This window comes from Roseburia yibonii (genome assembly GCF_014297335.1).
GTDB classification, from domain to species: Bacteria; Bacillota; Clostridia; order Lachnospirales; family Lachnospiraceae; genus Roseburia_D; species Roseburia_D yibonii.
The window spans coordinates 57,672-115,342 of sequence record NZ_JACOQH010000008.1; the positions used below are offsets into that span (position 1 = coordinate 57,672).

Consider the following 57,671-nt stretch of genomic DNA (forward strand, 5'->3'; position numbering starts at 1 on the left):
TTCTGCCTGTGATATCCACAAAAATCCTCCTCCTTTTTCTCTTTTTAACCGATCAGTCCGGTACATTTCAACAGATAGATCCAGCCTGTAAGCGTAAACGACGCAAGCAGTGTCGTCGTCACAACGATACTCGCCGTCAGCACTCCGTCGTTTTTCATATTTTTTGCCATTATGTAGCAGCTCGGTGTGGTCGGTGCCGCAAGCATGATAAGGATCCCGATGATCTTTTCCCCGGTAAATCCCATTGCCGCCGCGATCGGAAGAAACACTGCCGTCTGCGCAACCAGTTTGATAAAGGATGCCGCAAGTGTCGGTTTGATCTTTGCAAGCGCCTTGCGTCCCTCAAAGCCGGCTCCCATCGTGACCAGCGCAAGCGGTGTCGCCATGCGCGCCACGTTGTCCACCGTGCGGTCAACGATCGTCGGGAAATGTACGCCGAGCAGCGATACCACAAGCCCGAGGAAAATACCGATGATGATCGGATTTTTTAAGATGTTGATCCCAGCCTGTTTGATCTTTCCCGCGCCCTGTCTTCCGTCTTCCTCATTTGCCTCAAATGTCAGAACTAACACCGAGTAGATATTATAAAGTGGAACTGCTCCTACGATCATGAGCGGTCCCATCGCCGAACTTCCATAAATATTTTCGATAAACGCCATTCCCATGACGGCGGCGCTTCCACGGAAAGATGCCTGTACAAACGCTCCCCGCATACTTTTATCTTTTAAAAACAGCTTTGCCCCTGCCCAGACCGTCCAAAAGCAGATCGTGCTCACGATCGCGCAGAACAGAACGTATTTTAAGTCAAATACCGCCTTGATGTCCACGGTCGATATATCCCGGAACAGCATAAAGGGAAGCGTGACCTTAAAGTTAAACCGGTTCGCCACCGTGACAAAGTTGTCATCCAACATGCCGATCTGTTTTAAAAAATACCCCAGCACCATAACTAAAAAAATCGGCATGGTCACATTGATGCTGTAAATAAAATTTTCCATTCTTACCCTTCTTATCTTATCCTGGTACTGCCCGTTTTTTACGCGTTTTTCTCGTAAGTGAGGAAGAAATATTCAAGGTCAAAACAGGTGTGCTCCTCACTCTCCGCCGTGATCTTCCATTCCTCTTTCTCATCGAGATTCGGGAAATACGCGTCTGCGGTATACGCATACTCGATCTTTGTGATATACGCCTTGTCGCATTCGTCCAGAAACTGGCGGTAGATGCTCTCCCCGCCGATCACAAAAATATCTTCGCTGTCATATTTTTTTAATTCTTCCCGCAGTTCGTCCTCATTATGTACCACGATCACGCCCTCTGCCTGGTAGGACGGATTTTTAGTCAATACGATATTGGTACGGTTCTTTAAAGGCTTCTTGCCCGGAAAACTCTCTAACGTCTTTCTTCCCATCACGACAACTTTTCCGGTTGTCGTCTGACGGAAGAACTTCATATCCTCCGGGATGCTTGTAAGCAGTTTATTCTGATAGCCGATCGCCCAGTTTTTGTCTACCGCTGCAATTAAATTCATCTGTTTTTCCTCCTATACCGCAACCGGAATATTTTTGATCTGTGGTCCGGTCACATAGTCATCTAACCGCACATCATCCGGTGTAAACTGATAAAAATCTGTAATCTCCGGATTCAGCCAGAATTTCGGCGCCGGATGCGTCTCTCTTATGATCAGCTCCTCCACAAGCGGAATATGTCTGTCATAAATATGCGCGTCCGCGATGACATGAACCAGTTCTCCGACCTGCATGCCGCACACCTGTGCCAGCATATGGACCAAAACCGCGTACTGGCAGACATTCCAGTTGTTTGCGGTCAGGATATCCTGGGAACGCTGGTTTAAGATCGCGTTTAAAGTTAGTTTCTCCTCGCCTTTTTTCTGCGTGACATTAAAGGTCATACTGTACGCACACGGATAAAGATTCATTTCATGCAGATCCGCATGTACATAGATATTGGTCAGAATACGGCGGCTGAACGGGTTGTTTTTGAGGTCATAGATCACGCGGTCCACCTGATCCATCATTCCCTCTTTATAGGCGTGCTTTACGCCCATCTGATAGCCGTACGCCTTTCCGATCGAACCGTTCTCATCTGCCCACTCATCCCAGACATGACTGTTCAGGTCATGGATATTGTTCGATTTTTTCTGCCAGATCCAGAGCATTTCATCCGTACAGCTCTTGATCGCCGTTTTCCGCAGCGTGATCGCCGGAAATTCTTTGGAAAGATCATAGCGGTTCACCACGCCGAATTTTTTGATCGTATAGGCACTGCTGCCGTCCTCCCAGTGCGGGCGTACCTTTTCTCCCTCGGTACTCACACCGTTTGCCAGTATATCCCTGCACATATCGATAAAGATCTGATCTGCTAAACTCATTTGCTTCTCCTTTTTTGCATTCACCTGTAATGCTATTAGTTTATTATTTTTTGCCCGCTTATTCAAGTGTATTTTTCCCACTATCAGTCTTTTAACATTTCCTCAAGCAGTCCCTCAAATGTATCGCGTTCCATGTGGTTTGCCGTGAGATAGTAGTAAATCCCATCTTTCTCAAACGCCGCGTAAAAGCAGTTTTCTTTTCCGTTTTCCCCAAGATATACTTCTTTTTTGTCCACCCGTGACGCTTCTTTTAAGAGTTCCTTTGGTGCCTGCTGACCGGATGCGGATACCTCAAGCGCGACCAGATTGCCGTCCACTTCATAATTCAGGGTCGCCGTTTTGTCGTCCGTATCCGAAACTTCTCCCTTCTTTAATGTTTCGCCCGGGATCAGGTTTTTAAAATCCAGCCCTAACGTCTGTCCGCATTTTTCCAGTGAAGTTTCCGTCTCCCGATCCGGCATTCCGAATCCACGGAAATTCTGCTCCTCGATCTGCTGATAGTGGATCTCATCTCCCGCGGGATAAACCTGCACCAGCACTGCGATCGCCGCCGCTGCCGCTACTGCCGTCATTCCCGCCGTCATGATCTTTCCAAACGGCTTTTTCTTCTTTTTTTGCACTTCCGCCGCCTGCGGCATCCTGGTTACCTTCGCCGCCTCCTGCGTCTGTGCCTTCCGCGCTTCTTCTGCCTTTACTTTTTTTATCGTATCTGCGATCAAGGATTCGGGAGCATGCTGATGATCCACATATTTTTTATATTCTTCCATTCCCATATTCCTCCTTTAATTTTTCGCCAAGCAGTTTCCTGCCTCTCGACAGCCAGGTCTTTACTGTTGCCTCCTTGGTATCCAGTATCCCGGCAATGTCCTTTACCGTCAGCTGCTCATAATAAAACAAGTGTATGACATCACGATATTTGTCCGGAAGTTCCCTTACCGCTTCATAAACATCCGAAAAATCTTCCTGTTCCTCCGGTTCTTCCATCAGCATTGCGTCCTCATATGACGCCCGTTTCCGGTTCCACGCCGTCGTCGCGACGCTTTTGCACTGATTGATCGTTACCCGTATCAGCCACGCCTTTAAATGTTCCTCACTTATAATACTTTCCTGATGCGATACGAGTTTCAAAAAAACAGTTTGAAATACATCTTCCGCCGTTTCTTTATTATTGGTATTCAAACATGCCAGCCGATACACCATATCCGCGTATGTACGGACTGCTGCCTCGGTATCCACCACATAACTATCCGCTCTCTCCATGTGTATTCGTTCCCTTCTAGTAAAATAAAGTGTGCGCTTACCGCACACTTTCGCGCGCGAGCGGTATGTTCAACATAAACTTCATCTCCGCGAGCTGCGCATCCCCGCGGAGCGTTTTTAAATCATAGGAAGGAATTTCCTATGATTCGAAAAATATGCCTGCCGGACGGCAGACATATTTATCTTAACATAACCATATATGCAAAAGCAATTTTATTTCTCAATGTAAACCGGATTCGTGTAATACTGATTGCCCTGCGTATCCGTAATACGGAACAGACAGCAGTAATTGCTTACTTCGTCCGGCTCCTGCATGGAGATATCATAGTCATCGGATAACGTGATCCATGCTCCGGTTCCGGAGTTTGGTTCCCACTCGGAGAACGGTGTTACACTTCCGTCTTCGTTGAACTGGATCTCTCTTGCGAACAGATACGGACACACGCCATCTCCTTCATTTAATACGACCTGGTTTTTCTGCGGGAACAATGTGGAATCCGTATCGATCTCACTGTAAAATCCGATCACTTCTCCGTCCGGATGCTCCGCGTCCACACGCACATGCGCATAAACATTCTCCGGAAGATCGGCATCTTTTCTCCAGAGCATCAGCGGGATCTCATATTTTTTATAGTCCTCGCCGCTCTCAATCTCAAGCGCGCAGCAGGCGACCGAGCCGCCCTCGGCATCATTTAAGAAAAAGCGTTTTCCATCAAAGTTAGTATAGAGCTTATCATCATCCGACAGGGAAACATCGCTGGATAACATCCACAGGATGTAGGTTCCCTCATAGCCATCGTCTTCCATCCACAGCTGATAGTCCGCATGACCAAGATTCTCGACCTGATCTTCCCGCAGCTGTACATAGTACTCGCCCGGAGCTGTAACATCCTCTTCCGGCGCAGTATCTTCCACATGCCAGTCCGTGATCGGGTCACCGGAAAGTGTTGCCGTAAAGTTTCTCACAAATCCGATGTAATTGTCACTGAATCCAATGTCTCCATAAATATCCAGCCACTCGTCTACATAGTCTTTGTTCTCATACGGAAAGTAGATCGCCATTCCGTGTGTCATCGGGACATTGGACACCTGTTCCACCACACAGTCATCGATCGCCGCTTTCAGTTCCGCGGATTCTTCCGGGTACAACGTCTCCATTTTATCGGACAGATCATAGAGATCCACGGTATCGTAAAACGTATCTTCACTTACTTTACCAAATGATTTTGCCTGATCCCTGATCTTTGCGATCTTTGAATATCCGCCGTCTTTTAATTCCTGTTTCGCCGACAGGACAAATGCATCCAGTTTTTCTTTTACCGCATCCGTCTTGGTAAGATCCATGCAGGAGAGCGTGTAATCCGGCACATAGCGGTAATTATCCTCATAATAGCTGCTGTACGCGTCTAATACGCAGCTTGCGGCATCTCTTCCTTCATAATATCCATAATCCGTCATCTGGCGCAGGAACGAGTAATCCCATCCGTCTCCGGCTTCCATCTCCTCCGACGCGATCATGTAATCCGAATAGTCGGAAAGTACATCCGCCACCTCGATCATTCCCATCAGGCAGGCATCAAATCCGATCCACTCAAATTTCTGTCCGTCCGCTGCCATGTCGGTACTGCCGAGCGCTTCGTCTAACTCCCGCATCGACAGTGCGTCGTAGCCATAGTTTTCATCCGCGCCGTAACCGAGGATCGCTCCACCGCCATGATTCCACAGCACCATGCTGTAATCATCCACCGAATAAGACTGGTAAGCAAAATCCACAAAGCCGGAAAGTGTCTGCGGATCTGCCATATCCCGATCCCCAAGGGATGCCACCTGATCGAGTCCATCCTCTGTCAGTTCAAATATCGCGCACTCACCATCCGGAATATCCGGGTTCCACCAGGAATCCGTTCCACCGGTGCATATTAAAACTTTTAAATCATCATCATCAAAACCGCATTGCTGCATCTCTTCAATATCGGCACTCGCAAGTCCGGAATCGGATTCCAGATTGGAACCGACCATGTAGACCATAAGTACCTCTTTCGCGTCTCCTCCCGCGATCGCGGAGACATCCGGCGCGTCTTCACTTGTTTCCTGTTTTTCCAGTCCCTGAAATCCATGCCCTGTTTTCTGCACGGACGCTTTTTGATCTATTCTGCCACAACCGGAAGCAACTACTCCCAGACATAAAAGCAGTGCCATGATTCTTTTTTTCTTCATCTCATTCTCCCTTACTGTTTTTCTCTTCCCATGCTTTTTAAGATGGTCCGGCGATGACGTATCCGCCGGACAGTCTGCATGAGAAGGCATAAGCATGCGTATGCACAGTCCTATTTTTATAGCTTTCTAATTTTTCATAACAACATTCCCGTGATTGCAATCACCTATAATACTACCTGACTTTCGGAAAGGTTTCAAAAAAAATAAAAAAAGCAGCGGATTTTTTTCGATCCTCCGCTGCTTTTTTAAATCTTGTCCTTTTTATGGATTATTTCACTTCATCGATCGCTTTTCCGATGTCATGGCGCATATACTTGTTCGCGAAATCCACCCACTCTGTGGCAGCATAGGCATTGGCTCTCGCCTCTTTTAAGGTGGCGCCCTTTGCCGTCACGCCGAGCACACGTCCGCCGTTTGTGACGATCTTTCCGTTTTCATCAAATTTGGTTCCGGCATGGAAACAGTAATAACCGTCTTTTCCGTCAAAGTTTTCCAGTCCTTTGATCTCAAATCCTTTTTCGTAGGATACCGGATATCCGTCTGACGCAAGTACCACGCAGACCGCTGCGTTGTCCTCAAACTGCAGATCGACCGTATCGAGCTTTCCGTCCACGCAGGCTTCCATCACGTCAATGATGTCATTTTTCATGCGTGGCAGCACAACCTGTGCCTCCGGATCGCCAAAACGCGCATTGTACTCTAATACCTTTGGTCCGTCCTCTGTGAGCATCAGTCCAAAGAAGATGACACCGGTAAACGGTCTGCCTTCTTTTGCCATGGCATCGACCGTTGCCTGGTAAATGTATTTTTTGCAGAAATTGTCCACTTCTTCTGTATAGAACGGACTCGGGGAAAAGTTACCCATTCCTCCGGTATTCAAGCCCTGATCCCCGTCTTTCGCGCGCTTGTGATCCTGCGCGGAGGACATGATCTTGATCGTTTTTCCGTCTACAAAAGAGAGTACGGACACTTCACGTCCGGTCATGAACTCTTCAATGACCATCGTGTTACCGGACGCGCCGAATTTCTTGTCTTCCATGATCTCCTTGACACCGGCTTTCGCTTCATCCAGGTTTTCGCAGATCAAAACACCTTTTCCGAGCGCCAGACCGTCTGCCTTTAAAACGATCGGGAATTTTGCCTGCTCGAGGTACGCGATCGCCGCTTTCGGGTCTGTAAAATTCTCATATGCCGCTGTCGGGATATTGTATTTTTTCATCAGATCTTTGGAAAATGCCTTGGAGCCCTCCAAGATCGCCGCATTCTTCTTCGGTCCGAATACGCGCAGTCCCTCCGCCTCAAAGACATCCACGATTCCTCCAACAAGCGGATCATCCATCCCAATGATCGTAAAGTCAATTTCTTTTTCTTTCGCGAACGCAACCAGTTTGTCAAATTCCATGGCTCCGATCGGAACACACTCTGCAAGTGCTGCAATTCCCGCATTTCCGGGTGCGCAGTATATCTTATCCACACGCGGGCTCTTTGCCACGCTGGTCACAATGGCATGTTCTCTGCCGCCGCTGCCGACTACCAATACTTTCATATCTGTTTCTCCTTCCATTGCTGCCTGAGTCATTTATTTTATATGTACTTTTCCGTTTTCTACTGTCACTCTTCCATTCGCGATGAGGTCGATCGCCTGCGGCATGATCTTCCACTCCGCCTGTTCCATAACACGGCGCTGCAAGATCTCCGGGGTGTCCCCCTCCTCAACGGCTACCGCTTTCTGTAAAATGATCGGACCCGTATCCGTTCCCTCATCCACAAAATGCACGGTGGCTCCGGTTATTTTTACACCACGCGAAAGCGCGCCCTCGTGTACCTTCAATCCATAATAACCCGTTCCACAAAAAGACGGGATCAAGGATGGATGGATATTTATGATCCGGTTTTCGTATTTTTTTATCATCATTTCCGGGATCACAACGAGGAATCCGGCAAGCACCACAAGATCTACCGCATAGGAATCCAGTTTTTTTAAGAATGCCTGATTGAACGCCGCGCGATCCGGGTAATCCTTGGGTGATACGCAGACCGCCTCGATATTATGCTTTCTCGCGCGCTCCAAGGCGTATGCGTCCCGGTTGTTACTGATCACGACAGAAACTTCCGCGTTTGTGATCGTTCCGTTGTCGATGGCGTCTAAGATCGCCTGAAGATTGGTTCCGCCACCGGAAACCAGTACCGCAACTTTTAGCATAAGGTTACTCCCTTTTCTCCGTTTTCGATCTTTCCTACTACATACGGTGTGTCTCCTGCCGCACGGATCGCGTCCATAGTCTTATCGACATCGGCCGGATCTACCGCAAGTACCATACCAAGTCCCATATTGTAGGTATTGTACATCATCTTTTCATCTACGTTTCCTTCTCTTGCCATCATGGTAAAGATCGGCGGGATCGGATAGCTTGCCTTCTCGATCACTGCGCGTTTTCCTTCCGGAAGCATTCTCGGAACGTTCTCATAGAAACCACCGCCTGTGATATGGCTGCATGCTTTCACGCGGACACCCGCTTCTTTGATGGAGCGCAGTGCTTTCACATAGATTCTGGTCGGTGCGAGCAGCGCGTCTCCGAGTGTTGTGCCAAGTTCCTCGTGATATTCGTTTAAGGTCTCCGCATCCATTTTAAAGATCTTGCGCACCAGGGAGAATCCGTTGGAATGTACGCCGGAAGATGCCATACCGATCAGAACATCCCCTGCCTTTAATTCTTTTCCGGTGATGATGTCCTTTTCGTCTACGACACCAACTGCAAATCCAGCAAGATCATATTCGTCTTCCGGCATAAGTCCCGGATGTTCTGCGGTCTCACCGCCGATGAGCGCTGCGGATGACTGCTTGCAGCCTTCTGCGACGCCGCTTACGATGTCAGCGATCTTTTCCGGAATATTCTTTCCACATGCAATATAGTCTAAGAAAAATAATGGTTCACCGCCTGCGCAGGCAATATCATTGACACACATGGCTACACAGTCGATACCGATCGTATCATGCTTATCCATGATGAAAGCCAATTTCAGTTTGGTTCCCACGCCGTCTGTACCGGAAACTAACGTCGGTTTCTCCATGTTTTTAAATGCGTCTATGGAAAAAGCACCGGAAAATCCGCCGAGGTTGGTAAGTACCTCCGGGCGCATGGTACCCTGTACATATTTTTTCATTAACTCTACAGATTTGTAACCAGCTTCGATATCAACACCTGCGTTCTTGTAATCCATTTTCTTTCCTCCTGTTTACTTTGCTATTTCATTTGTCATAATCTCATTGTAACTTGAAACCCTAAAGATTTCCAATTATATATTATTATATGTCTTATTAGTTTTTCTAATCAATCCGTTATCACTATTTCTTTTTACTTATAATATTGTAAAAGAAGGATACCTCCGATGAAAGTATCCTTCTGATCCGTCTTTTGTTTTATTTTGTATAGTTCTTGTAGCCGACTTCCTGCAGTTTCGCGTCCTTTGCCTGCACCTGCTCTTTTAATTCTTTTGCGTAATCCTTTAATTTCTGAAGCAGTGCCGCATCCGATGTTGCGAGGATCTTTGCTGCCAGAAGACCCGCGTTTGCGCCGCCGTTGATCGCTACGGTCGCAACCGGGATACCGGATGGCATCTGAACGATCGAATATAAGGAATCGCGTCCGCCAAGTGAGGTGGTATGCATCGGGATACCGATGACCGGCATCGGGAAGATCGCCGCGCACATACCCGGAAGATGTGCTGCCATTCCCGCTCCCGCGATGATGACCTTAAATCCTTTTTCCTCTGCGGTCTTCGCGTACTCAAAAAATACGTCCGGCTCTCTGTGCGCTGAGATGATCGTCATCTCATAGTCGATTCCAAGCTGTTCTAAGATATCAGCGGCTTTTGCCATAACCGGCATATCCGAGTCGCTTCCCATTACGATTCCTACTTTTGCCATGATTCATTCTCCTTCGTCTCTGTTCGTATTATGATCTGCCCTTATTGTAACTGCTTTTATCTTAGAAATCCAATTAATAATATTACTGTATTTTATAAGATTTTCTTATAAGATCTTACAGCGGCTCGTTGAGCTTTTCGGTTCCCGGAACCACGAAACGTCCGTCACGAATAATGTCTGCCGTGCTTCCATCCGCGCGGATCACCGTGATCGTGCCGAGTTCATCATACGGGATCGTGATATCGGTATGGCAGTTAAAGTAAGCCTTCGCCGGATCTTCTTTTCTTAAGATCGAAACCTCATTGTCTCTTGCCACGATCTCTTTTCCGTCCGGATTAAAGACCGGTGTGTCCTCCGCATGGGAGTAACAGGTGTCTCCCACCGCGAAATGCGGCCCTGTCTTTTCCGCGATCAGAATCGGCAGTGTATCTTCGATCTGGTAATCTCTCGCCATACGATATGCCGTTGTATTTGTTCCGATCGCGAATTCCCCGATCGGCAGTGTCTCATGATGCATCAGCACATTTTCATGTACATACGCTTTGTTTTCCGCTTCATCCGCAAAATTCGCGCAGCCATATTCCTGAATCATTCCGTCTTTGAATGTGATCGTAAGATCCTTATACTGCAGACCGTTTAAGTAAACTTTGGTCACATGGAGCACACCGTCTGTCCCCTGTAATACCGGAGAGGTGAACACCTCACCGACCGGGATATTGACGTCTGCCACGCAGTTTTCAAAGATCGCCTCTTTGTCCGGATCTTTTAACGGATACAGTGACACGGTAAGGTCTGTATTGTTTACGCCCTCTTTTCCCTTCACATGCGCTTTCACGCCGGTGTTTAAGACATCGATGATCTTCTGCTGCATCTCCTGATACAGCTTGTAATCTAATGTATTGATCTTTACCGTCTCGGCAAAGATCTCTTTAAATTTATCCCCGATCGACGGGATCGGGTACGCAATGATCGTAAAGCTGCGCTCCTCGCCCTTAATATACTGGTTTGTGATCTGCCCGGACTGGGAAGCATGATAGACATTGAGCTGATTCTGTTTTTCCGAATACTGCTTTGCCTCTTTTTTATTGACCGGAGCAAACGGCGCCTCACCGAACACCTCGATGACCGCCGGTCCCGCATGACCGTATGCCTGCTCCTTATGCGCCTCGTATGCCGTCTTTAACGTTTCAAGCCTGCGCTCCACAAACGCCTTGTCCAGATAAAACGCGCGGTCTGACTTGTGGTCATAATCATACTGTTTATTGGGTGAAACCGAATAGCAGCCACGTTTGCTGTTGCCATGGTTGGTAAAGGATGACACGGCTTCGCGGTAGATCGTCGGTTTTAAATCCATCTTCTCGAAATTGCGGATCGCCGCGCGCACCATGCGTTCAAATCCGATCGGATATTCCACGCACACCGTATCCTTGATGGAAAGATCTTTTCCGCCAAGGACAAATCCAATGCGGTAGCCTTCCGTGTAAGTATCCGCCATCGCCTGGATCTTACTTTCCTCCATCTGGTTCAAATAAGATGCTATGCCAAGCTCATCCTTTGTGATATACGCGCCGTAGCGGTACAGGTAGGTCAGATCGTTTAAATCTTTTTCCATGATAATCCGGGTAAAAAAGTCGAGATCCGGATCTACCATGCCCTGCACGCTCTCCTCGGTAAAGACTTCGCTGTAATCGTGGAAAAACCAGTAAACTGCCTGCTCCACCGTTTTTTCTGATACGCCTTCTTCGTCCGTAAAGCAGCCATATACCTCGCAAAACAGTTCCGCCAAGATCGTAATGTTATATTTTCTTCCCTCAAACGCGTAAGGGATCATCGCGCGGATCTCTGCATATAAAAAGCTCAAAATCCCGCCAAATGTTTCTCCGAGCGTTTTTACCGCGTACGCCGGATTGGCATAACTTGCTTCGTAATGCTCCGGCAGGATGTCCTCATAGAGTTTTTCATTCCACTCCTCGCACTCGGCAAGACTGCGGTGATCTAACTCCCCGCTTTCTTCTTTTTTTAAAATCTCCCGGTTTAACAGAATAAACCGGCTTACTTTTTTAAAGTAAGAAATATACGGCTCACCGGCCGCCTCTTCTTTTTCTATTTCCGCAATGCGGTTCATCACAAGCTCGCAGCGCTCTGCCACTTCTTCGTTTTTTTCTCTGTAAATATCCTGATAACTCATTGGCTTAACCATTTCCTTTACTATCTGAAACTACAACTTTACAATAAAAATCCGGCTGCGTAGATCGCTGCCCAGACTCCGGTTATGAGCACACTGCACACCAGACTGATGTACGGCACCGTCTTAAACGTGTCTTCTTCTTTTACCGCGAGTATGGCGAGTATCAGCGCGCACACCGAGATCAATAAGGACAGCACTCCCGCACTGCCAAGGTACACGCTGCCATTTCCGCCTTTGTGAAAGGACTCCATCACCGTCACCGCAAAAATGAGGATCGCTCCCACGGCAAGTATGAGTGCCAGGCTTCCGCGCACCGACTTTTTGCGTTTTGTAAATTTATAGTGTTTTCTCTTTCCTGTCATCGTGTTTTCTCCTAAAGTATCGCCGGATCAGTCTGTAGACCAGATATCCGAGCGCAGCTCCAAGCGTATTTAAGATCAGATCGTCCACATCAAAGCTTCCGACCTTTGATATCAGCTGTATCGTCTCTACAAACAGACTGAAGTCAACCCCCAGCAGAACAATGTGAAAAAAGTTCCGGCATTTTGGGGTCAGCATAGGCAAGATCATGCCAAACGGGACAAACGCCAGCACATTTCCAAGCAGATTGGAAAGAACCGCGAACCATCCGAGTGTTCTCCGGTATACAATAAAACGTCTGATCTCCCGGAACGGAGTCAGATTATAATGGTAATCCCTGTCAATATAAGTTCTCCCCATGATCTCCGCGAAAAACAGAAAATACATGAGGAAAACCATATAAACAATAAAAAGTGTCCACGCCAGTACAAGCCGATGCTCTTCCTTTTTATTTCTCAATATTCCGACCTCTTAAACTATTATCTGCACTATTCTATTTTACGCCATACTGCTCATAATATTTATCGATCGCCGCTTTTATTTCATCATCGATCACAACTCTGCCTCCGCAGGTACGGTTGTAAAGATGCTCTACCACTTCTTCCATCGTGACAATGGCATTTGCCGCAAAACCATATTTCTCTCGGATCTCATCCAGTGCGCTCTTTTTGCCGCCAAGTCCTACTTCCATACGGTTTAAGGATACCATCAGTCCTACGATCTCCACGTCTGCGGCTCCCCTTACCTTCGGCACGGTCTCCTCCATGGATTTTCCGGAAGTTGTGACATCCTCGATCATGACCACGCGGTCTCCGTCTTTTAATGTACTTCCAAGGAAACCACCCTTGTCCGCCCCGTGATCTTTGATCTCCTTGCGGTCAGAGCAGTAACGCACTTCCTTTCCGTAAAGTTCGCTGAATGCGATTGCGGTCACAACAGAGATCGGGATCCCCTTGTAAGCCGGTCCGAACAACACGTCGAAATCATCCCCGTAATTTGCGTGGATCGCCTTTGCGTAGTACTCGCCCAGTCTCTTTAACTGGGTACCGGTCACATATGCGCCCGCATTCATGAAAAACGGAGATTTTCTTCCGCTCTTTAACGTAAAATCTCCGAACTTTAATACATCACTTTCTACCATAAATTCAATAAACTCTGATTTATAATTTTCCATTCTTCCAAAGACCTCCATATTTTTCTTTCCGGTGACACGGCAGATCCTAAAATCTGTCGTGTACTGCTCCTACCAGCTCCCGGATATCCGCCACCTGGTGGCATTCCATATAATTTTTGATTCCATCTGCGATCTCCATCGTAACCGACGGGTTGGTGAAATTGGCGGTTCCGACCGATACCGCTGTTGCACCCGCAAGTATCATCTCGATCGCGTCCTCTGCCGTCATAATGCCGCCCATGCCGATGATCGGTATCTTTACTGCCTGCGCAGTCTGATAGACCATGCGCACCGCGATCGGATGGATCGCCGGACCGGACATTCCACCGGTGCGGTTTGCGAGTACAAAACACTGTCTTTCAATATCGATCTTCATTCCGGTGAGCGTATTGATCAGGGAAAGGACATCCGCGCCGCCCGCTTCTGCCGCTCTTGCCATCTCGGTGATATCGGTGACGTTCGGGCTCAATTTCATGATCACCGGCTGTTTTGCCTTTGCCTTCACTGCCTTTGTGATCGCCTCCACCGCCTTTGGATCCTGTCCAAACGCGATGCCTCCCTCTTTTACATTCGGGCAGGAAATGTTGATCTCAAGCATATCGACCGGCTGGTCCGCCAGTCTTTCCACAACTTCAAGATAATCTTCGGTTGTTTTTCCACAGACATTCACAATGATCTTCGTATCATATTTTTTGAGAAACGGAATATCACGCTCAATAAAAAGATCGATCCCCGGATTCTGAAGTCCGACCGCGTTTAACATACCGCCATAGACTTCCGCCACACGGGGTGTCGAATTTCCCGCCCACGGGATATTCGCGACGCCCTTTGTCACAACCGCGCCAAGCTGATTTAAATCTACAAACTCCGAAAATTCCTGACCGGAACCGAACGTACCGGAAGCGGTCATGACCGGATTTTTTAAGGTAACACCTGCCAGATCTACACTGCAATTCATTAGAATTCTACCTCCTCCGCACGGAATACCGGGCCTTCTTTGCATATTCTCTTGTTCTTTACGTTGGAATGCTCATCGCGCTCTTTCGATTTGCATACACAGGCAAGACAGGCTCCAATGCCGCACGCCATGCGTTCTTCCATGGAGATCCAGCACTCGATCTGTTTTTCTGCCGCGTATTCTTTGATCGCCCGGAGCATCGGAAGCGGTCCGCAGGCATAGATGATGTCCGCATCCAGTCCGTTTTCACGGATTGCGTCTAACACATTTCCCTCTGTTCCCGCACTGCCGTCCTCGGTTGCCACATAGACACTGCCCTGTTTCTTCAGATCATCCATCAGAAACATTTCATCACGGAAGCCCAGAATGATCTGTTTTTCACAGTTTAATTCTTTTGCGAGCTCCAACATCGGCGGAATTCCGATTCCTCCGCCGATCAAAAACGCTTTTTTTTCTTTCTTCGGAAATCCGTTGCCAAGCGGCCCTACCAGCTGCAAGTGCATGCCGGTGCGCATTTTGGAAAATTCTTCGGTTCCTTTTCCGGCAACACGGTATACCAGACGGATTGCCCCGTCTTCCTTATCGATCTCACAGATACTGATCGGCCGTGGCAGGATGCGGCTGCCGTCATGACAGTATACGGACACAAACTGTCCCGCCTTCGCCTCTTTCGCGATCTTTTCCGTCCGGAGCCACATATCGAAAATGCCCGGCAGAAGTTCTTTCTGATCTATGATAATTGCTGTTTCTTTTGCTTTTTCCGCCATGATTATCTCCTCTCAAGCGCGCCGTTGATATCCGCGATCATGTCAAGGACAGCTGCTCTTGCCGCCTCACCGAAATGCTCTGCTCCGTAAGACGCGTACGCTTCGTTTTTGTATGCAGTGATGATGCCTCTGGAGGAATTTACGATCGCGCCAAGTCCGTCCTCGTCAAAGAAATGAACCAGATCTTCGCCCTTTCCGCCCTGTGCGCCATATCCGGGCACAAGGATAAAGCTTTTCGGCATCACCTTGCGGAGCAGTTTTCCCTGCTCCGGATAAGTAGCTCCGACCACGGCTCCGACATAGCTGTAGGAATCTCCCATCAGTTCGCTGCCCCACTCTGCGACACGCTCGCCGACCATTTCATAGAGATGTTTCTCCCCGATCATCTGATCCTGGAATTCTCCACTGGATGGATTTGATGTCTTTACTAGGATAAAGAGACCTTTTTTCTCCTCTTTGCATACATCCAGAAACGGTGTGATACCGTCTGAACCAAGATACGGATTTACCGTCGCGAAATCCTCATTGAACGCCGGGATCTTTTTTGCGCCCACCTGTACTTTTCCAAGGTGCGCGGTCGCGTATGCCGCTGAAGTCGAGCCGATATCGCCTCTTTTCACATCACCGATCACGATCAGATTCTTTTCATGACAATAATCCACCGTCTTCTGGAACGTGATGAGTCCTTCCACGCCAAACTGTTCATACATGGCGATCTGCGGCTTCACCGCCGGGATCAGGTCATGGATATGGTCGATCAGTTCTCTGTTGTAAAGCCAGATCGCTTCTGCCGCTCCCTTTAAGGTTTCTCCATACTCCGCATATGCCTTTTTTGTGATATGTTCCGGTACATAGGAAAGCATCGGGTCAAGTCCGACTACGATCGGTGCTTTGGTCTGTTTGATTTTTTCTACTAATTTATTTATCATGATTGTACTCCGTCTTCAATTTATTTTGTGATCTCGTGATCCATCTTGATATCGTAAGCGATCTTGCCTTCCACAATGGTCGTAAGCACGGCTCCGGTCACTTCTCTTCCGTCAAACGGTGTGTTTCTGCCCTTTGACCAGAATTTATTCTTATCGATCTTATAGGTCTTTTTCGGGTCAAAGATCACAATGTCTGCCGGCTTTCCTTCTTCTAAGCTTCCTGCGTCAAGTCCTAAGATCTTTGCCGGATTGCAGCTCATTTTTTCCGCCATCTGCATCGGCGTCAGATAGTCTTTTAAAACCAGCTCCGTATGGGTGAGTGCCGCCGCCGTCTCAAGTCCTACGATACCAAACGGTGCCTTCTCCATGCTGTTGTTTTTCTCATCTGCCGTATGCGGTGCGTGATCGGTAGCGATCACATCCATGATATCCTCTTTTAAGCCGCGTTTTAATTCCTCGACATCTTCTTTTGTCCGGAGCGGCGGGTTCATTTTGTAGTTGGTGTCCTTCGGGATCATATCATCCGAGGTCAGTGTGAAATGATGCGGGCATACCTCAGCCGTCACGCGCACGCCCTGCTCTTTTGCCATCTGCACCATCATAACGCTGCTCTTTGTCGAGCAGTGGCACAGATGCAGTGCCGCGCCGGTATCCTTCGCGATCATGATATCACGGGCAATGATCACATCCTCCACGGAATTGGTAATCCCGCGCAGCCCTTCTCTCTTCGCGTTGGCATCCGCATTGACCACGCCGCCATCCACGAGATTTTTGTCCTCACAATGTGATAACACCGGTATATCCAGTTTCTGCGTGATCTTCATCGCGTCGCGCAAAAGCTTTGCGTTCATGACAGACTTTCCGTCTTCACTGATCGCAGGGCTTCCCGCCGCCGCCATTTCTTCGATTGCCGCAAGCTCCTCGCCTTTCTGTCCCCTGGTGACTGCTCCGATCTGCAGCACATGCACCAGTCCCAAATTCTTTGCTTTGTTGTGGACATAATTTACAACATCCGCGTTATCCACTACCGGCTTTGTGTTCGGCATTGCAAGGATCGTGGTGAATCCTCCGCGCGCCGCCGCCCGGCTTCCGGTCACAACGGTTTCTTTTTCTTCCTGTCCCGGATCCCTTAAATGCACATGCATATCAATAAATCCGGGCATAACATAACAGCCCTTCGCGTTTATGGTCTTATCTGCTTTTGTGTCGATCTTTTCCGCGCGTTTTGCGATCCTGTCGTCTTCCACGAGGATATCCATCTGCTTATCCGTTCTGGTCGCCGGATCGATCACTCTTCCGTTTTTAATCAGTAATGTCATCTTCTCTTCCCTTCCGCTTCGTGCATTCCGTCAACAGTCAACATGATTTCTTTTATTCTATCATACAAAATTTTCCTTTGCAATCGACCCCTTACGTTCAGATTCCAAGTCTGTCATAAACTTCCGCAGGGATATACGCCTTCACAAAAATGCCCTCCGGTGTATATTCCTCGCTCAGCAGTTCTCCCTGCCTGCGGATCACCTGGATCTTTCCGGCGTCTTCATAGGAAAATACATGCTCCATATAAGTCTTGTTTTCCCGCAAAACCTGTGCTAACAGTTCTTTTACCGTTTCCAGATCCCTGTCATTTCTCGCCGAGATCCGTGCGGTATGATCCGCACGGAAATCCCGCAGTTCCCTGTCTGCTTCCGGGCGGTCCATTTTATTGAACAGCGTAACGATCTTTTTATCCCGGATATCCAGCTCTCGCAGCGTGTTGTATACAATATACATCTGCTTGTCCGCCTGCGGATTGGACGCATCCACCACATGAATGATAAAATCCGCGTACTTTGCCTCCTCCAGGGTACTTTTAAACGCCTCGATCAGGTGATGCGGCAGTTTTCGGATAAAACCGACCGTATCTGTCAGAAGAATCTGCTGTTTTCCCGGAAGTTCAAGCTGTCTGGTCGTCGGATCGAGCGTTGCGAAAAGCTTATCCTCCTCAAGAACACCCGCATGAGTCAGGTGGTTTAAAAGCGTGGATTTTCCGGCATTGGTATAACCCACGATCGCCGCAACCGGGACATGATTGCGCATCCGCTGCCCTCTCGCGACCTCGCGGTGCTTTTTTACTTCCGCGAGTTCCCGCTTCAGCTGTGAGATCCTGGTGCGGATGATACGCTTATCCATCTCTAATTTCTTTTCTCCGGGTCCTCTTGTACCGATCCCTCCGCCCAGTCTTGACATGGAACGCCCGAATCCGGCAAGCCGCGTCATGCTGTAACGGAGCTGTGCGAGTTCAACCTGGATCTTTCCCTCACTGGTTGACGCGTGCGCCGCGAAAATGTCTAAGATCACAAGCGTGCGGTCCATGACCTTGGTATCCAAAAGATCCTCCAGATTTTTCATCTGTGCCGGAGAAAGCTCATCATCGCACACGATTCCGGTCGCCCCGGTCGTGGCGAGCATCTCTTTGATCTCCGACACTTTTCCGGTTCCGACATAAGTGCCCGGATGAATCCTCTCACGGTTCTGGATGACCATGCCCTCGGTCACTGCACCCGCCGTGGCGACCAGTTCTTTTAACTCCTCCAAGGAATCTTTGGTGTCGTCTCCATCCTGTTCACTCACACCGACTAAGATCACACGTTCTTTTTGTACTTCCGTTTCTACCATATATACCTCTCTTATCTGCTATCTGGTCTGCAAAAACTGGTACTCGCGCGCTGCGGTCTCATCCTCCGGATAATCCTCCACATAAGATGCCATTTTTTCTTTTGCCGAAGCAAAATCACCTTTATATTCGTACGCCAGTATTTCGTTCCTGCGCAGGTTCTGCTCATCTTCCACATCCTCTGACGCGAGCGCTGTCTGGATGTAATTTAAGGCATCCTCATATTTTCCAGCCTCTAACAGCATACTGCCGAGACTGCCGAGCGCCGCCGGGTTATCCTCATTTGTTTTTACATATTCCTCGTAAAGGGACTGGGCTTTATCCGAATCTCCGGCTGCCTCATAGACCTGCGCACGGTAGAGGATCGCGTCATCACTTTTTAATTCCACCGCTTTGTCCAGCTGCTCCGCCGCCTTGTCATATTCGCCGAGCAGCGCATACGCCTTTCCACGCATCGCATAATCCTGCGCATCTTTCCCGGACACCTGCACCGCGTCCTCCAGATACTGCTTTGCCTCATCGGAAAATCCCGCATCCGTCAGATCCGAATATGCCTGGATATATAAATCATAATTGGCATCATCATTTTCCACTGCTGACGCGTAATCCGCAAGCGCCTTTTTATCCTCGCCTTCCAACAGGTATAAACTGCCACGGAGATAATACGCGTCCGCGTTCTTTTTGTCATAGTCGATCAGCGCCGTATACGTCTCAAGCGCTCCCTTGGTGTCTCCTGCCATATACTGCGCCTGTGCCTTGTAATAGCAGATATCGAGTTCCTCCGCGCCGATCGTCGCAAGCGACTGATCCAGCGCCTTCTGGAACGCATCGACTGCATCGTCATACTTGCCCTGCTCTAAATTGTTGATCCCGATCTGGCGGTATGCCTCCTGATCTTCCTTATTTTTGCTGTTTCCGCAGCCGGCAGCCATTCCCGCGAGGAGGATCCCCGCAGCTAGCATGCCATCTATCTTTATTTTTTGCAATTTCATTGTCTTTTTATGCCTCCGATTACTTCGCTTATTATAGCAAATCACAAACAAAAAGGAAACCACCTTTCAGTGATTCCCTTTTTGCTTTTAAGTAGTTTGGAGTATATTACAAATATTAGTTTAATTTCCAGATGTCTTTGTTGTATTCTTCGATCGTTCTGTCAGAAGAGAAGAATCCTGCCTTGCTGATGTTGATGAGTGTCTTCTTTGCCCATGCTTTTCTGTCTTCATAATCACCAAGCATACGGTCTCTGGTCTCACGGTAGCTTTCGAAATCCGGTAATGTCATAAACCAGTCTTTGTTTAACAGCTCGTTGTAAAGACGCTCTAAGTTCTCTGCGTTTCCGACACTCTTTAAGGTATCGCTCACGATAAAGTCGATCGCGCGTCTGATCTTTTCATCGGAGTTATAGTAATCTCTGGATACATAATCCGCTTTCTCGTAATGTCTGATGACATCCTCGGAAGATTCACCAAAGATATAGATATTGTCATCTCCGACAAACTGATGCATTTCCACGTTTGCACCATCCATGGTTCCGATCGCAAGCGCACCGTTTAACATGAATTTCATGTTGGAGGTACCGGATGCTTCTTTGGAAGCAAGTGAGATCTGCTCATGGATATCTGCTGCCGGGATCAGTTTTTCAGCCAGTGTTACATTGTAGTTTTCTACCATAACAACTTTTAAGTACGGGCTTACTTCCGGATCATTGTCGATGATCTGCTGTAAGCAGAGGATCAGATGAATGATATCTTTTGCGATCACATAAGCCGGAGCTGCTTTCGCGCCGAAGATCACTGTGATCGGTCTTGCCGGTTTCTTGCCTTCTTTGATCTCGAAATATTTATTGATCACATAGAGTGCATTCATCTGCTGACGTTTGTACTCATGCAGTCTCTTGATCTGAATATCGAAAACAGAATTTTCATCGATATCGATGTTCTGTGTCTTCTTTAAGTAATTCTTTAATCTTACTTTGTTGCCCATCTTTACTGCAAGCAGCTTGTCAAGAACCGCGTCATCATCAACGTAAGCACCGAGTTTTTCAAGTTCCATCGCGTCTTCTTTGAACTTCGGTCCGATCAGGGACTCGATCAGTGCTGTCAGTTCCGGATTGCTGTGTAACAGCCAGCGGCGGAATGTGATTCCGTTTGTCTTGTTGTTGAACTTCTCCGGATAGATCTTGTAGAAGTTATTTAATTCGCTGTTCTTTAAGATCTCTGTATGCAGGTACGCAACACCGTTTACGGAGAATCCATAATGGATATCGATGTGTGCCATGTGTACACAGCCGTCTTTGATGATCGCAACGGATTTGTCACGGAATTTCTTGTTTACACGGTTGTTCAGTTCGTAAATGATCGGCATTAACTGCGGAACTGCTTTTTCCATGTAACCGATCGGCCATTTTTCCAATGCTTCCGCAAGGATAGTGTGGTTTGTGTATGCGCAGGTCTTGGATACGATATCGATCGCTTCGTCCATCTCGATGCCGCGTTCCATCAAAAGACGGATCAGTTCCGGGATCACCATGGTCGGATGGGTATCGTTGATCTGTACGACTGCGTAATCCGCAAGGTCATGCAGGTTGCATCCTCTTGCAACAGCTTCGTCTAAGATCAGTCTTGCGCCGTTGCTTACCATGAAATACTGCTGATATACACGGAGCAGACGTCCCTTGTCATCGCTGTCATCCGGATATAAGAATAATGTCAGGTTCTTTGCGATATCTTCTTTATCGAAATCGATTCCGTCACCTACGATGCTCTCATCTACGGTCTCAACATCGAATAAGTGAAGCTTGGTTGTACGGTTGTTGTATCCGACTACATCGATATCATACAGTCTGGATGTCAGAGTGAAACCACCGAACTGGATCGGATAGGTAACATCTGTTTTCTTCAGCCAACTCTCTTTTTCAATCCACGGATTCTTTGTTTCGTTCTGCAGATTGTTTTCAAATACCTGCTTGAACAGTCCGTAATGGTAATTTAATCCGACACCGTCGCCGTTTAAGCCAAGGCTTGCGATGGAATCGAGGAAGCATGCTGCGAGACGTCCGAGTCCGCCGTTTCCGAGTGACGGTTCCGGCTCAACTTCTTCTACTTCCGCAAGGCTCTTGCCGTTGTCTGCAAGTGTCTTTTTTACTTCTTCATATACGCCGAGGTTGATCAGGTTGTTGGATAATAATTTACCGATCAGGAACTCTGCGGAAATGTAATATAATTTTCTCTTTCCTTCGTTGCTTTCTTTTGCAGCTGCCATGTTCTTTGTCATTTCAAGCAGTGCGTAGTAAAGTTCTTCATTGGAGCAGTCTCCAATTCCTTTGTGGTATCTGTTTGATACGATCTCTGATAAATTCATCATTGCCCTCCATTGTTCTATATTGTCTGTTTGCTATTACTCTCTTGTTTGATTCTGAAATGATTATAACGCCGTCCACATGCTTTTTCTTGTAATATCGCATTTAAAAGTGGTACAATACTATCATCTGGTGAGTTTTAAATTTTCAGCCGCCAGGGTGTGGCAGGGGGCAGACTGCGGCGGAGCATTTTCCCGCCCCGGCATCCGCCAGGACGAAAAATACTCCGGACTTGTCTCCCCATCTGCCACACGTTCTGCCGGAAAAATGTCATCTCACCAACCGGAAATCATCGTTTTAGACTGCGTAAAAAATTTACTTTTCAGGAGGATACTATATTATATGAACATTCTCGAATATGAAAATTATCAGGAAAAGAAATCGCACGGGGACGTCGCGTTTCCATATACCACCTACCCCTGCTCGATCCCGCTTGATTTTGCCTCGGTGCCGGTTCACTGGCATGACGAGATGGAGATCATCTATATTAAGAAGGGACGGGGGCTCATCACGGTAGATTTAAAACAGTATGTCGTCTCCGCCGGAAGCATCCTTTTTATCATTCCGGGGCAGCTCCACTCGATCGAACAGTACGAACTCGAAAGCATGGAATATGAAAACATCATTTTCAAGCTCGATATTCTGATCTCCAAACAGACGGATGCCTGTTCAAGTGATTATTTCCAGCCGCTTTTGGATGGCAGGCTGTCCATTCCTACGCTCTTTGAGCCGGATCACCCCTATTATGCGCCGATCGCTGCCTGCGTGGACGGTGCGGATGAGGTCTGTAAGACCTATCCAAAGGCCTATGAGCTTGCCATCAAGGCGCAGCTTTTTTTGATGTTCCACATTCTGTTTTCCCAGTGCTGCACCGCCGAGGCTCCGCTCAAGAACCGGAAGTCTCTGGAGAAAATGAAACTCATTATTAAATATGTAGAAAATAATTATATGGAAAAGATTTCGATCGCCGATATGGCAAAAGAAGCGGGACTGAGCCAGTCGCATTTTATGAAATTCTTTAAAAATACCATGGGAACCTCTTTCATTGATTACCTCAATGACTACCGGCTCACCATGGTATCGAGACTGCTTGTCTCTTCGGAATCCTCGATCCTCGATATCGCCGCGGAATCCGGGTTTGACAATCTTTCTTATTTTAACCGGATGTTCAAAAAACGTTTTGGCATGACGCCAAGGGAATACCGGAAAAAATTTATGGAAAACTAGGCATTTTCCTTCTTTTTCCCCAATTTCCCGTTATTATATAAAAACATCACCACTGCCATCGCAAGGATCACCACATAGCCAAAGATGCTGTACGCATCCGGCACCTGGCCAAACAGGAAGAATCCGATGATCGCGGTAAATATGATCTGTGAATAGTCGTAGACCGATATTTCCCGCGCCGGCGCATGAAAGTAGGCTGCCGTGATACAGAACTGTCCGCTGGTCGCGGCTGCTCCCGCAAGCAGGAGATATAAAAGCTGCATTGCGCTTATCGGCTCAAAATTAAGGATCATGAGCGGTAATGTTGTAAGGCAGGAAAACGCGGAAAAGAAAAAGATGATGAGTGACCCGCTGCACTTGCGCTGTCCCAAGACACGCACCATGCTGTAAGCCGCTCCTGCCGCGACCCCTCCGCAAAGACCGGCAAGGGACGCAACGAGGTTTGCATTCGCGAAAGTCGGTTTTATGATAAACAGACTGCCGATAAACGCGCCAGCCACGCAGATTCCCTGCACCAGTGTCAGATCCTCTTTTAAGATCAGATAGGAAAAGAGGATGACAAAAAACGGTGACATCTTATTTAACATATTCGCGTCTGAAAGCACCAGATGGTCGATCGCGTAAAAGTTTCCCAAAATTCCGATCGTTCCAAACAGCGCGCGCAGGATCAGAAATTTCAGATTGCCCTTTCCCATCACGATCTTTTCTTTGGAGCGGGTCATTGTAAATGCCGCCACGCCCACCGCCACAAGGTTACGGAAAAAGCTCTTCTCCACAGAAGGGAGATCTCCCGCAAGACGCACAAACGTGCTCATCCATGCAAATGAAAACGCGGAGAGCACAATAAACAGAATACCCAGATTTTTATTTTTTTCCATTCCAATCTCCTTTAAGATACAAAGCGGGATTTACTGACGAAATCCCGCTCCCATAACGTGCCAAAAAGAGGATGCCGCGCGGCACCCTCTCTTTTCTTTATTTTGTTTCCAGTAATTTTTCCACGCTCGCAAGTTTGACACATACCACAAAGATCTCCGCTGCCATCTTTAAGTCTTCCATGGTCGGGAAAGACGGAGCGATACGGATCACAGAGTCTTTCGGATCTTTTCCGTATGGGAACGGCGCTCCGGCTCCGGTCAGGGTCACGCCGGCTTCTTTTGCCTTTGCGACGATAGACTTCGCACAGCCCTCTAAGGATTCAAAACAGATAAAGTATCCGCCCTTCGGGTTGATCCAGGAACCGATTTCCAGTCCGCCCAGTTCCTCGGAAAGTACCTTTTCTACCATCTCGAACTTCGGACGCATGATCGCTGCCTGTTTCATCATCTGCTTTTTCACGCCATCCATGTCTTTGAAGTAGCGCACATGACGGAGCTGGTTTACCTTGTCATAACCGATGGTCTGTACGGTAAACTGCTTTTTGATAAACTCAAGGTTTGCTTTGGATGCCGCAAGTGCCGCAACACCGCCGCCCGCGAAGCTGATCTTTGATGTGGAGCAGAATTCGTAGACCATATCCGGATTTCCTGCTTTTTCGCACTCACTTAAAATATCAAGGATCTCATCCTGGTCATCTTCATATAAATGATGTACCACATAAGCGTTGTCCCAGAAGATACGGAAATCTTCTGCCGCCGGTTTTAATGCCGCGAATCTCTTTACCACTTCATCCGAATAGGAGATTCCCTGCGGATTGGAGTATTTTGGTACACACCAGATTCCCTTTACCGCCGCGTCTTCGGAAACGTATTGCTCTACCAGATCCATATCCGGTCCTTCCGCTGTCATCGGAATATTGATCATTTCGATGCCAAAGAACTCCGTTACTTTAAAATGTCTGTCATATCCAGGTACCGGACAGAGGAATTTGACTTTGTCCAGTTTACACCACGGTGTGCTTCCCATCACACCATGGGTCATGGAGCGGGAAACGGTATCATACATGATATTTAAGCTGGCATTTCCATAAACCAGAACATTTTCCGGGTTCACGCCCATCATGCCTGCCATAAAACGTTTTGCTTCCGGGATTCCATCCATTCCGCCATAATTTCTGCAGTCAGTTCCATCCTCGCTGTGCAGATCCGCACTGCTGTTTAACACATCCATCATCGGCATCGTGAGATCCAACTGTTCCTCCGATGGTTTTCCTCTTGCCATGTTAAGAGAAAGTCCTCTCTTCTGCCACTCCTTGTAGGCCGCCTCAAGGCTTTCTTTTTCCTTACATAATTCCTCTTTTGTCATTTCCTGATATGACTGCATAATTGAATCCTCCTCGTGCTTCACACTCTGTTAGTTCTGTTCGGATGATCCGGCTGATTCCCGAAGCATCTTTAAATGAGCTTTTATATCTTTTTCATACCCGATGTCCGTTGGATGATAAAATGTCACATCCTCCATGCCATCCGGCAGATATTGCTGGTTTACATAATGGCTCGGATAAGAATGGGCATATTTGTATCCCACGCCATGTCCCAGTTTTCCCGCTGATTTGTAGTGGGAATCCTGTAAATGAACCGGAATCGCTCCGGTTTTATGGCTCTTAATATAGGAAAGCGCCTCATCCACTGCCATATACGATGCATTGCTCTTTGGCGCGCTCGCCACATAGGTGACTGCCTCCGCTAATATGATGCGTGCCTCCGGCATTCCGATGCGTTCGACTGCTGTTGCAGCAGCCGCCGCGACTGTAAGCGCGTTCGGATCTGCCATTCCAACATCCTCCGCCGCACAGATCATGATCCTGCGCGAGATAAAGCGGATATCCTCTCCCGCGTAAAGCATCCGCGCGAGATAATAAAGCGCCGCATCCGGGTCTGAACCACGCATACTCTTGATAAACGCGGAAATCGTATCATAGTGGTTATCCCCGCTCTTATCGTAACGCACCACCCGTTTCTGGATGCATTCCTGGGCGACCTCCAATGTGATATGGATGATCCCGTCCGCACTCCGCTCTGTCGTCAGAATTCCAAGCTCAATGGCAGTAAGCGCCGCACGCGCATCCCCGTTTGCCACGTCCGCCAAAAATTCCAGTGCGTCATCATCCATTTTCGCGTTGTACGCCCCCATGCCTTTTTCTCTGTCCGAAACGGCACGGCAAAGCAATGTCTTGATATCTTCTTTTCCAAGTGCGCGCAGCTCAAAGATCACCGAGCGGGACAAAAGCGCCCCGTTTACCTCAAAATACGGATTCTCCGTGGTGGCTCCGATCAGAATGATCGTGCCGTCCTCCACATACGGAAGCAGATAATCCTGCTGTCCCTTGTTGAACCGGTGGATCTCATCGATGAACAGGATCGTCTTTTTCCCGTACATTCCCTGATTGTTCTTCGCCTTTTCGATCACATCCTCCATATCCTTTTTCCCGGCGCTGGTCGCATTGATCTGCATGAAATCCGCGCTGGTCGTATGGGCGATCACCTTCGCAAGCGTTGTCTTTCCGGTTCCCGGAGGTCCGTAAAAAATAATCGAGCTTAATTTGTCCGCCTTGATCGCGCGGTAGAGCAGCTTATCTTTTCCTATGATATGCTGCTGTCCGACAACCTCATCTAAGGTCGTCGGCCGTAAACGGCTCGCGAGCGGTGCCTCTTTTTCCATATTCTGCTCTCTCATGTAATCGAACAAGTCCATATTTTCCCTCTTATGCGTACATGTGTCTGCTTCCCGCTGACACTATGGTCAAAAAAATATCACTCACATTAAGATACGACACTTTATTTCTCATTACAATAGAAAATTATATTTTCTCCAATATGACGATATTTACTCAAAAATCAATTCATCGACTGTGACAAATTCATAACCGTCCTGTTTCATTTTATCGATCAGATCGAGGGCTGCCGTCACGCTGGTCGCATAGGCATCATGCATTAAAATGATCTCGCCGTCCTTTGCCTTCCCGAGTACCTTGCTCTCAATGCTTGCCACATTCTGCACTTCCCAGTCCCTGGTATCGATGTCCCAGAGTGTCACGATCATATTCATATCTTCGTCCAGTTTGTTTTTCACACTTCCAAACGGTGGGCGCAGATATTCCGGATATTCGCCGGTCACTTTGTAGATCGCGTCATTCGTCTTTTTTATCTGGGTACACGCCTCCGATTCACACAGCGCGCCCAGATTCACATGGTCGTACGAATGATTGCCGATCAGATGCCCTTCCTCGTGCATCCGCTTTACAATATCCGGATATAATTCCACCTGGTTTCCAAGCAGAAAAAAGGTGGCCTTTACCTCCCGGTCCTTTAATCCGTCCAGCAGCTTTTCTGTGTATTCGGGATTTGGGCCGTCATCAAAGGTAAGCGCCACCCGCTTTGTCTCTTCCTGTATCATCTCATTCCTCTTTCCGGTCTCGACCGCCGCGTTTAAAAAACGCTGCTGAAAGACGAGACACAATAAAAATACTGCCATAACGCAGTCAAAAAATACCACGATCCGAACCCGTTTCATAAAAAAAATCCTGCTTTCCCTGTCTCAATAGTTTATGACACAGGGAATGTACACCATGCAGGATTTTTCTTATTTATCACTTAGTTCTTTTGTTTTGCGGATGCCTTTAAGGTACCATCCACCACATCGATCGCAATCGTATCCCCGGCTCTCACTTCATCCGCGAGGATCAGTTTTGCCGCGAGTGTCTCAACGGTCTTTTGCAGATAACGCTTTAACGGTCTTGCGCCGTAGGTCGGATCATATCCGTGTGCCACGACATATTCTTCCGCCGCCGGCGTAAGTGCCACGGAGATCTCCTTGTCTTCGAGTCTGTGGTTTAAGTCATCCATCAGCAAGTGGATGATATTTCCGATATTGTCCTTGGTGAGCGGCTTGAACATGATGATCTCATCCAGACGGTTCAAAAACTCCGGTCTGAAATGACCACGCAGCTCATTCATAACCGCTTCCTCGCACTCCGGATTGATATTGCCGTTTTCGTCAATGCCCTCCAGCAGATGCGCGGAGCCAAGGTTTGATGTCATAATGAGGATCGTGTTCTTAAAGTCCACGGTTCTGCCCTGGGAATCGGTGATACGTCCGTCATCCAGCACCTGAAGCAGGATATTGAATACATCCGGATGCGCTTTTTCCACCTCATCAAACAGTACGACCGAGTACGGTTTTCTTCTGACTGCCTCGGTGAGCTGTCCGCCCTCTTCATAGCCTACATATCCCGGAGGCGCTCCGATCAGACGGGACACGGAATATTTCTCCATGTACTCACTCATATCAAGACGTACCATGTTGCTCTCATCATCAAACAGGCTCGCCGCCAGTGCTTTGGCAAGCTCCGTTTTTCCGACACCGGTAGGTCCGAGGAACAGAAACGAACCGATCGGCTTGGTCGGGTCTTTGATGCCCGCTTTGGAACGGATGATCGCCTCAGTCACTTTTGTGACGCCCTCATCCTGTCCGACGACCCGTTTGTGCAGTTCTTCATCGAGATGCAGGGTCTTGTTTCTCTCGCTCTCATTTAATTTTGCAACCGGAATGCCTGTCCAGCGGGAAATGATACGCGCGATCTCCTCATCCGTCACACTCTCATGTACCAGAGAGAGGTCTTCGTTTTTCACCTTGTCTTCCTCGATGGCAAGCTGTTCCTCTAACTGCGGCAGTCTGCCGTACTGTAATTCCGCCGCTTTATTTAAATCATAATTCTGTTTTGCCTGCTCGATCTCCTTGCGCAGTCCCTCCAGTTCTTCTCTTAATTTCTGGACTTTTTCGACTGCCTTCTTTTCGTTATCCCACTGCGCCTTTTTGGTATCAAACTCGGTACGCAGATCCGCCAGTTCTTTCTGCAGGTTTTCCAGACGTTCTTTGCTTAAGTGGTCTTCTTCTTTCTTTAATGCCGTCTCCTCGATCTCCATCTGCATCACACGGCGGTGCAGTTCATCAAGTTCGGTCGGCATGGAATCCAGTTCCGTCTTAATGAGCGCACATGCCTCATCCACAAGATCGATCGCTTTATCCGGCAGGAAACGATCCGAAATATAACGGTTCGAGAGCACTGCTGCGGATACTAACGCAGAGTCTGTGATCTTTACTCCGTGGAATACTTCATAGCGCTCCTTTAAGCCACGCAGGATCGAAATCGTATCCTCAACGGTCGGCTCATCCACCATGACCGGCTGGAAACGACGTTCGAGCGCCGCATCCTTTTCAATGTATTCGCGGTACTCATCGAGTGTCGTCGCGCCGATACAATGCAGTTCACCTCTTGCAAGCATCGGTTTTAACAGCTGTCCCGCATCCATCGCGCCATCTGTCTTGCCGGCGCCCACGATCGTATGCAGCTCATCGATGAATAATATGATCTGTCCCTCGGATTTTTTGATTTCATCAAGAACCGCTTTTAAACGTTCCTCAAATTCACCACGGTATTTCGCTCCGGCTACTAAGGCGCCCATATCAAGCGCAAACAGTTTTTTGTCCTTTAAACCCTCCGGCACATCGCCTCTTACGATACGCTGCGCAAGTCCTTCTACAACTGCGGTTTTACCGACACCGGGTTCACCGATCAAAACCGGATTGTTCTTGGTCTTTCTCGAAAGGATCCGAACCACATTCCGGATCTCGGAATCCCTGCCGATGACCGGGTCAAGCTTCTGGTCTCTCGCGCGCTCCACCATGTCGTAACCGTATTTTTCCAGTGTATCATACGTTGCCTCCGGGTTGTCGGACGTCACACGCTGGTTGCCACGAACCGTGGAAAGTGCCTGTAAAAAGCGCTCCTTGGTAATGCCAAACTCCTTAAAGAGTTCTTTCATTGCCTTGTTCGGATATTTCAATAAGGTAAGGAACAGATGCTCCACGGAAACGTATTCATCGCCCATGCGCTTTGCCTCATCCTCCGCGCTGATCAAAACCTTGTTCAGATCCTGTCCGATGTAGACCTGTCCGCCGGATACCTTTACCCGTTCCGCGAGCTTGCTCTCGGCACTGTTTAAAAAGTATTCCTTGTTGATCTCCATTTTCTCGATCAGCTTTAAGATCAGGCCGTCTTCCTGACGCAGCAGAGCGACTAAGAGATGTTCCTGCTCAATCTCCTGATTTCCGTATTCATATGCTAATTTTTCACAATCATTGATTGCTTCCACTGATTTCTGTGTAAATTTCTGGATATTCATGATATTTCCTCCTTCCTATCCAAATCCATAGGGTTATTGCTAACCTTTTTCTTTGTTCTAGTGTAGGTATATCACGTTTTGTTAGCACTGTCAATAGATGAGTGCTAATTATTTTGTGAAGATTTTGTGAAGCCTTGATTTTACGGGCTTCACAGGGATTTTTCACTTGCTTTCGCACTCGTTTTTCTTGATTTGACCACATTTTTACCACAAATTCTTGGAAAAATATATTCGTCTGATTTTCTTACCACATTTTACGACGACGACTTATGGTTTATACCACAGCAGGTGCGGTTTCTGGCAGGTTCATTTTAGACATCTCGTTCTCCACATGAGACTTCTCTGCAATATGATTGTAGACATTCATTGTGATCTGTGCATCTGAATGGCCCATCACATACTGCATAACTTTGGGATTGACATTGTTCTCACCCAATCTGGTACATCCCGTATGACGAAGAGTATGCGATGAAATGGGAGGCATCAGGTTCAGCTCTCTCTGTTTACGGAACGCATCATATACCATCTGTGTCATAGGAATGTCTCTGATTCCTGCATCATTGGAAGATGAGGCTTATACACATTACTCTGTTCAACAAATTTCAAAAGTTTTTCCTGCTGTTCCAGTGTCAGTGCTTCTTTCTCTTTTGCCGGAGCCCCATAATCTCCAAGTGTTCCAGTTACCGGATTCTTACGGATAATCCCGTCTTCCACTGCCAGTTCAAAACTGGGATTCAATAAACCATAAAGGCCTTTGATCGTGCTGTGTGCCAGTCCTTCATCTGACAATGCTGAAAAGAACGTCCTTACGTGAGATGTCTTAAAATCCACAACACGAATGTTTCCCAAAGTATTTCGTATCCGGTAGTCCCACATACGGATACAAATCTATAACTTATATTCCAACTTTAACTATGGTGTTGTGAAGTTCACTCAACTTTCAGCATCCGATACCCCACGCCAATGTGTGTTTGGATATATTGTGGAGAGTTCGGTTCTTTCTCAATTTTTTTACGAAGTGTCGCCATAAACACACGAAGGGAGGCAATATCATTATCCCAACTACTTCCCCAAATACTTTGCGTAAGGAAAGTATGTGTCAGAACTTTTCCTATATTTCTTGTCAACAGGCAAAGCAACTTATATTCAATAGGTGTTAAATGCAACTCTTCTTCATTCAAATAGGCACAACCTGCAACATAATCTACACGAAGTTTTCCGTTTACAAAAACAACCTCTTCGGCAGGGGATACTTTTTGCATCATCGATAACCTTCTCTGCGTAACTCGTAGTCTGGCAAGCAGTTCCTCAACAGAAAATGGCTTTGTTAAATAATCATCTGCACCTGCATCCAACGCATCAATTTTATCGGTATCTTCACTGCGAGCACTGATTACGATAATTGGCATGTTTGACCAAGTACGGATTTTTTTAATAATCTCAACACCATCCATATCAGGAAGTCCTAAATCAAGTAAAACAATGTCAGGATTGTGTGAAGATGCTTCTAAAATTGCCGATTGACCATTGGGTGCTGTCAGATATCGGTATTCGTGCGCTTTTAAGGTTGTTGTAATTAAATTTCTGACAGATGTGTCATCTTCTACAACTAATATTAGTAACTTATTCATATACGTTAACCTCCCCTGCCGGTAATGTAAATGTAAATACTGTTCCGTGTGGCAGATTATCTGAAACAGTAAGTTCTCCGCCGTGGGCGCTAATAATGGACTTGCACAAAGATAATCCGAGTCCTAAACTTCGACGGCTGTCTGCAATTTGATTTGCACCACTGTAGAACATGTCAAATATTCGTGGCTTTATTTCGTCAGCAATTCCGTTTCCGTCATCCGCTATGGATACGATTGCTTGTTTTCCCCGCTTTTCTGTCCGAATAACAATATGAGAGTTTTTAGGTGTATATTTGATAGCATTATCAACAATATTGATGATTACCTGAACAATAAGCCTTGCATCCATTTTTGCAAGAAGAATTTCTTCTTTACTTTCAACGGAAATATGATGTTCTTCACTCTTTCGGTTAATATGATGTAACGCTTCTGCGATCACATCATCCATCAAATCTTCCGTTATACGGAGATTCAACCGTCCTTCTTCAATCCGGGTTATAGCCAGCAGGTTTTCTACAAGATTAATCAGCCACATGGAATCATCATAAATATCCGTGTATAGCTGCTTTTTTGTATCATTATCAAAGGAATCGCCGTTGGACAAAAGGTTACTGGCATTGCCGGAAATTGATGTAAGCGGTGTCCTCAAATCATGTGAAATAGCACGCAGCAGGTTTGCTCGTAACTGTTCATTTTTTGCAAGGACAGCCGCCTCCTGTTTCTCACGGGCATTTTTCTCATTTTCCAGAGCCAGGGCACATTCTCCGAGAATGGACAGTAGAATACTGTTTTCAAATGGATCAAGCGGTATTTCCCCCATCACAATTCCAACAACTCCATATACCATACTGTTGCTGCGAACAGCAAGATACAGGCATTTTGCATTGGAAAGCGTTCCTGTTGTGGCTCCGGCACGTTTATTGTTTTTCAATACCCAACTGGCAACGGCCTTTTCATTTTCGGAAATACACGATTCCATGTTTTCCTCAGTTACAGAAAAAATATGTGGCGTATCCAACACTTCGCCATCAGCCAAATAAAAAACGATATCTTTTCCCAAGAGTTTAATGAGCTGATTTGAAGTTGTGGATACAATTTCATTTTTATCTTTTGCCTGTTGCAATAACTGGTTTGTATCAAATAACACTTTGGTACGGTAAGCAGATTGTGCTGCCTGTTTTGCCTGGTTTTTAATCCGTATAGCAAGAGAACCGGTTAAAAATGCCGCCAAAAACATGATAACAAAGGTAACAGGATAACCCTGATCATACGCCTGCAAGGTAAATTGGGGGTCCGTAAACAGGAAATTAAAAATCAAAACACTTACAATTGAGGAAATCAGACTGTATACCTGATGTTTCGTGCTGACAGCAGTGACAAGAACACCTAAAACAAAAACAGTAATGATATTTGCTTCGTCAAATCCAAGATTCTGGAAAATCATTCCAACTAAACTGGATAAAATCAGAATCGCAGTAGATTTTAATGTATCAGTGGCAGAGAAGACGATATGGTTCTTTTCCCTGCTCTCTCTTAACTGACACACCGCCGCATTAGAAATCGTATCCGGAATAATATGCACATCCAGGTTAGGGGCATAATCAATCAGCTTTTCTGTCAGGGTCGGTTTGCTGAGCAAATGCCGTTTTGTAGCAGAACTTCGCCCGATTACAATCTTTGACGCACCGGACAAACGGGCAAATTCCGCAATCTGAAACGGAATATCTTCTCCGTAAACTGTTTCAATTTTTGCCCCAAGCTGCTCAGCAAGACGAATATTTGAACGCAGGCGTTTTATATTTTCCTCGCTCATCACCGAAAAATCAGGTGTTTCTACAAACAGAGCCGTAAACTTTCCTTTGAAAGCAGAAGCCATTCTTGCGGCAGTACGGATAATTTTCGCATTAGATGGAGAAGAAGATAGACAAACAAGAATATGTTCGTCTGTATGATAATCTCCATGATTTTTAATGCGGGCATTTTCTGTGAGGATACTCACCCGGTCCGCACATCGCCGCAGTGCAATCTCCCGAAGAGCTGTCAAATTTTCTATTGTAAAAAAATTTTCTATTGCCTGTTTTGCCTGTGTCTGTCTGTATACATTTCCTGTATTCAAACGGTCAATTAAATCCTGTGGTTCAATATCTATTAATTCAACCTGGTCTGCATTATCAAACAGAGAATCCGGAATGCGTTCCCGTACAACAATTTCCGTAATGGATGCAACTGTATCACAAAGACTTTCAATATGCTGAACATTGACAGTCGTATAGACATCGATCCCTGCATTCAAAAGTTCCTTAACGTCCTGATACCGTTTTGCATGCCGGCATCCTTCTGCATTTGTATGAGCAAGTTCATCTACAAGGATAAGCTGTGGTTTTCTTTTCAGCGCCATGTCAATGTCGAATTCGTTCAGTATCACACCATTATAGAGAACTTCTCTTGTAGGAAGAACTTCCAAGCCATTCAAAAGATCTGCTGTTTTGGTGCGTGAGTGAGGCTCTATATAGCCTGCTATCACGTCAATTCCCTGCTGTTTTGCCATATGAGCTGCTTCTAACATGGCGTAGGTTTTACCCACACCAGCCGCATATCCGAAAAAGATTTTCAAATGCCCTTTATTCCGGTTTTCTTCATCGGTTTGGATTGACTTTAGCAACTGTTCCGGATTTTGTCTTCTTTCGCCCATACGGTCACCTCCCTGTACAAAAACAATATACAGAAATTATACCACCTTTTCTTCTTTTTTTCCATTCGGGCATGTAGCCGAAAACAGAAAACGCTTCGAAAAATCATGCAATTTTTCTACAAATACACCCTTCATACAATTAATGTCATTTTTCCATATCACTCTCACTGGTTTCTCAATCGTGTTGATTGGATGTACCGCAATGTCTATAGAGCCTGACGTAATGACGTTTTGCTTTATTTGAAGGGATAAGGAACAATACTCATCTTTCAAAATATTGTTAGTGTCCTCTATGGTAAAGCCAAAATCAAGTTTATTATTTACTAGCCCATTTATTATTTCACTTACAGAACCATAGAACAGGTTCAGCTCATAGTCTGGGTATTCGCTTGAAAATTGTTCTAATAGTCCTGCAATAGAATCTATGATTGCAGGTGTTTCAAATCCAATTCTAATCTTAGAACCTGAAATAAGTTTTTGGGATTGATTTTCCTCGAGCCATTTATCCAGTTTTCCCATAAGAAAATAACCATAAATAAATGCTGCCAATACTACTATAAGTAGAACAAAGTCTTTCATATCACCAACTTCTTTCAAAAATTAAATATGAAAACATTTTTGAATATGTTTTGTCTCCCCGAGAACAAGCATGGTACTACCCTCTAACAACTGCGTATCGGAACTTATTTCCAAATTCATAATATCATTTGTTTTTAGTGCCATAATATTGACGTTATATTTTTTTCGTATATCCAACTGACCGATTGTTTTTCCTATCCATTCTCCCGGTATAGATATTTCAAAGATTGCATGTTCTTCATCTAGTTCTATGTAATCGAGAATATGATCAGCGCTATAACGAATTGCAACCCAATCGGCAAGCTGCCTTTCGGGATAAACAATTTCATCTGCGCCGTTTCGTAAAAGAAATTTTGCATGAACATCACGAGCGGCACGAGACACCACCATTCTTGCACCAAGTTCCTTCAAAAGGGACGTTACTTCCAATGAATTCTGAAAGTTATCTCCGATTGCCACAATACAAACATCAAAATTTCCAACACCAAGCGAACTTAAAAAATCCTCATTAGTCGCATCCCCAATCTGAGCGTTGGTTACAAAGGGAAGTACAGCATCAACTCGGGTTTCTTCTTTATCTACCGCCATCACCTGATGGTGCAATTCATCTAATTTCATAGCAATATGCCGTCCGAATCTTCCCAGACCGATAAGTAATATTGATTTCATTTTTCATTCTCCTTTAACCTACTGTGATATTTTCCTGAGGATATTTTGAACCGTTAGGCTTTTTGTCTGAAAGGGTGGCAAAAATCAAGGTTAATCCACCCACTCTGCCCAAAAACATCAAGCAAATTAAGATTATATGGGAAACAAGCCCCAGCTTAGGAGTTATTCCCAACGATAACCCTACCGTCCCGATTGCCGACGCTGTCTCAAATAGAGCAGTCATAAGTGGAATATCTTCTGTGCTGCTAATTACCATTCCTCCGGCAAGGAATAAAACGATATACATCAAAAAAATCGTAGCTGCATTTCTGATAGTGCCATCTGGAATTTGTCTGCCGAAAAAATTAGTGTGTTCCTTTTTTCTAAATACAGATAATGCCGATGAAACGAGAACTGCAAGAGTTGTCGTTTTCATACCACCTGCAGTGGAACCGGGCGAGCCACCGATGAGCATCAGCATAATGATAAGCAACTGCCCAACTTCACTGAGTAAAGTCAAATCTGCCGTATTAAATCCTGCAGTTCTTGTCGTAACGGATTGAAACAAGGAAACCCATACTCTTTCCTTAAGTGGCACATTTGAAAACTCAAAATAAAAAAAGTAAAGAGCCGGTAAGAATATCAATAATCCTGTTACCGTAAAAATTACCTTGCTTTGCATTCGGTATTTTTTGAAATGCCATTTATGATTCTTTATATCCTCCCAGGTAAGGAATCCAATACCTCCTGCAACAATCAGCACCATAATCACAAGATTTACAATCGGCTGTACAGAATAGGAGGTCAACGAGGAAAAAGGTGTTCTTATACCAATCAGATCAAATCCTGCATTGCAAAAAGCAGAAATAGAATGGAACAGCGAATACCATATTCCTTTCCAAAACCCAAAGTCCCTGCAAAAAACAGGGGCTAAAAGAGCCGCACCACTGATTTCGATAAGAATAGTAGTCCGAATAATAAATTTCGTTCTCCGCACAATACCACCCACCGTTGGAGCCGAAATTGCCTCTTGCATGGTACTTCGCTGCATCAACCCGATTTTGCGTCCGGAAACAACAGCAATCGCAATAGCAATCGTAATAATTCCCATACCTCCGATTTGAATCAGCAGTAAAATAACTCCTTGGCCAAATAAAGACCAGTAGGTTGCCGTATCATTAATAACCAGTCCCGTCACACAAACCGCAGAAGTTGCGGTAAACAAAGCATCCAAAAAGGAGGTACACTGGCCGCTTTTTGTAGCAATCGGCAGCATCAAAAGCAGACTGCCTAAGAGAATCACGGATAAAAACCCTAAACTAATCACTTGAAATGATGTCATATGTCGATGTCTTGATCTGTTTGTCTGTTGCATAACTATATCCCCATAATCTTAATTTCTTTTTTATATTGCCTTTATTCTATCTTTATTTGTATTAAATGGGCGTAAGTAAGTTTGTTTTGAAATTAAGATTGTATAAAGATGAGCAGAAATTAAAATAGGAAAAGTAGATGTGCAAAGTAAATTAAGATATTCTAAAAATACAAATTAGCAAGCAATATTCATTACGCAATCTATGACGTTCCACATATCCATGATGCTCTAATTCCTTAATTGCAGAACGAACAGAATCAATCCCATCTCTGCTCAGTGTTGCCAGTCCCTGCATATTGTAATTCCAGTCCTCTGGCAAACTTAACATCAGCGACAATAGACCTTTCGCTTTCAATGTCAGATTCTTATTCTTGAAATGGTGATTACTCATTACCGTAAAATTCTTAGTTCTCTCTACCCGAAAAATCTGTGCCATGCCATCTGATCTGCTGCTTTATCCGGCAGTGGTTCTTTTTCTTCCAGCTGTTTCAGAATTACCTCTTCCCGTTCTCTGGCTGCCTTATCTACTTCCAGAAGGTGTTCTCCAATTGTATCCTGTAAAAGCATCACCTGATAAGTTGAATTTCGATGATTCTTCAGATAATCTCTGCGAAGAAAACCATACTTGCCAAGCTGCTCCATCTGCTCACCGGATTTATAGGTGAGATTCGGGATCAGATATCCATTTACATTCGTATACGATAATTTCATTTTATTAGCACTCTCCATTTCTCATCATTTTTTGACCACAAATTTACGACATTTACGACAAATCTGACACTGCTTTACAATACCAGACAAAATGACTGATGCCCCGGAAAGCCTGTAAAACAGGCACTTCCAGGATACACAAGACAGGACAAAAATCGACTTCCATTATCAAGATGTGAGTGCTAATTTTTTTCCCTTCCGTCCTTCTATTTTATGATCTGGCTGAGCAGCCCGGTCGATTGCAGGAACAAAATTGTCATGACAACCGGCATAATATAGCGGATCATCACGTTATAGAGCTTTTTCCGCCGGAACTTTCCGCCATTTAATTCCATTTCCTCCGCGATCCACGCCGGCTTCATCACCCATCCGATAAAAATGGAGGACAGCAGCGCGATAAACGGCATCAGGAAACTGTTGCTGATATAATCCATGATATCCAACAGCTGCCCTGTACTTCCGTTCGGCAGTTTTACCTCCACATAGAACACACTGTATCCAAGTGCGATCACCGCAGTCACGATCAGATAGACCACGGACAGGATCCCCGTTGTCTTTTTCCGCTCGGAATGGAACAACTCCATACAGTTTGCCGTAATGGATTCGAGAACCGAGATGCAGGACGTCAGTGCCGCGAATGCCGCCAGCGTAAAAAAGAGGATTCCGATCATCCTTCCAGCAAATCCCATGCAGAAAAATACCTTCGGCAGAGACACAAACATGAGTCCCGGTCCTGCGGACATGCCTTCCAGTCCGGAAAACACAAATACCGCCGGAATGATCATAACACCTGCCAGGAAAGCCACACCGGTATCCATAAGTTCGATCTGTGATACGGATTTATTCAGATCCACATCTTTTTTTACATAGGATCCGTAAGTGATCATAATCCCCATGGATACACTTAGCGAAAAGAACAGCTGGCTCATCGCATCCAGCGCGATCTGCAAAAAGCGTTCCAGCGTAATGCCGGACAGATCCGGTGTCAGGTAAACGGCAAGTCCCTGCAGTCCGGTCCGCACGGTTCCGTCCTCTAACGTGGTTTTTAATGTCAGTGAAAAGACCGCGATCCCCACCACCATCAGTAAAAGTACCGGCATAATAAATTTTGAGACACGCTCTATGCCCTTTTCCACGCCGTTATAAACAATAAAAGATGTCAGAAGCATAAACGCAATGCTGTACCAAACGGATGACGGCGCGGAAATAAAGTTTGAAAAGCAGTTACTGTCCACCGCCTGTTCCCCGGATCCCAAAAGATAGATCGTAATATATTTTAAGATCCATCCGCCGATCACGGCATAATAAGTCATGATCAGTATCGGCACTAAAAAGGTCAATACTCCAAGAAACTTCCATTTCTTTCTCATTGCTTCATATGCGTATATCGCGCTCTTTCCTGTCTTTCGCCCGATCGCGATATCGGTGGTCAGCAGGGTAAACCCGACTGTCAGCACCAGCACCAGATAAATGATCAGAAAAAGTCCCCCGCCGTCTTTTGCCGCCAGATACGGAAACCTCCACAGATTTCCTACTCCTACGGCGCTCCCTGCTGCTGCAAAGACAAACCCGATCTGTCCGCTGAACCCGTTTTTTTGTTTCATGTCTATTCCCCTCTCCTGTTTCTTTCCCTCTATTATAAGAGTTTTTATACGGGAATGTCGACACTTTCGTTAAAATTTTATCGTTCTATTTTCCTCATATGCCAAAAAATAGATCACAAATATCTTCTTACATCTTTTTATATTCCCGGTGCCATAATTCTGGCTAGTGAACGTCACTGCTGCATGCCAGTGGTATGGAAAAAAGGATCAGCTTTCCCGCCAATCCTCCATTTAGCATATCCATTTCTTTCTGTTCCAGATCACCACAGACAGAATAACCGCCACATAATCGGTAAGCGCCTGTCCGTAGATCACGCCGTTTAATCCCGCCACTGCATTCAAAAGATAGAGCACCGGGATCAGAAGCAGCCCCTGTCTTAAAACAGAGAGGATCGTTGCCGGAAGCGCGTTCCCGGTTGACTGCAGGCAGTTCATGTTCACAAACAGGATCCCGATGAATGGGCCGGACAGCATGTATGCCACCAACATCTTTACCCCGTAATAGATAATGTCCGCGTCATTGATAAACAGGCGGATGATCGTTTCCCGGAACACAAAGAACAACGCCGTGGCAAGGATCCCGACGATCAGACAGCATTTCTTGGTGAAGCGGTCAACCGCGATAAAACGTTCCCGGTTCCCCGCGCCGTAATTATAGCCAAGCAGCGGCTGAACACCGTTTGCCAGTCCGAGCTGTAAAAACGTGATAAACATATTCGCCTTAAAGACGATCCCGATCGCCGCCACCGGCGCATTGCCGTATGCCACCAGGATCTGATTTAAAATGATCGTGGAAACACTCATGAGCACGGAAAAGATCGCTGTCGGAAATCCGGTCACGCATACTCCGGTCAAAATACCGTCTCCGCATTTGAAATCCTTCGGCGCGATGGAAAGACATCTGCTCTTTTTCATAAAATACCAGAGATAATAAAGACAGGCGAGGATATTTCCGATCGTCGTTGCGATCGCGGCACCCGCCGCTCCCATACCAAATCCGCTGATGAATACCGGATCGAGCACGATGTTTGCGATCGTTCCGATCATACTGCCGATCATTGCCTCCCTGCTCGCGCCATCCGCGCGGACAACAAAGCTTGCCGCCGCCGACCAGATGATAAACGGCGCGCCATAAGAAATATGAAGCGTGTAACCCCGCGCAAACGCATAGGTCTGTGCATCCGCCCCAAACAGCGTCAAAAGCGGGCACATAAACAAAAGCAGCGAAGCGGCAAACACGATCCCGACGAAAAAGGACGCATAAGCCACAAACGCCGACGCGTTCTTCGCGCGTTCTTCTTTTTTCTCTCCCATCGCCATGGATGCCACTGCGCTTCCGCCCATGCCAAACATATTGGCGAATGCCATAAAAAGAATAAAGATCGGGTTGGTCAGGCTGACCGCCGCCACCTGAAGCGGATCATTCGTCTGCCCCACAAAGAACGTATCCGCCATATTATAAACAACCGTCACCAGACTGCTGATCACACTCGGGATCGCCATCTTTGCCACCGCTTTTGATACCTTAAGACTGCCCATAAGTTCCTTTTGTTCCATAGATCTATCCTTCCTTTCCCGCTGCATCCAGGTTTTTTAACATTTGCTCCGTGATCCGCAGAAATTCCTTCTGTTCCGACGCACTGATCCCTTTCAGTAAAAGCTGTTCGGATTCCTCGATCTCCGTGCGCAGTGCCTCCCGGATCGTCTCTGCCTTCTCCGTAAACACGATCTTTTTATAGCGGGCATCCTGCTTTTCCGCTTCGCGCCGGATCAGCCCTTTTTTCTCCAAATTCTTTAATGCCTCGGTCGCCGTGGACGGCCGCAGCCCGAATTCTTCTTCGATCTCTTTTTGATATACCGAGTGGCTTCCCGATTCCACGATAATATAATCCAAAATATTGCCCTGCGCCCCGGTAATCCCAAGGGACTCCTGGATCGCGCGCGAACGCCTGCGCAGCCGGTTTGAGATCCGGTTTATCATTTTTCCTGTCTGCATATTTTTTCTCCTTTAATAGTTCGGTTCCTAAGTATTTTAAGACGGTATTTCTGAAATGTCAAGAAAAGACTCTGAAACCTTTTTTGTCTCAGAGTCTTCTTCCTGCTGTCTTGCTTTTTCCTGTTTGATTTTTACCATGTGTTCCGGTCACGCTTTCTGATCAAACGTCTGCCTTGTTTCCAGATAATCCGGCAGCACTGCCTGTGCTTCTTTATTTTCCGCTTTTACCGCACGATATTCCCGCCAGTAGACCGCATAAAATTCCTGCGATTTTTCCTGCTCCTTCGGTGTCAGTCCATACCCCCATCCCACTCCGGTATTACTGAGCACCAGCGTTCCCTGATAAGAGATATCCGCTCCATATCCGCCGGTCGATAAAATGGGCTGATTTAATACGCCTCCCCCGCCAAGCGGCGTCAGCTTTTCTGCCAGGTTCCCTTTTCCTTTGCTTTCCTGAAGGAAATCAAGCAGCGTCAGTTCTCCGATCGGCTTATTTCCCTTTTTTTCTTTTCCCTTTTGCATGACGGTTTTCGCCTGCTGATAAAGCAGTTTCCGGTTTGGTGCAACATCCGAAAGATACTCCGCCCGAAGTGTAAGTACCTGTCTTGATATGGCATCCGACTCCGCCTTATTTTCCGTCTTCGCCGCTTTCTGTGCCAGATTTTTGATCTCGCTTACAAACTGCTCCTTTGTTTTGGAAGATTTCCCGGCTGAAGGAATGTAAGACCAGTTTGGTTCACCCGTCGCTGTCCATGTGACCAGTTTGTCACCCGTCCGATTCATTTTATGTTCCATCGAGATGCGATTCATAATCCGTTTCCTTTCCTGTTTTTTCTCTCTGTATATAGAATATATCGGCTGTTTTTTCACATAAGAAAAGACCTGCGACAAAATCGCAGATCTTTTCGTTTATCCTTAATGATGTTTTTTTGCACTGTGTGCTTCTCTTGCTTCCGCAACAGCCTCATGATCCGCTATGTTGATCTTTGAAACTGCCTTTTTCTTTTTCAACGGATGTTTTGGATTTTTATCCATGTGAATCGCCTCTTTTCAAATCTGTGCAGTTTAACCTTCTATTGCTATATAGCGTTTCTCCGGGACGGCCTTCTTGTCTTCTTTCGGAACATCCAGTGTCAAAATACCGTTTTCGTATTTCGCGTGGATATCCTGCTCGGTAAGGCTTTCGCCTACATAAAAGCTGCGGCTCATGCTGCCCGCGTAACGTTCACGTCTGATGTATCTGTTTTCTTTATCTTTCTCATCCTTGTCGAGTCCCTTCTCGGCACTGATGGTCAGATATCCGTCATTCAGTTCCAGCTTGATCTCGTCTTTCTTAAAGCCCGGGAGATCAATCGCTACTTCGTAACCCTGATCCGTTTCCTTCACATCAGTCTTCATCATATTTTTCGCATGTTTCCCGTACAATGTCTTATCAATATCCGGGAACGAAAAATCCATCCAGTCATCAAATAAGTTCTCTCCAAAAATACTAGGCATCAACATAAGTCATTCCTCCTTTTATCGACAATCATGTGTGCCATGAATGTAAAACCATATGAAAACTGTAAACCCCATCCGCGCTCCTGCACGTCCGGTGAAACTCCGGAAGTCTTTCTTTCGATCCCCTTCCTTTGTTCTAGTTACGTTATAGCACTGTTTATTAGCACTGTCAAGACGTGAGTGCTAATTTTTTGTGAATTTTGTGTGAACGCTGTATTTTACCATTTTTCCATCCTTCCATCCGCCAGGATCCTCACACAGGTTCCCTCATTGATCTCCTTCTGATAGAGCATCGCGTCCGGTTCCATCCGCTCGATCTTTTCTCCGTCCTCCGATTCTAAATATACTTTTGCCATCGGTTCTGCCCCGTCCGGTCTCCCCTCGCATCCGAAATCCGGCTCATCTATTCTCACCACACGGTATACCGGCACATTCTCACACGACTCATCCTGCCACATCATCTGATGCAGTGACCGGTAGAATTTCTTGAAATAGATGCTCACATCCACATCCGGGCGGTTCTTTAAAATCCACTCAAACGAGGTCATTACAAAAGACGCGTACAACGACGAATAATAGTCCGTCTCAAGTTCGGTTCCCGGTCTTTGTTCTATATAATAAGCAAAAAACGCGTTCTTTAAACAGTGACGCATATCATCATACAGATGGATCTCCTCCTCATGAATGGAAAAAAGCGCAAGCAGCGCATCCCCTTCCTCATAGAAATCCCGGTAAAACAACTGAATGCTCTGTGAAAGATGTTCCAACGCCGCTTCATCCGGCAGTGCGTCCCCGAAACGTTCCCGCAGACATTTTTCAAATTTCTGAAAAAAACGTCCGCACAAAAGTTCCGCCAGTTCGTATTTGTCCCGGTAATGGCGGTAAAAAGTTGTCCGGTTGATCCCTGCCGCATCCAGAATGTCCTGCACTGTGATCTTTGGAAAACTTTTTTCCTGCAAAAGCTGTATAAATTTTCCCTCTATCTTTTCCCGCGTCTTTTTCGTCCGCAGCCCGTTTTTATTCATAACCTTCCGATCTCCTTTTTGATCTGTGGCCACTTTTGCAACAAAAAACAAATTTTTGTTGATTGAAGCAGGCTCTCATCTTTTTTATGATACATACGAAAAGAAAAAAAGAAAAGAGGGAATTTATTATGACAATGAAAGAACTTGCGTGGCTGATGCCGTTACTCTTTATCCTGCATGATATGGAAGCGATCGTACTTGGCATGGCGAACTTAAAACTGCTGCACCGGCATGCACACAGCTTTTCTGATCTCATCGATCACGTTTTTGCACATAAATAAAGTGTGCGCTTACCGCACACTTTCGCGTGCGAGCGGTATGTTCAACATAAACTTCATCTCCGCGAGCTGCGCATCCCCGCGGAGCGTTTTTAAATCATAGGACGGAATTTCCTATGATTTAAAAATAAGGGGCTGCCGTAAACGGCAGTCCCCTCACAGATCCGTGCATCTTATTCATAAGTGCTCATCGAGATCGCGGTCACGCCCATGTCATCAAAAACCGTGATCTTTAAATAATAGGTATAATCTACATTGTAGTTGTAAGTCACATAACCATATTCATCCGCTTCATAAATGTCATCACACGGCCCGAATGCTGCCTCGACCTCCTCACGGGTACTGCCGATGCCAATACCGTCCGCGATCTCCATATACGGATAATCATCCACCTGTGTAAAACCACTGCAGGTGTCTAACTGAATACTCCAGATATCGCAGTCCAAAATATCTTTTGCCGTGTCACTGGTATTGATAAATCCTACCCACACCATGAGATCCTCGTCATACGCCGGATTGGTGAGTTCGATCGTATCATAGGTCTTATCACCCGGATTTAAAACATATCCGTCCGAATAACCATATTCCGCAAGGTCAAAGCTCCATCCGTTTTCTTCCAGTTCCTGATAAGATGCCGGAAGCGCGTAGTAAGCTCCGTCAAGCATAAACTCCATATCGCTCCAGTCATCGGAGAGCAGTCCGGCACTGCCGCTGCTTTGTACCGCATCTATCGTATGATCGTCGGTATCCGCGCCAAGATCGACCGTATCGTGCGTTCCATAAGAAGAACCATGGGAAGATCCGTGTGAGGAACCATGGGAAGATCCATGGGAAGATCCGTAGGATGCGACATATTCGCTGTCATCTTCCTCAGTCGCCAGTTCCATGTCGATCTGCTCGGTATCTTCCTCCTTTTTATCCTTATCTTTATCCTTATCTTTTGAATTTGAATGCCAGTCTTCACTGTCGTCCTCGTCCCACTCCTTATCGATCCAGGACTCCTCTTTTTCTTTCTCCGCGGAAACTGTCTGACCGGCTCCCGCGCTCTTTCCACAACCCATGCTTCCCACTGCTGCCAGTGTCATCATCATTACCATAATCGCAATTTTCTTATTTTTCATTTCTTTTTTCTCCCTTAAAATTTTTCACGCGTGTTGCTGTCTTTTCACATATAATACCCGTGATTTTCCATTAAGGTTTCAGAAACAGAAAAATTTTTCTTTTTTACAGCTCCGGTGTCTTCAAAATGCAAAAATGATTCCGCTCGACGCGAATGAGCCCCTCCTTCTGCATCTTTCCAAGTTCCTTGGACAGCGCCGACCGATCCACACTCAGATAATCGGCTAACTGCTGTCTGTTATAGGAAATATCAAATTCACTGCCCGCATGCTGCATGGATTCATACGAAAGATAGGATAGCAGCCGCCCCCGGATGGATTTTGACGAGGTATTAAAAATCCTTCTCGACAGACGCAGATTTTTCCGTGCGGAAACGGAGAGCAGATTCTTAAGCAGCTTCTGATGATAGCTACAGGCGTTCGGACAGATCTGAAGCATTTTCGTGACATCCAAAAACAGGATCCCCGCCGGCTCCTGCGCGGTCACATTGACCATCAGCCGTTCCCCCGGCACACAGGCGTAGGATTCCGCAAAGATCCTCCCCTCGCCGACCTTGTCCAAGACACTGCAGTTTCCCCACGCATCCACATTTTCGATCAGGACACTGCCCGAGAGCACCAGCCCGATCTCGGTCGTAACATCCCCTGCACAGTAGATGGTCTCTCCTTTTTTATAGTTCCGCTCGACCGCCTTTAAGCAGGTGAGCATCTGCTTTATCTCCTCTTCTGTCGTCCCCGCGAACAGCGGTGTCCGCGCGAGTTTAAAATAATTCATAAATTTTTCTCCTTTTGTTGTTTTAACAACATATTTATTGTTTGGATCATATTATACTGCGTTTGAAAAGTCAAGAACACATCAAATCAATCAGGAGGATTTTCATTATGGAATATAAGATGTTTTGCTATCAGTGTCAGGAAACTGCCGGATGCACAGGCTGTACCCAGGCGGGTGTCTGTGGAAAGAAACCGGATCTGGCTGCCATGCAGGATCTGCTCATTTATGTGACCAAAGGCATTTCCGCTGTGACCACCGCACTGCGCAAAGAGGGCAAGGCGGTTGCCGCGTCCACCGATCACAGGATCAGCGTAAACCTGTTTACCACGATCACCAATGCAAATTTTGACAAGGAAGCCATCGTATTACGCATTCGCGAAACTCTGGCCTTAAAAGAAGAACTGCTCACACAGCTTTCTGACACCACCGTTCTCCCGGACGCGGCGTTCTGGAATGGAAAAGAGTCGGAATACGAGACAAAAGCCGCTGCCGTCGGTGTCCTTGCGACCAAAGATGAGGACATCCGCAGTCTGCGCGAACTGATCACCTACGGATTAAAAGGTCTCTCCGCCTACTCCAAGCATGCGAACGCCCTGTTAAAATCGGATCCAGAGACCGATGCCTTTTTACAGCGCGCACTCGCTGCCACGCTTGACGACTCTCTTTCTGTGGACGACCTCATCGCACTCACACTCGAAGCCGGAAAATACGGTGTGGACGGCATGGCACTTTTAGATGAAGCAAACACAAGCGCCTACGGCAATCCTGAGATCACAAAGGTAAACATTGGCGTAAGAAATAACCCGGCTATCCTGATCTCCGGTCATGACCTGAAAGATCTTGAAATGCTCTTAGATCAGACAAACGGAACCGGCGTGGACGTCTACACCCATTCCGAGATGCTTCCTGCCCACTACTATCCGGCATTCAAAAAATATCCGCACTTTGCCGGAAACTACGGAAATGCCTGGTGGAAACAGACGGAAGAATTTGAGCGTTTCCATGGTCCGATCTTAATGACCACCAACTGTATCGTACCGCCGAAGGCCAGCTATAAAGACCGCCTCTATACCACAGGCGCCGCCGGATATCCGGGCTGTAAACACATCTGCGGCGGCATCGGAGAGACCAAGGATTTTTCCGAACTGATCGAACACGCAAAACGCACCGCGCCACCGGAAGAAATCGAGCACGGTGAGATCATCGGCGGATTTGCGCACAATCAGGTACTCGCGCTTGCCGATCAGATCGTTGATGCCGTAAAATCCGGCGCCATCAAAAAATTTGTCGTCATGGCAGGCTGTGACGGCAGAGCGAAATCCAGAAATTACTACACGGATTTTGCAAAAGCACTTCCAAAAGATGCCGTCATTCTGACTGCCGGATGCGCAAAATACAAATACAATAAATTGGATCTCGGCGATATCAACGGTATTCCGCGCGTACTGGATGCCGGACAGTGCAATGACTCCTACTCCCTCGCTGTCATCGCCTTAAAATTAAAAGAGGTATTCGGGCTCTCCGATATCAATGAACTGCCGATCGTCTACAATATTTCCTGGTATGAACAGAAAGCCGTCATTGTACTGCTCTCCCTGCTCTACCTCGGCGTGAAAAACATTCACCTCGGACCGACACTTCCTGCATTCTTATCCCCGAATGTGGCAAAAGTTCTGGTGGAAAACTTCGGGATCGCCGGTATCGGAACCGTAGAAGATGATTTAAAACTCTTCTTTGCGTAACTACAAAAAAATCCACACCCTGCCAAAAACACAGGATGTGGATTTTTTCTGTTCTTTATTCCTGCCGCATTTTTTTCAGTGCCCTCTTAAACTCACTCGTAAAGAGAATTGAGGTAAAAAGGATCGCGAAAAAATCGGCTGCCGGCTCCGCGAGATATACCGCCATCGCCCGGTTCTCCGGGAAAAGCCGCGGCATCAGATAAATAAGCGGTATGAGCAGAATAAATTTTCGCATGACCGCGACCACAATGGAATCCAGCGCTTTGCCAAGCGAGGTAAACGTCATCTGGCAGGCAAGCTGTATGCCGAACAGCCCAAGACACGCCAGATAGATCCGAAGCGCCGGTTTTGTATAGGCGAGCAGTGTCGGGTCTGCCGTAAAAAGCCCTGCAAACACCTGCGGAAATATCATCACAAGCAGCCAGAGCGTAACGGAATAACATAAGTTACATTTTAACAGCAGGCGGAACGCCGCTTTAACACGATCCGCGTTTTTCGCGCCGTAATTGTAGCTGATGATCGGCTGCGCGCCCTGTCCCAAGCCCTGTAACGGCAGCATTGCGAACTGCATCACACTCGTTAAGATCGTCATGGCTCCGACCGCGATATCCCCGCCATATCTTGCAAGCGAAGAATTAAAGCAAAACGAGATCACGCTCTCGCTTGCCTGCATGGTAAATGTCGCGAGCCCGAGCGCAAGCACCGGCAGCACGATTCCATTTTCCATTTTCATATACTTTCTTTTTATTTTTAAATGTGTCGATTCCCCGCACAGGAAAGTGCAAACCCACAGGCAGGACAATGCCTGGGACACGATCGTTGCGAGTGCCGCGCCGCGGACTCCCATATGGAATAAAAAGATAAAGACCGGATCCAGCAAAATATTGGCGATCGCCCCGATCAGTACGGAAAACATTCCCTCCTTCGCGAAGCCCTGTGCCGTGATGAACGCATTCATTCCAAGCGTCACCTGCACAAAGACCGTGCCAAGCGCGTACAGGTTCATATAACTTGTCGCATAGCCGATCGTATTTTCACTGGCACCAAATAGTAACAGCACCGGACGGCTATAGACAAGCAGTACCACCGTTAAGATAACGGAGATGATGATCTGAAGCGTCAGACAGTTCCCGAGTGTCTTTTCCGCAGACTCTTTGTCTCCCTTTCCCATAAAGATCGATGCCCTCGGTGCCCCGCCGGATGCCGCGAAAGCCGCAAAGGCAGTCACGATCATGATAAGCGGCATGCAGACGCCAACCCCGGTCAGTGCAAGCACGCCGTCTCCCGGTATGTGGCCGATGTATATACGATCCACAATATTATAAAGCATGTTTATGATCTGGGCGGCTACGGTTGGCAGCGCTAACCGGCGTAACAACGATCCGATTGGTTCAGTTCCTAAAAAATCACGGTTATCAGACATAGATCTTCCCCCATATTACGTTCTTTTTTTCTGCACATCCGAGTATACACCATTTTTCAAAGAAAAAGTACTATTTTTTACACGCATCCACAAATGCCTGAAAAATCTTTTTCGCATCCGCGTCCTTCCGGTACAGGAATTCCGGATGCCACTGCACGCCCCAGACAAAGGTACGGTCTTTCCGGCATACCGCCTCCACAAGCCCGTCCTCAGAAACCGCCATGACAGAAAGTTTATCTCCCACAGTGCGCACTGCCTGATGATGATAGCTGTTTACCCCGAGTTTTTCTTTCTTTAACAGGTCATACAGTGGGCTGTCTGATTTTATGTCAACCTCATGCACCGCACGGTCATACGGCGCACACATATGGTGTTCCACTCCTGTCTGATATTCACTCGGAAGATCCTGATAGAGCGTTCCGCCCTCTGCCACATTGATAAACTGGATGCCACGGCAGATACCAAGCACCGGCTTATCCTCCAAAACTGCCCGCTCATAGATCCACGGCTCGATCATATCCCGCATCCTGCAGGGTTCGCCGCAGTTTTTATTTCGTTCTTCCCCATACAGCGCCGGGTCTATGTCATGGCCTCCGGTCAGCAGATATCCGTCTATCTGTGCGTCAAGCGTTTCGTAATCCGCCCTTTCTGCTGTAAGCGGCAGGATAACGGGAATCGAACCCGCCTCCTTTAACCCTTCCAGATAACCGGGAAGCATCCAGATACTCTCTTTCGTTTCATCATAGAGCGGGCAGACTCCGATGACCGGCTTTTTTTGTTTCTCCATAGATCTCGCAATCCTTTTTTCTCATTGCATTCCCAAACGGTCAAAAAAGGGAGACGCTGCCTGCCGCATCGTCTCCCTTGACTTTTCTCTATTATCTTACCCAATACATCACGGAAAAGCAATCTTTATTTTGTTTCGAGTTCCCCACGAACGATCTTTGCCGCCGCGACCAGGTTCTTTAAGCTCGCCTCGGTCTCCGGAATTCCTCTGGTCTTCAGTCCGCAGTCCGGATTTACCCAGAGTTTGTCAGGATCGATCTTTGCAAGCATTTTCCTTAATGCATCCACGATCTCATCCACGGAAGGCACACGCGGAGAATGGATGTCATAAACACCCGGTCCCACCTCTGTCTCAAAGTGAGCCGCATTTAACGCATCGATGATCGTAAGATTGGAGCGGGATGCCTCAAAGGAGATCACGTCCGCATCCATGTTATCGATGTCTTGTACGATCTCATTGAATTCACTGTAGCACATATGGGTATGGATCTGTGTCTCCGGTCTGATCTTTCCTGCACAGAGACGGAATGCCGGGATCGCCCAGTCCAGATATTCGCTGTACCACTCTGCTCTGCGGATCGGAAGTTTTTCCTTGAGTGCCGCCTCATCGATCTGGATGACACGGATCCCTGCCGCTTCCAGATCACACACTTCATCACGGATCGAGATTCCAATCTGATAAGCCATCTCTTTTAAGGAAACATCCTCACGCGGGAATGACCAGTTTAAGATCGTGACCGGACCGGTCAGCATACCCTTTACCGGACGGCTGGTCAGGCTCTGTGCATACTCGGAATAGCTTACGGTGATCGGACGGATGCGCTTTACATCACCGAAAATGATCGGCGGCTTTACGCATCTGGTTCCATAGGACTGCACCCATGCCTTTTCCGTGAAAACATAGCCTGCAAGGTTCTCACCAAAGAACTCAACCATGTCGTTTCGCTCATATTCTCCATGTACAAGTACATCAATATCAAGATCTTCCTGCAATTTGATACAGTCTTTGATAAACGCAAATACCTGCTTATCGTAGGCAGCCTTGTCGATCTCGCCCTTGCGGTAGCTGCTGCGGTTTCTCTTTACTTCCCTGGTCTGCGGGAAAGAACCGATCGTTGTTGTCGGAAGTAACGGAAGCCCGAACTCCTCTTTCTGCAGCTTTTCACGTTCGCTTCTTGCCATCTCGCGGTGGAAATCTTCTTCCTTTAACGCGGCAACCGCATCCTGTACTCCCCTGTCAAGATAAAGCCGCTCGTCCGCAAACAGCGCCTGATTCTTTTTATAACTCTCGGAGTTCTCCGGTTCTGCTTCTTCTGTGAGCACTGCGAGTTCGGAAAGCTCTGTCAGTTTTTCCTTTGCGAACGCAAAATGCTTTTTCACATCCTCTTCCAGCTTTGTCTCGTTTTCCAGGGTGTACGGAACATGGAGCAGAGAGCAGGAAGTTGCGATCACAACCTGCTTTGCGATATTCTTGATCGTCAAAAGTAACTCCAGTGTCTTTTTATAATCACACTTCCAGATATTTTTTCCGTTTACCACACCCGCAAATAAAATCTTATCTGCCGGGAAACCGTATTTCTCCAAAAGCGCAAGTGTCTGTTTTCCTTCAAGGAAATCCAGTCCAAGTCCGTCAAACGGAAGTCCGGTCAGTTCTTCATAGCAGTCACGCACATCCCCGAAATAGGTCTGGAGCAGAACTTTTACCTTTCCCTTGCTCTTTAAGATATCCGTGTAGAGTGAGACGAACAGTGCGACATCTTCCGCAGAAAGATCGGTCACCAGATACGGCTCGTCGATCTGTACCCATTCCACGTCGGCTTTGTTTAACTCGCCAAACAGCTCTTCATATACCGCCCTGATCTCCGGGACAAAATCGGAAAGCTGTTTCTTTCCATTGTAATTTGCCAGTTTTAAAAATGTAAACGGTCCGATCACAACCGGTTTTGTGAGGATCCCTGCGTTCTTCGCCTCTTCGTATTCACCGATCAGTTTATCTTTTGACAGCGCAAGTTTCATATCATCAAAAAGCTGCGGCACCATATAATGATAATTCGTGTTGAACCATTTTTTCATCGGAAATGCCTTGACATCCCCATGGTCGCCCTGATAACCTCTTGCCATCGCAAAATAGGTGGCAAGATCGGAAAGCCCAAGCCCACGGTAGCTCTGCGGTACTGCGCCAAGCATCACTGCCGTATCCAGCATTCCATCATAAAAAGAAAAATCATTGGAAGAGATATAGTGGATCCCCGCCTCTTTTTCAAATCCCCAGTGTTCTTTTCGAAGTTCTGCCGCAACGGCAAGCAACTCTTCCTCAGAAATCTCCTGACGGAAAAATTTCTCGGAAGCAAATTTTAATTCTCTTAATTTTCCAACTCTCGGAAAACCGATTACTGCTGTATTCATCATACCCTCCTTATGCTTTCTGACTGCGCTGTCATTCACTTTTCTTATGTGCATAAGTATACGGTTTTGATTTCCATTTGAAAAATACAAAAAAATAGCAGTTTGATATAGTTTTTTACTATACCAGACTGCTATCTGCCTGATCGATGTGATGCCTTAACGCTTCCATGTACACCGCGCCGTACCGGCTTGGTGCCATGTTCTTCTGCGTGATCGTCCCGATCTTCATATATTCGTCCACTAAAAGCGGCTTCGCAATGATGTTCTCACCGTTTAATTCCTTGCTGATCACACCGGAGCTCACCGTATAACCGTTCAGCCCGATCACCAGGTTAAACAGCGTTGCACGGTCGCGCACCTTGATATTTTTCTTCCGGTCAAGCGTGCTTAAAATCTCCTCGGAAAAATAAAACGAATTGTATTCTCCCTGCTCAAAAGAGAGATACGGATACTCCTCAAGGTCATCCAGCGAAATGGCTTCTTTTTCCGCCAGCGGATGGCGCGCGCTGATAAACACATGAGGTTTCGCGACAAAAAGCTCCTCGAATTTCAGATCATTTTTCGCGATCAGTTTGCGTATGATCTCCTCATTCTGCGAAGAGACATAGAGGATCCCGATCTCACTTTTCATGCGGCTCACATCCTCTATGATCTCATAGGTCTGTGTCTCCCGCAGCGTGAAATCATACTGATCCGCATCAAACGCCTCGATCACGTCCACAAACGCGTTGACCGCAAACGAATAATGCTGACATGATACCGAAAAACGCGGACTCTGCTTCTTTACATTTAAGAATTTTTCCTTTAAAAGATCCGCCTGCTCCAAGACCTGTCTCGCGTATGCCAAAAACACATCCCCTTCGCCGGATACGATGATCCCCTTATTTGTCCGGTGAAAGATCGTGATCTGCATCTCTTTTTCAAGTTCCTTGATCGCATTGGTAAGGCTCGGCTGGGAAATGAAAAGTTCCTTTGCCGCACCGCTGATGCTTCCCTGTTCCGCAACGGTCACCACATATTTCAACTGCTGTAACGTCATGTCCTGTAATCCTTTGATACACTGCTTTTGAATGCCGGATATCCGGACATCCCTGTATTTTCATGGTAACGTTCCGGTTCCGTAATGTCAAGAATTTGCTGACAGTTTTTCAAGGGTCGCCAGTTTGACGCTGACCGCAAAGATCTTTGTCGCCATCTCGATCTCCTCCGCCGATGCAAAAGACGGAGCGATCCGGATATTGGAGTCTTTCGGATCTTTTCCATATGGGAATGTTGCTCCCGCCGGTGTAAATTTTACTCCGGCATCCCGGCACAGTTCTATCGTCCGCTTCGCGCAGCCCTCCATCGTATCGAAGGAGATAAAATATCCTCCGCGCGGATTGGTCCAGGACGCGATCTTCGCACTTCCAAGTTCTTCCTCTAAAATGCGCTCGACCATCTCAAACTTCGGACGCATGATATCTGCCTGTTTTTTCATGTGCTTTTTTATCTCACCGATACTGTGAAAATAGCGCACCTGGCGCAGCTGATTGATCTTGTCCGGTCCGATCGTTCCCTGTTTCAGATAGTTTTTAAACGCGATCATATTTGCCGGACTTGTCGCAAACGCCGCGATCCCGTCTCCCGGAAATGCCACCTTGCTGGTCGAACAAAATTCGTAGACCATGTCTCCGTTTCCTTCTTTTTCCGCAAGATCCAAAAGATCCGGGATCTCATGCTCCTCCTTATACAGATCGTGTATACAGTATGCGTTATCCCAGAAGATACGGAAATCTTTTGCCTTTGGTTTTAAAGCGGCAAAGCGTTTCACTACCTCCTCACTGAATACCACGCCGGTCGGATTCTGATACTTCGGAACGCACCAGATTCCCTTTATCGTCTCATCGGATGCCACAAGCTTTTCCACCACATCCATATCCGGTCCATCCTCTTTCATCGGGACAGTCACAAGCTCAAACCCGAAATACTCGGTCATGCCGAAATGTCTGTCATATCCCGGCGCCGGGCACAGAAATTTCCGTTTTTTCTGCATACACATCGGTGTCTCGCCAAGCAGCCCGTCTAACATGGCATGGTTGAACAGCAAAAACATGATCGTCAGACTGCTGTTTCCAAGTACCATCACATTGGTCTGTTTGGTTCCGAGCATCTTCCGCATCAGATCTTTTGCCTCCTCAATGCCGTCAAGCCCGCCGTAGTTGCGGCAGTCTGTTCCGTTCTGGGTATGTAACACCGATGTACTCTTTAACGAGTCCAGAATGCCCATCGAAAGCGCCAGCTGCTCCGCTGACGGCTTTCCTCTGGAGAGATCGAGCGACAGCCCAAGCTCCTGATATTTGCGGTATTCGGCAAGACATTTTTCCTGCTCTTTCTTCTGTTCCTCTGTTTTCATCGCACTGTAATCCATGTTATTGTTCTCCTTTTTTTATTTTAACTTCTCGATTCCCATTAAAAAGAAACTGATACCCAAAAAGACGCAGGATACCCATATCGTGTGGATTCCGTAGTTTGCCGAAAGGTTTCCGCCAATCCCTGCTCCGATTCCAAATACCAGGATCACGCCAAAATAATAAAGTGATCTTCTTAACTGATCCGTTTTTTTCTCACGCATATATACTGACAGCGCCGCCGTTCCGCTCCTCAGATTTCCGATGCACATCGTGCTCGCGTAGGAATAACCGTTGACCTTGCGAAACGTCTGCACCTGCATCGCGCAGGCAAAAGATACCAGTATGGTCGCTGTCATATTGAGTGCCGCCGGCATAAATCCGACCAAAAATAAGATCACGATCTCCGCAAGAAGAATCCCCTGTCTCCAGTGCATTTTTCTTGCATACCGGAAACGGTTCTGTATTTTCTCCGCTAAGAACACGCCAAGCGCAAACGAAAGGAGCGGCAGCAGATAACGCAGTCCGTCCATCCACTCCCCTGCCATAAAATGCTGGCTCATCAAAACCACGTTTCCGGTCTGCGCGTTTGAGAACACCTCATTCCTTGTATTATAAGTGTATGCGTCCTGAAAGCCCCCGGATAGCGCAAGAAACGCGCTGTTGATAAACGCCTCCGACATCTGGTTTTCAGAAAGCAGACATGCCACGATCGGGTTATGTTTCTTTCCCTGATTTCCCCGTTCTGTCACTTTTTTCACATCCTTCTTGCTTTTTTTTACCGTATGTATTATACTGTCCAGACAGCAAGATGTAAAACGTATATTTCATATATTTGTCATATTATTTTTATATTGTGCGATCTCACCCAAAGAAAGGACTTATGCGATGATCACCTACGATTACTACCGGATCTTTTATTTTGTAGCCCAGTACCACAGCTTCACCAAAGCGGCGGAAGTGCTCGGGAACAACCAGCCCAACATCACCCGCTGCATGAACAATCTCGAGCATGAGTTAAACTGCAAATTATTTGTCCGTTCTAACCGGGGCGTCACCCTGACACCGGAAGGAACCCGTCTCTATGAGCACGCCGCGATTGCCTACGAACAGCTTTTGGTCGGAGAAGAAGAATTAAAAAAAGACCGCGAGCTTGAGAGCGGTCTTATCACGATCGGCGCAAGTGAAACGGCACTGCGCCTTGTTCTTTTAGACAAACTTGAAGTTTTCCGCGAGCGCTATCCACATGTGCGCCTCCGGATCTTAAATTATTCCACACCACAGGCGATCACTGCCTTAGAAAACGGGCTTGCGGATCTTGCGATCGTAACCACACCACTTACGCTCAAAAATTCTCTGCAGAAAGTTCCGCTTTATTCCTTCCATGAGATCTTACTCGGCGGGAAAAAGTTCGCTTCCGCCGCAGCCGACAAACGCCACCTTGCGGATTTTGGCGACGCGCCATTCATCTCGCTTGGAAATGACACCGGAACCAGACAGCTCTATATCCAGTACTTTTTAAACTATGGTCTGCCGTTCCAGCCGGATATGGAGGCTGCGACAACCGACCAGATCCTGCCGATGATCGCGCACAATCTGGGCATCGGTTTTTATCCCGAAAAGCTGGCACAGGAGTCGATCGCCAAGGGCGAGGTCTGCCAGATTTCGATCACAGAGCCGCTTCCTGACCGGTGCGTATGTCTGCTCTGTGACAAGAACCGTCCTTTAAGCATTGCCGCAAAAAAATTAAAGGAAGAACTAATGCGTTAGTTCTTCCCTGCAATGATCCCGTAATATTCCGGTCTTCTATCGCGGAACAGCCCCCACTCGAGCCGTTTTGCCATCAGATCGGAAAGGTCATATTCCGTCATCAGAATCTCTTCCGTATCTCTGGACGCGCTCTTTATGAGTTCTCCCGTCTCATCCGTCATAAACGAAGATCCGTAAAAATTAAGTTTTGAGCTCTGCATACCGTTTTCCTCACAGGGCTCCACGCTTTCTTCCCCGATCCGGTTCGCAGCGATCACCGGCATCAGGTTGGTGGCTGCATGCCCCTGCATACATCTGCGCCAGTGCGGCATACTGTCGCACGCAAGGATCGGCTCCGATCCGATCGCGGTCGGATAAAACAGCAGTTCCGCGCCCTTTAACGCCATGCATCGCGCGCTCTCCGGAAACCACTGATCCCAGCAGATGCCGACACCGATCGTGCCGTATTTCGTGGCAAACGCCTGAAATCCGGTGTCCCCCGGCGTGAAATAGAATTTCTCCTGATAGTAATGGTCATCCGGGATATGGGTCTTACGGTATACACCAAGCAGCGTTCCATCCGCATCGATACAGGCAACGGAATTGTAGAGATTATTGCAGTCTCTCTCGTAAAAGCTGATCGGAAGCACAACGGAAAGCTCCCTCGCAAGCCGCATTCCCATCTGCACCGCGTCATTTTCCTCCACCGGC

General features: G+C 46.9%; 54 protein-coding genes and 1 pseudogene (2 of these 55 cut by a window edge). 4 read left to right on the forward strand and 51 right to left on the reverse strand.

What is annotated here, in order from left to right; translation table 11 throughout:
* From ilvB to H8Z76_RS10935, 22 genes are all read right to left on the reverse strand, one after another.
* On the reverse strand, positions 1–19 hold the 5' portion of the coding sequence (gene ilvB, locus H8Z76_RS10830; RefSeq protein ID WP_186982485.1) for a biosynthetic-type acetolactate synthase large subunit. 1,703 nt of this gene lie to the left of the window's left edge; the window shows 19 of its 1,722 coding nt (coding positions 1–19); it begins with the start codon at positions 17–19; the stop codon falls past the left edge of the window.
* A gap of 25 nt (positions 20–44) precedes the next feature.
* Positions 45–998: an AEC family transporter gene (locus H8Z76_RS10835; protein ID WP_147618894.1), complete on the reverse strand. Its 954-nt coding sequence runs from the start codon at positions 996–998 to the stop codon at positions 45–47.
* Between the two features lie 38 nt (positions 999–1,036).
* Positions 1,037–1,528 (reverse strand): dihydrofolate reductase, encoded by a 492-nt coding sequence (locus H8Z76_RS10840; RefSeq protein ID WP_186982486.1) that lies wholly within the window; start codon positions 1,526–1,528, stop codon positions 1,037–1,039.
* A 12-nt stretch (positions 1,529–1,540) separates the two neighbouring features.
* A complete protein-coding gene (gene thyA, locus H8Z76_RS10845; protein WP_186982487.1) occupies positions 1,541–2,389 on the reverse strand; it encodes a thymidylate synthase in 849 nt (282 codons plus the stop codon).
* Between the two features lie 83 nt (positions 2,390–2,472).
* Positions 2,473–3,156, reverse strand: coding sequence for a hypothetical protein (locus H8Z76_RS10850; protein ID WP_186982488.1), 684 nt, complete (start codon positions 3,154–3,156; stop codon positions 2,473–2,475).
* Complete coding sequence (locus tag H8Z76_RS10855; protein ID WP_022516351.1) at positions 3,143–3,649, reverse strand: RNA polymerase sigma factor; 507 nt, start codon at positions 3,647–3,649, stop codon at positions 3,143–3,145. The genes H8Z76_RS10850 and H8Z76_RS10855 overlap by 14 nt, the downstream gene beginning before the upstream one ends.
* Positions 3,650–3,862: 213 nt before the next feature.
* Positions 3,863–5,866: a clostripain-related cysteine peptidase gene (locus H8Z76_RS10860; protein WP_186982489.1), complete on the reverse strand. Its 2,004-nt coding sequence runs from the start codon at positions 5,864–5,866 to the stop codon at positions 3,863–3,865.
* A 268-nt stretch (positions 5,867–6,134) separates the two neighbouring features.
* Positions 6,135–7,412, reverse strand: a complete 1,278-nt coding sequence (purD, locus tag H8Z76_RS10865; protein WP_186982490.1) for a phosphoribosylamine--glycine ligase — start codon at positions 7,410–7,412, stop codon at positions 6,135–6,137.
* 33 nt (positions 7,413–7,445) lie between these two features.
* Positions 7,446–8,069, reverse strand: coding sequence for a phosphoribosylglycinamide formyltransferase (purN, locus tag H8Z76_RS10870; protein ID WP_186982491.1), 624 nt, complete (start codon positions 8,067–8,069; stop codon positions 7,446–7,448).
* Entirely contained in the window at positions 8,063–9,088 is a 1,026-nt protein-coding gene (purM, locus tag H8Z76_RS10875; protein WP_186982492.1) for a phosphoribosylformylglycinamidine cyclo-ligase, read from the reverse strand. Before purM ends, purN begins: the two co-directional genes overlap by 7 nt.
* A 199-nt stretch (positions 9,089–9,287) precedes the next feature.
* The gene (gene purE / locus H8Z76_RS10880; RefSeq protein WP_147618900.1) at positions 9,288–9,794 is read right to left on the reverse strand and encodes a 5-(carboxyamino)imidazole ribonucleotide mutase; all 507 of its coding nucleotides are present in this window, start codon (positions 9,792–9,794) and stop codon (positions 9,288–9,290) included.
* Positions 9,795–9,909: 115 nt separating this feature from the next.
* Entirely contained in the window at positions 9,910–11,982 is a 2,073-nt protein-coding gene (locus H8Z76_RS10885; protein WP_186982493.1) for an aminopeptidase, read from the reverse strand.
* Positions 11,983–12,020: 38 nt separating this feature from the next.
* Positions 12,021–12,344, reverse strand: a complete 324-nt coding sequence (locus H8Z76_RS10890) for a DUF6142 family protein (protein WP_022516358.1) — start codon at positions 12,342–12,344, stop codon at positions 12,021–12,023.
* Positions 12,319–12,801, reverse strand: coding sequence for a VanZ family protein (locus H8Z76_RS10895; RefSeq protein ID WP_243240535.1), 483 nt, complete (start codon positions 12,799–12,801; stop codon positions 12,319–12,321). Before H8Z76_RS10895 ends, H8Z76_RS10890 begins: the two co-directional genes overlap by 26 nt.
* Before the next feature lie 34 nt (positions 12,802–12,835).
* Positions 12,836–13,516, reverse strand: coding sequence for an orotate phosphoribosyltransferase (gene pyrE, locus H8Z76_RS10900; protein ID WP_022516360.1), 681 nt, complete (start codon positions 13,514–13,516; stop codon positions 12,836–12,838).
* A 46-nt stretch (positions 13,517–13,562) separates the two neighbouring features.
* The gene (locus tag H8Z76_RS10905) at positions 13,563–14,474 is read right to left on the reverse strand and encodes a dihydroorotate dehydrogenase (protein WP_186982494.1); all 912 of its coding nucleotides are present in this window, start codon (positions 14,472–14,474) and stop codon (positions 13,563–13,565) included.
* On the reverse strand, positions 14,474–15,241 hold the full coding sequence (locus H8Z76_RS10910; RefSeq protein ID WP_186982495.1) for a dihydroorotate dehydrogenase electron transfer subunit: 768 nt from the start codon (positions 15,239–15,241) through the stop codon (positions 14,474–14,476). The genes H8Z76_RS10905 and H8Z76_RS10910 overlap by 1 nt, the downstream gene beginning before the upstream one ends.
* A gap of 2 nt (positions 15,242–15,243) precedes the next feature.
* Positions 15,244–16,170 (reverse strand): orotidine-5'-phosphate decarboxylase, encoded by a 927-nt coding sequence (gene pyrF / locus H8Z76_RS10915; RefSeq protein WP_186982496.1) that lies wholly within the window; start codon positions 16,168–16,170, stop codon positions 15,244–15,246.
* Positions 16,171–16,190: 20 nt separating this feature from the next.
* The gene (locus tag H8Z76_RS10920) at positions 16,191–17,489 is read right to left on the reverse strand and encodes a dihydroorotase (protein ID WP_022514513.1); all 1,299 of its coding nucleotides are present in this window, start codon (positions 17,487–17,489) and stop codon (positions 16,191–16,193) included.
* A gap of 97 nt (positions 17,490–17,586) precedes the next feature.
* Positions 17,587–18,828 carry a GTPase HflX gene (gene hflX / locus H8Z76_RS10925; protein ID WP_147618905.1) on the reverse strand — a complete coding sequence of 414 codons (1,242 nt, stop codon included), beginning with the start codon at positions 18,826–18,828 and terminating at the stop codon, positions 17,587–17,589.
* 18 nt (positions 18,829–18,846) lie between these two features.
* Entirely contained in the window at positions 18,847–19,818 is a 972-nt protein-coding gene (locus H8Z76_RS10930) for a tetratricopeptide repeat protein (RefSeq protein WP_022514982.1), read from the reverse strand.
* A gap of 115 nt (positions 19,819–19,933) precedes the next feature.
* A complete protein-coding gene (locus H8Z76_RS10935; protein WP_022514983.1) occupies positions 19,934–22,186 on the reverse strand; it encodes a glycogen/starch/alpha-glucan phosphorylase in 2,253 nt (750 codons plus the stop codon).
* 340 nt (positions 22,187–22,526) lie between these two features.
* Between H8Z76_RS10935 and H8Z76_RS10940 the strand changes: the two genes are divergently transcribed.
* Positions 22,527–23,411, forward strand: a complete 885-nt coding sequence (locus H8Z76_RS10940; RefSeq protein ID WP_147618907.1) for an AraC family transcriptional regulator — start codon at positions 22,527–22,529, stop codon at positions 23,409–23,411.
* Here the strand turns inward: H8Z76_RS10940 and H8Z76_RS10945 are convergent.
* The 20 genes and pseudogenes from H8Z76_RS10945 to H8Z76_RS11035 form a co-directional block, all read right to left on the reverse strand.
* The gene (locus H8Z76_RS10945; RefSeq protein ID WP_186982497.1) at positions 23,408–24,289 is read right to left on the reverse strand and encodes a DMT family transporter; all 882 of its coding nucleotides are present in this window, start codon (positions 24,287–24,289) and stop codon (positions 23,408–23,410) included. The genes H8Z76_RS10940 and H8Z76_RS10945 overlap by 4 nt on opposite strands.
* Before the next feature lie 97 nt (positions 24,290–24,386).
* Positions 24,387–25,673, reverse strand: a complete 1,287-nt coding sequence (locus tag H8Z76_RS10950) for a PLP-dependent aminotransferase family protein (protein ID WP_022514986.1) — start codon at positions 25,671–25,673, stop codon at positions 24,387–24,389.
* Between the two features lie 30 nt (positions 25,674–25,703).
* The gene (locus tag H8Z76_RS10955; RefSeq protein ID WP_186982498.1) at positions 25,704–27,044 is read right to left on the reverse strand and encodes a replication-associated recombination protein A; all 1,341 of its coding nucleotides are present in this window, start codon (positions 27,042–27,044) and stop codon (positions 25,704–25,706) included.
* A 132-nt stretch (positions 27,045–27,176) separates the two neighbouring features.
* Positions 27,177–27,863: a polysaccharide deacetylase family protein gene (locus H8Z76_RS10960; protein ID WP_022514989.1), complete on the reverse strand. Its 687-nt coding sequence runs from the start codon at positions 27,861–27,863 to the stop codon at positions 27,177–27,179.
* A gap of 80 nt (positions 27,864–27,943) precedes the next feature.
* A complete protein-coding gene (gene clpB, locus H8Z76_RS10965) occupies positions 27,944–30,535 on the reverse strand; it encodes an ATP-dependent chaperone ClpB (RefSeq protein ID WP_147618911.1) in 2,592 nt (863 codons plus the stop codon).
* Positions 30,536–30,809: 274 nt separating this feature from the next.
* On the reverse strand, positions 30,810–31,070 hold the full coding sequence (locus H8Z76_RS13680; protein WP_243240536.1) for a tyrosine-type recombinase/integrase: 261 nt from the start codon (positions 31,068–31,070) through the stop codon (positions 30,810–30,812).
* Positions 31,067–31,324, reverse strand: coding sequence for a hypothetical protein (locus H8Z76_RS13685; RefSeq protein WP_243240537.1), 258 nt, complete (start codon positions 31,322–31,324; stop codon positions 31,067–31,069). Before H8Z76_RS13685 ends, H8Z76_RS13680 begins: the two co-directional genes overlap by 4 nt.
* A gap of 140 nt (positions 31,325–31,464) precedes the next feature.
* On the reverse strand, positions 31,465–32,166 hold the full coding sequence (locus tag H8Z76_RS10975) for a response regulator (RefSeq protein ID WP_186982499.1): 702 nt from the start codon (positions 32,164–32,166) through the stop codon (positions 31,465–31,467).
* A complete protein-coding gene (locus tag H8Z76_RS10980) occupies positions 32,159–34,858 on the reverse strand; it encodes a sensor histidine kinase (RefSeq protein WP_186982500.1) in 2,700 nt (899 codons plus the stop codon). The genes H8Z76_RS10975 and H8Z76_RS10980 overlap by 8 nt, the downstream gene beginning before the upstream one ends.
* A gap of 36 nt (positions 34,859–34,894) precedes the next feature.
* Complete coding sequence (locus H8Z76_RS10985; protein WP_186982501.1) at positions 34,895–35,437, reverse strand: type 2 periplasmic-binding domain-containing protein; 543 nt, start codon at positions 35,435–35,437, stop codon at positions 34,895–34,897.
* 21 nt (positions 35,438–35,458) lie between these two features.
* On the reverse strand, positions 35,459–36,106 hold the full coding sequence (locus tag H8Z76_RS10990) for a potassium channel family protein (protein ID WP_186982502.1): 648 nt from the start codon (positions 36,104–36,106) through the stop codon (positions 35,459–35,461).
* Between the two features lie 13 nt (positions 36,107–36,119).
* Entirely contained in the window at positions 36,120–37,460 is a 1,341-nt protein-coding gene (locus H8Z76_RS10995) for a TrkH family potassium uptake protein (RefSeq protein ID WP_186982503.1), read from the reverse strand.
* A gap of 187 nt (positions 37,461–37,647) precedes the next feature.
* Positions 37,648–37,896, reverse strand: a pseudogene (locus H8Z76_RS11000) (helix-turn-helix domain-containing protein); the annotation flags it as partial.
* Positions 37,875–38,171 carry a TnpV protein gene (locus H8Z76_RS11005; RefSeq protein ID WP_147618916.1) on the reverse strand — a complete coding sequence of 99 codons (297 nt, stop codon included), beginning with the start codon at positions 38,169–38,171 and terminating at the stop codon, positions 37,875–37,877. The pseudogene H8Z76_RS11000 and the gene H8Z76_RS11005, both read right to left, overlap by 22 nt.
* A 206-nt stretch (positions 38,172–38,377) precedes the next feature.
* Positions 38,378–39,775 carry a sodium-dependent transporter gene (locus tag H8Z76_RS11010; protein WP_186982504.1) on the reverse strand — a complete coding sequence of 466 codons (1,398 nt, stop codon included), beginning with the start codon at positions 39,773–39,775 and terminating at the stop codon, positions 38,378–38,380.
* A 231-nt stretch (positions 39,776–40,006) separates the two neighbouring features.
* Complete coding sequence (locus H8Z76_RS11015; protein WP_186982505.1) at positions 40,007–41,332, reverse strand: MATE family efflux transporter; 1,326 nt, start codon at positions 41,330–41,332, stop codon at positions 40,007–40,009.
* A gap of 4 nt (positions 41,333–41,336) precedes the next feature.
* The gene (locus H8Z76_RS11020; RefSeq protein ID WP_186982506.1) at positions 41,337–41,771 is read right to left on the reverse strand and encodes a MarR family winged helix-turn-helix transcriptional regulator; all 435 of its coding nucleotides are present in this window, start codon (positions 41,769–41,771) and stop codon (positions 41,337–41,339) included.
* Positions 41,772–41,918: 147 nt separating this feature from the next.
* Positions 41,919–42,581: a hypothetical protein gene (locus H8Z76_RS11025; protein ID WP_022515814.1), complete on the reverse strand. Its 663-nt coding sequence runs from the start codon at positions 42,579–42,581 to the stop codon at positions 41,919–41,921.
* 255 nt (positions 42,582–42,836) lie between these two features.
* Complete coding sequence (locus tag H8Z76_RS11030) at positions 42,837–43,274, reverse strand: Hsp20/alpha crystallin family protein (protein WP_022515812.1); 438 nt, start codon at positions 43,272–43,274, stop codon at positions 42,837–42,839.
* Between the two features lie 215 nt (positions 43,275–43,489).
* Complete coding sequence (locus tag H8Z76_RS11035) at positions 43,490–44,296, reverse strand: TetR/AcrR family transcriptional regulator (protein ID WP_186982507.1); 807 nt, start codon at positions 44,294–44,296, stop codon at positions 43,490–43,492.
* 128 nt (positions 44,297–44,424) lie between these two features.
* On the opposite strand from H8Z76_RS11035, the gene H8Z76_RS11040 reads away from it, so the two are divergent.
* Complete coding sequence (locus tag H8Z76_RS11040) at positions 44,425–44,577, forward strand: hypothetical protein (RefSeq protein WP_186982508.1); 153 nt, start codon at positions 44,425–44,427, stop codon at positions 44,575–44,577.
* Positions 44,578–44,747: 170 nt separating this feature from the next.
* Here H8Z76_RS11040 and H8Z76_RS11045 read toward each other — a convergent pair whose 3' ends face one another.
* Together H8Z76_RS11045 and H8Z76_RS11050 are read right to left on the reverse strand one after the other, a co-directional pair.
* Entirely contained in the window at positions 44,748–45,695 is a 948-nt protein-coding gene (locus tag H8Z76_RS11045) for a hypothetical protein (RefSeq protein WP_186982509.1), read from the reverse strand.
* A 103-nt stretch (positions 45,696–45,798) separates the two neighbouring features.
* The gene (locus tag H8Z76_RS11050; protein ID WP_022515808.1) at positions 45,799–46,467 is read right to left on the reverse strand and encodes a Crp/Fnr family transcriptional regulator; all 669 of its coding nucleotides are present in this window, start codon (positions 46,465–46,467) and stop codon (positions 45,799–45,801) included.
* Positions 46,468–46,574: 107 nt separating this feature from the next.
* Between H8Z76_RS11050 and hcp the strand changes: the two genes are divergently transcribed.
* Positions 46,575–48,209 carry a hydroxylamine reductase gene (gene hcp / locus H8Z76_RS11055; protein WP_186982510.1) on the forward strand — a complete coding sequence of 545 codons (1,635 nt, stop codon included), beginning with the start codon at positions 46,575–46,577 and terminating at the stop codon, positions 48,207–48,209.
* A 55-nt stretch (positions 48,210–48,264) separates the two neighbouring features.
* Here hcp and H8Z76_RS11060 read toward each other — a convergent pair whose 3' ends face one another.
* The 6 genes from H8Z76_RS11060 to H8Z76_RS11085 all read right to left on the reverse strand — a co-directional run bounded on the left by H8Z76_RS11060 (position 48,265) and on the right by H8Z76_RS11085 (position 55,894).
* Positions 48,265–49,632 carry an MATE family efflux transporter gene (locus H8Z76_RS11060; RefSeq protein ID WP_186982511.1) on the reverse strand — a complete coding sequence of 456 codons (1,368 nt, stop codon included), beginning with the start codon at positions 49,630–49,632 and terminating at the stop codon, positions 48,265–48,267.
* Between the two features lie 70 nt (positions 49,633–49,702).
* Positions 49,703–50,419, reverse strand: a complete 717-nt coding sequence (locus tag H8Z76_RS11065; protein WP_186982512.1) for a gamma-glutamyl-gamma-aminobutyrate hydrolase family protein — start codon at positions 50,417–50,419, stop codon at positions 49,703–49,705.
* Between the two features lie 125 nt (positions 50,420–50,544).
* Positions 50,545–52,824, reverse strand: a complete 2,280-nt coding sequence (gene metE / locus H8Z76_RS11070; RefSeq protein ID WP_186982513.1) for a 5-methyltetrahydropteroyltriglutamate--homocysteine S-methyltransferase — start codon at positions 52,822–52,824, stop codon at positions 50,545–50,547.
* 118 nt (positions 52,825–52,942) lie between these two features.
* Positions 52,943–53,863 (reverse strand): LysR family transcriptional regulator, encoded by a 921-nt coding sequence (locus H8Z76_RS11075; protein ID WP_022515803.1) that lies wholly within the window; start codon positions 53,861–53,863, stop codon positions 52,943–52,945.
* 87 nt (positions 53,864–53,950) lie between these two features.
* Positions 53,951–55,231, reverse strand: a complete 1,281-nt coding sequence (locus H8Z76_RS11080) for an aminotransferase class I/II-fold pyridoxal phosphate-dependent enzyme (RefSeq protein WP_186982514.1) — start codon at positions 55,229–55,231, stop codon at positions 53,951–53,953.
* 18 nt (positions 55,232–55,249) lie between these two features.
* A complete protein-coding gene (locus H8Z76_RS11085; RefSeq protein ID WP_186982542.1) occupies positions 55,250–55,894 on the reverse strand; it encodes a YoaK family protein in 645 nt (214 codons plus the stop codon).
* Between the two features lie 205 nt (positions 55,895–56,099).
* Here H8Z76_RS11085 and H8Z76_RS11090 point away from each other — a divergent pair, with 205 nt between their 5' ends.
* On the forward strand, positions 56,100–56,981 hold the full coding sequence (locus H8Z76_RS11090) for a LysR family transcriptional regulator (protein WP_186982515.1): 882 nt from the start codon (positions 56,100–56,102) through the stop codon (positions 56,979–56,981).
* Here H8Z76_RS11090 and aguB read toward each other — a convergent pair.
* Positions 56,978–57,671, reverse strand: the 3' portion of a protein-coding gene (gene aguB / locus H8Z76_RS11095; RefSeq protein ID WP_186982516.1) for an N-carbamoylputrescine amidase. The gene runs 188 nt beyond the window's last position; 694 of the gene's 882 nt are visible here — the last part of the coding sequence; its start codon lies off the right edge, out of view; its stop codon occupies positions 56,978–56,980. The genes H8Z76_RS11090 and aguB overlap by 4 nt on opposite strands.

What these genes read in the sequence shown, in the direction of transcription:
- H8Z76_RS10905 (WP_186982494.1), bottom strand. Translation starts at nt 14,474, where the DNA reads ATGAATTGCAGTGTAGATCTGGCAGGTGTTACCTTAAAAAATCCGGTC.
- H8Z76_RS11075 (WP_022515803.1), bottom strand. Translation starts at nt 53,863, where the DNA reads ATGACGTTACAGCAGTTGAAATATGTGGTGACCGTTGCGGAACAGGGA.
- H8Z76_RS10990 (WP_186982502.1), bottom strand. Translation starts at nt 36,106, where the DNA reads ATGAAATCAATATTACTTATCGGTCTGGGAAGATTCGGACGGCATATT.
- H8Z76_RS10995 (WP_186982503.1), bottom strand. Translation starts at nt 37,460, where the DNA reads ATGCAACAGACAAACAGATCAAGACATCGACATATGACATCATTTCAA.
- H8Z76_RS10890 (WP_022516358.1), bottom strand. Translation starts at nt 12,344, where the DNA reads ATGACAGGAAAGAGAAAACACTATAAATTTACAAAACGCAAAAAGTCG.
- H8Z76_RS10955 (WP_186982498.1), bottom strand. Translation starts at nt 27,044, where the DNA reads ATGGACTTGTTCGATTACATGAGAGAGCAGAATATGGAAAAAGAGGCA.
- H8Z76_RS11035 (WP_186982507.1), bottom strand. Translation starts at nt 44,296, where the DNA reads ATGAATAAAAACGGGCTGCGGACGAAAAAGACGCGGGAAAAGATAGAG.
- H8Z76_RS10835 (WP_147618894.1), bottom strand. Translation starts at nt 998, where the DNA reads ATGGAAAATTTTATTTACAGCATCAATGTGACCATGCCGATTTTTTTA.
- H8Z76_RS11040 (WP_186982508.1), top strand. Translation starts at nt 44,425, where the DNA reads ATGACAATGAAAGAACTTGCGTGGCTGATGCCGTTACTCTTTATCCTG.
- H8Z76_RS10910 (WP_186982495.1), bottom strand. Translation starts at nt 15,241, where the DNA reads ATGGCGGAAAAAGCAAAAGAAACAGCAATTATCATAGATCAGAAAGAA.
- H8Z76_RS10885 (WP_186982493.1), bottom strand. Translation starts at nt 11,982, where the DNA reads ATGAGTTATCAGGATATTTACAGAGAAAAAAACGAAGAAGTGGCAGAG.
- thyA (WP_186982487.1), bottom strand. Translation starts at nt 2,389, where the DNA reads ATGAGTTTAGCAGATCAGATCTTTATCGATATGTGCAGGGATATACTG.
- pyrE (WP_022516360.1), bottom strand. Translation starts at nt 13,516, where the DNA reads ATGGAAAATTATAAATCAGAGTTTATTGAATTTATGGTAGAAAGTGAT.
- H8Z76_RS10940 (WP_147618907.1), top strand. Translation starts at nt 22,527, where the DNA reads ATGAACATTCTCGAATATGAAAATTATCAGGAAAAGAAATCGCACGGG.
- H8Z76_RS11085 (WP_186982542.1), bottom strand. Translation starts at nt 55,894, where the DNA reads ATGTCGGAGGCGTTTATCAACAGCGCGTTTCTTGCGCTATCCGGGGGC.
- H8Z76_RS10975 (WP_186982499.1), bottom strand. Translation starts at nt 32,166, where the DNA reads ATGAATAAGTTACTAATATTAGTTGTAGAAGATGACACATCTGTCAGA.
- H8Z76_RS10935 (WP_022514983.1), bottom strand. Translation starts at nt 22,186, where the DNA reads ATGAATTTATCAGAGATCGTATCAAACAGATACCACAAAGGAATTGGA.
- H8Z76_RS10950 (WP_022514986.1), bottom strand. Translation starts at nt 25,673, where the DNA reads ATGCAGTCATATCAGGAAATGACAAAAGAGGAATTATGTAAGGAAAAA.
- H8Z76_RS11025 (WP_022515814.1), bottom strand. Translation starts at nt 42,581, where the DNA reads ATGAATCGCATCTCGATGGAACATAAAATGAATCGGACGGGTGACAAA.
- hcp (WP_186982510.1), top strand. Translation starts at nt 46,575, where the DNA reads ATGGAATATAAGATGTTTTGCTATCAGTGTCAGGAAACTGCCGGATGC.
- H8Z76_RS11015 (WP_186982505.1), bottom strand. Translation starts at nt 41,332, where the DNA reads ATGGAACAAAAGGAACTTATGGGCAGTCTTAAGGTATCAAAAGCGGTG.
- H8Z76_RS11020 (WP_186982506.1), bottom strand. Translation starts at nt 41,771, where the DNA reads ATGCAGACAGGAAAAATGATAAACCGGATCTCAAACCGGCTGCGCAGG.
- metE (WP_186982513.1), bottom strand. Translation starts at nt 52,824, where the DNA reads ATGAATACAGCAGTAATCGGTTTTCCGAGAGTTGGAAAATTAAGAGAA.
- H8Z76_RS10840 (WP_186982486.1), bottom strand. Translation starts at nt 1,528, where the DNA reads ATGAATTTAATTGCAGCGGTAGACAAAAACTGGGCGATCGGCTATCAG.
- H8Z76_RS11010 (WP_186982504.1), bottom strand. Translation starts at nt 39,775, where the DNA reads ATGAAACAAAAAAACGGGTTCAGCGGACAGATCGGGTTTGTCTTTGCA.
- H8Z76_RS10855 (WP_022516351.1), bottom strand. Translation starts at nt 3,649, where the DNA reads ATGGAGAGAGCGGATAGTTATGTGGTGGATACCGAGGCAGCAGTCCGT.
- purD (WP_186982490.1), bottom strand. Translation starts at nt 7,412, where the DNA reads ATGAAAGTATTGGTAGTCGGCAGCGGCGGCAGAGAACATGCCATTGTG.
- H8Z76_RS11065 (WP_186982512.1), bottom strand. Translation starts at nt 50,419, where the DNA reads ATGGAGAAACAAAAAAAGCCGGTCATCGGAGTCTGCCCGCTCTATGAT.
- H8Z76_RS10850 (WP_186982488.1), bottom strand. Translation starts at nt 3,156, where the DNA reads ATGGAAGAATATAAAAAATATGTGGATCATCAGCATGCTCCCGAATCC.
- H8Z76_RS13680 (WP_243240536.1), bottom strand. Translation starts at nt 31,070, where the DNA reads ATGACACAGATGGTATATGATGCGTTCCGTAAACAGAGAGAGCTGAAC.
- hflX (WP_147618905.1), bottom strand. Translation starts at nt 18,828, where the DNA reads ATGGTAGAAACGGAAGTACAAAAAGAACGTGTGATCTTAGTCGGTGTG.
- H8Z76_RS11045 (WP_186982509.1), bottom strand. Translation starts at nt 45,695, where the DNA reads ATGAAAAATAAGAAAATTGCGATTATGGTAATGATGATGACACTGGCA.
- H8Z76_RS11005 (WP_147618916.1), bottom strand. Translation starts at nt 38,171, where the DNA reads ATGAAATTATCGTATACGAATGTAAATGGATATCTGATCCCGAATCTC.
- H8Z76_RS11060 (WP_186982511.1), bottom strand. Translation starts at nt 49,632, where the DNA reads ATGTCTGATAACCGTGATTTTTTAGGAACTGAACCAATCGGATCGTTG.
- clpB (WP_147618911.1), bottom strand. Translation starts at nt 30,535, where the DNA reads ATGAATATCCAGAAATTTACACAGAAATCAGTGGAAGCAATCAATGAT.
- H8Z76_RS10960 (WP_022514989.1), bottom strand. Translation starts at nt 27,863, where the DNA reads ATGAAACGGGTTCGGATCGTGGTATTTTTTGACTGCGTTATGGCAGTA.
- H8Z76_RS10860 (WP_186982489.1), bottom strand. Translation starts at nt 5,866, where the DNA reads ATGAAGAAAAAAAGAATCATGGCACTGCTTTTATGTCTGGGAGTAGTT.
- H8Z76_RS10930 (WP_022514982.1), bottom strand. Translation starts at nt 19,818, where the DNA reads ATGAAATTGCAAAAAATAAAGATAGATGGCATGCTAGCTGCGGGGATC.
- H8Z76_RS11080 (WP_186982514.1), bottom strand. Translation starts at nt 55,231, where the DNA reads ATGGATTACAGTGCGATGAAAACAGAGGAACAGAAGAAAGAGCAGGAA.
- H8Z76_RS10985 (WP_186982501.1), bottom strand. Translation starts at nt 35,437, where the DNA reads ATGAAAGACTTTGTTCTACTTATAGTAGTATTGGCAGCATTTATTTAT.
- H8Z76_RS11030 (WP_022515812.1), bottom strand. Translation starts at nt 43,274, where the DNA reads ATGTTGATGCCTAGTATTTTTGGAGAGAACTTATTTGATGACTGGATG.
- H8Z76_RS11050 (WP_022515808.1), bottom strand. Translation starts at nt 46,467, where the DNA reads ATGAATTATTTTAAACTCGCGCGGACACCGCTGTTCGCGGGGACGACA.
- purM (WP_186982492.1), bottom strand. Translation starts at nt 9,088, where the DNA reads ATGGATTACAAGAACGCAGGTGTTGATATCGAAGCTGGTTACAAATCT.
- H8Z76_RS10945 (WP_186982497.1), bottom strand. Translation starts at nt 24,289, where the DNA reads ATGGAAAAAAATAAAAATCTGGGTATTCTGTTTATTGTGCTCTCCGCG.
- H8Z76_RS10980 (WP_186982500.1), bottom strand. Translation starts at nt 34,858, where the DNA reads ATGGGCGAAAGAAGACAAAATCCGGAACAGTTGCTAAAGTCAATCCAA.
- purE (WP_147618900.1), bottom strand. Translation starts at nt 9,794, where the DNA reads ATGGCAAAAGTAGGAATCGTAATGGGAAGCGACTCGGATATGCCGGTT.
- H8Z76_RS10920 (WP_022514513.1), bottom strand. Translation starts at nt 17,489, where the DNA reads ATGACATTACTGATTAAAAACGGAAGAGTGATCGATCCGGCGACCAGA.
- purN (WP_186982491.1), bottom strand. Translation starts at nt 8,069, where the DNA reads ATGCTAAAAGTTGCGGTACTGGTTTCCGGTGGCGGAACCAATCTTCAG.
- H8Z76_RS11090 (WP_186982515.1), top strand. Translation starts at nt 56,100, where the DNA reads ATGATCACCTACGATTACTACCGGATCTTTTATTTTGTAGCCCAGTAC.
- pyrF (WP_186982496.1), bottom strand. Translation starts at nt 16,170, where the DNA reads ATGATAAATAAATTAGTAGAAAAAATCAAACAGACCAAAGCACCGATC.